The 54,579-nt window shown below is 42.2% G+C and carries 74 protein-coding genes and 1 tRNA gene; 20 read left to right on the top strand and 55 right to left on the bottom strand.

What is annotated here, in order from left to right:
* Positions 1–338: 338 nt before the first annotated feature.
* Positions 339–1,484: a hypothetical protein gene (locus tag CDG79_RS12995; RefSeq protein ID WP_094342492.1), complete on the bottom strand. Its 1,146-nt coding sequence runs from the start codon at positions 1,482–1,484 to the stop codon at positions 339–341.
* The gene (locus CDG79_RS40990) at positions 1,447–1,641 is read right to left on the bottom strand and encodes a hypothetical protein (RefSeq protein WP_143855476.1); all 195 of its coding nucleotides are present in this window, start codon (positions 1,639–1,641) and stop codon (positions 1,447–1,449) included. Before CDG79_RS40990 ends, CDG79_RS12995 begins: the two co-directional genes overlap by 38 nt.
* A 69-nt stretch (positions 1,642–1,710) precedes the next feature.
* Here CDG79_RS40990 and CDG79_RS12990 point away from each other — a divergent pair, with 69 nt between their 5' ends.
* Entirely contained in the window at positions 1,711–1,962 is a 252-nt protein-coding gene (locus CDG79_RS12990) for a hypothetical protein (protein WP_094342491.1), read from the top strand.
* 19 nt (positions 1,963–1,981) lie between these two features.
* On the opposite strand, the gene CDG79_RS12980 is transcribed toward CDG79_RS12990, so the two are convergent.
* Positions 1,982–2,296, bottom strand: a complete 315-nt coding sequence (locus CDG79_RS12980) for an element excision factor XisH family protein (RefSeq protein WP_094342490.1) — start codon at positions 2,294–2,296, stop codon at positions 1,982–1,984.
* Positions 2,297–2,579: 283 nt separating this feature from the next.
* On the opposite strand from CDG79_RS12980, the gene CDG79_RS12975 reads away from it, so the two are divergent.
* Positions 2,580–3,137, top strand: a complete 558-nt coding sequence (locus CDG79_RS12975; protein ID WP_094342489.1) for a hypothetical protein — start codon at positions 2,580–2,582, stop codon at positions 3,135–3,137.
* Between the two features lie 77 nt (positions 3,138–3,214).
* A complete protein-coding gene (locus CDG79_RS12970) occupies positions 3,215–3,859 on the top strand; it encodes a DUF3318 domain-containing protein (protein ID WP_094342488.1) in 645 nt (214 codons plus the stop codon).
* Between the two features lie 209 nt (positions 3,860–4,068).
* On the opposite strand, the gene CDG79_RS12965 is transcribed toward CDG79_RS12970, so the two are convergent.
* Positions 4,069–4,866, bottom strand: coding sequence for a 7-carboxy-7-deazaguanine synthase QueE (locus CDG79_RS12965; RefSeq protein ID WP_094342487.1), 798 nt, complete (start codon positions 4,864–4,866; stop codon positions 4,069–4,071).
* Positions 4,867–5,064: 198 nt separating this feature from the next.
* Between CDG79_RS12965 and CDG79_RS12960 the strand changes: the two genes are divergently transcribed.
* A complete protein-coding gene (locus tag CDG79_RS12960; RefSeq protein ID WP_094342486.1) occupies positions 5,065–6,114 on the top strand; it encodes an anti-sigma factor antagonist in 1,050 nt (349 codons plus the stop codon).
* Positions 6,115–6,235: 121 nt separating this feature from the next.
* Here the strand turns inward: CDG79_RS12960 and CDG79_RS12955 are convergent, their stop codons facing one another.
* Entirely contained in the window at positions 6,236–7,693 is a 1,458-nt protein-coding gene (locus tag CDG79_RS12955; protein ID WP_094342485.1) for a YcjF family protein, read from the bottom strand.
* Between the two features lie 244 nt (positions 7,694–7,937).
* On the opposite strand from CDG79_RS12955, the gene CDG79_RS12950 reads away from it, so the two are divergent.
* Positions 7,938–8,249, top strand: a complete 312-nt coding sequence (locus CDG79_RS12950; RefSeq protein WP_094342484.1) for a hypothetical protein — start codon at positions 7,938–7,940, stop codon at positions 8,247–8,249.
* Positions 8,250–8,256: 7 nt separating this feature from the next.
* The gene (locus CDG79_RS12945; protein ID WP_094342483.1) at positions 8,257–8,649 is read left to right on the top strand and encodes a toxin-antitoxin system TumE family protein; all 393 of its coding nucleotides are present in this window, start codon (positions 8,257–8,259) and stop codon (positions 8,647–8,649) included.
* A 73-nt stretch (positions 8,650–8,722) separates the two neighbouring features.
* Here the strand turns inward: CDG79_RS12945 and CDG79_RS12940 are convergent, their stop codons facing one another.
* The 6 genes from CDG79_RS12940 to CDG79_RS12915 all read right to left on the bottom strand — a co-directional run bounded on the left by CDG79_RS12940 (position 8,723) and on the right by CDG79_RS12915 (position 13,317).
* Positions 8,723–9,199 (bottom strand): hypothetical protein, encoded by a 477-nt coding sequence (locus CDG79_RS12940; RefSeq protein WP_094342482.1) that lies wholly within the window; start codon positions 9,197–9,199, stop codon positions 8,723–8,725.
* A gap of 194 nt (positions 9,200–9,393) precedes the next feature.
* Positions 9,394–9,470 (bottom strand) — tRNA-Met (locus tag CDG79_RS12935).
* 46 nt (positions 9,471–9,516) lie between these two features.
* Entirely contained in the window at positions 9,517–10,470 is a 954-nt protein-coding gene (locus CDG79_RS12930) for an asparaginase (protein ID WP_094342512.1), read from the bottom strand.
* A 95-nt stretch (positions 10,471–10,565) separates the two neighbouring features.
* Positions 10,566–11,066, bottom strand: a complete 501-nt coding sequence (locus tag CDG79_RS12925; protein ID WP_094328427.1) for a CGLD27 family protein — start codon at positions 11,064–11,066, stop codon at positions 10,566–10,568.
* The gene (gene rsfS, locus CDG79_RS12920; protein ID WP_094328428.1) at positions 11,063–11,521 is read right to left on the bottom strand and encodes a ribosome silencing factor; all 459 of its coding nucleotides are present in this window, start codon (positions 11,519–11,521) and stop codon (positions 11,063–11,065) included. The genes CDG79_RS12925 and rsfS overlap by 4 nt, the downstream gene beginning before the upstream one ends.
* Before the next feature lie 515 nt (positions 11,522–12,036).
* Positions 12,037–13,317 carry a glycosyltransferase family 4 protein gene (locus CDG79_RS12915; RefSeq protein WP_094342481.1) on the bottom strand — a complete coding sequence of 427 codons (1,281 nt, stop codon included), beginning with the start codon at positions 13,315–13,317 and terminating at the stop codon, positions 12,037–12,039.
* 287 nt (positions 13,318–13,604) lie between these two features.
* Here CDG79_RS12915 and CDG79_RS12910 point away from each other — a divergent pair, with 287 nt between their 5' ends.
* The 7 genes from CDG79_RS12910 (at position 13,605) to CDG79_RS12880 (ending at position 20,977) form a co-directional block, all read left to right on the top strand.
* On the top strand, positions 13,605–14,846 hold the full coding sequence (locus CDG79_RS12910; protein WP_094342480.1) for a DNA cytosine methyltransferase: 1,242 nt from the start codon (positions 13,605–13,607) through the stop codon (positions 14,844–14,846).
* 104 nt (positions 14,847–14,950) lie between these two features.
* Positions 14,951–15,631 (top strand): deoxyribose-phosphate aldolase, encoded by a 681-nt coding sequence (gene deoC, locus CDG79_RS12905; RefSeq protein ID WP_094342479.1) that lies wholly within the window; start codon positions 14,951–14,953, stop codon positions 15,629–15,631.
* A gap of 205 nt (positions 15,632–15,836) precedes the next feature.
* The gene (gene recO / locus CDG79_RS12900; protein ID WP_094342478.1) at positions 15,837–16,721 is read left to right on the top strand and encodes a DNA repair protein RecO; all 885 of its coding nucleotides are present in this window, start codon (positions 15,837–15,839) and stop codon (positions 16,719–16,721) included.
* Positions 16,708–18,348, top strand: coding sequence for an MFS transporter (locus CDG79_RS12895; protein ID WP_094342477.1), 1,641 nt, complete (start codon positions 16,708–16,710; stop codon positions 18,346–18,348). The genes recO and CDG79_RS12895 overlap by 14 nt, the downstream gene beginning before the upstream one ends.
* A gap of 352 nt (positions 18,349–18,700) precedes the next feature.
* Positions 18,701–19,849 carry a glycosyltransferase family 4 protein gene (locus CDG79_RS12890; RefSeq protein ID WP_094342476.1) on the top strand — a complete coding sequence of 383 codons (1,149 nt, stop codon included), beginning with the start codon at positions 18,701–18,703 and terminating at the stop codon, positions 19,847–19,849.
* 123 nt (positions 19,850–19,972) lie between these two features.
* The gene (locus CDG79_RS12885) at positions 19,973–20,359 is read left to right on the top strand and encodes a hypothetical protein (RefSeq protein ID WP_094342475.1); all 387 of its coding nucleotides are present in this window, start codon (positions 19,973–19,975) and stop codon (positions 20,357–20,359) included.
* A gap of 174 nt (positions 20,360–20,533) precedes the next feature.
* Positions 20,534–20,977 carry a DUF29 domain-containing protein gene (locus CDG79_RS12880; RefSeq protein ID WP_094342474.1) on the top strand — a complete coding sequence of 148 codons (444 nt, stop codon included), beginning with the start codon at positions 20,534–20,536 and terminating at the stop codon, positions 20,975–20,977.
* Positions 20,978–21,046: 69 nt separating this feature from the next.
* Here the strand turns inward: CDG79_RS12880 and CDG79_RS12875 are convergent, their stop codons facing one another.
* From CDG79_RS12875 to CDG79_RS12835, 9 genes are all read right to left on the bottom strand, one after another.
* Positions 21,047–21,283, bottom strand: a complete 237-nt coding sequence (locus tag CDG79_RS12875; protein WP_094342473.1) for a hypothetical protein — start codon at positions 21,281–21,283, stop codon at positions 21,047–21,049.
* The gene (locus tag CDG79_RS12870; protein ID WP_094342472.1) at positions 21,280–21,711 is read right to left on the bottom strand and encodes a putative toxin-antitoxin system toxin component, PIN family; all 432 of its coding nucleotides are present in this window, start codon (positions 21,709–21,711) and stop codon (positions 21,280–21,282) included. The genes CDG79_RS12875 and CDG79_RS12870 overlap by 4 nt, the downstream gene beginning before the upstream one ends.
* Positions 21,712–21,768: 57 nt before the next feature.
* Positions 21,769–22,581 (bottom strand): peptidase, encoded by an 813-nt coding sequence (locus tag CDG79_RS12865; RefSeq protein ID WP_094342471.1) that lies wholly within the window; start codon positions 22,579–22,581, stop codon positions 21,769–21,771.
* Between the two features lie 10 nt (positions 22,582–22,591).
* Entirely contained in the window at positions 22,592–22,825 is a 234-nt protein-coding gene (secG, locus tag CDG79_RS12860; protein ID WP_012410686.1) for a preprotein translocase subunit SecG, read from the bottom strand.
* A 109-nt stretch (positions 22,826–22,934) separates the two neighbouring features.
* Positions 22,935–24,533, bottom strand: a complete 1,599-nt coding sequence (gene gpmI, locus CDG79_RS12855; RefSeq protein WP_094342470.1) for a 2,3-bisphosphoglycerate-independent phosphoglycerate mutase — start codon at positions 24,531–24,533, stop codon at positions 22,935–22,937.
* A 222-nt stretch (positions 24,534–24,755) separates the two neighbouring features.
* Positions 24,756–26,441, bottom strand: coding sequence for an ABC-F family ATP-binding cassette domain-containing protein (locus CDG79_RS12850; RefSeq protein ID WP_094342469.1), 1,686 nt, complete (start codon positions 26,439–26,441; stop codon positions 24,756–24,758).
* A 155-nt stretch (positions 26,442–26,596) separates the two neighbouring features.
* Complete coding sequence (locus CDG79_RS12845) at positions 26,597–26,908, bottom strand: hypothetical protein (RefSeq protein ID WP_094342468.1); 312 nt, start codon at positions 26,906–26,908, stop codon at positions 26,597–26,599.
* Positions 26,909–26,959: 51 nt separating this feature from the next.
* The gene (locus tag CDG79_RS12840; protein ID WP_094342467.1) at positions 26,960–27,781 is read right to left on the bottom strand and encodes an Rpn family recombination-promoting nuclease/putative transposase; all 822 of its coding nucleotides are present in this window, start codon (positions 27,779–27,781) and stop codon (positions 26,960–26,962) included.
* Between the two features lie 34 nt (positions 27,782–27,815).
* Positions 27,816–28,313 carry a hypothetical protein gene (locus tag CDG79_RS12835; protein WP_094342511.1) on the bottom strand — a complete coding sequence of 166 codons (498 nt, stop codon included), beginning with the start codon at positions 28,311–28,313 and terminating at the stop codon, positions 27,816–27,818.
* 1,046 nt (positions 28,314–29,359) lie between these two features.
* Between CDG79_RS12835 and CDG79_RS12830 the strand changes: the two genes are divergently transcribed.
* Together CDG79_RS12830 and CDG79_RS12825 are read left to right on the top strand one after the other, a co-directional pair.
* Positions 29,360–29,614 carry a hypothetical protein gene (locus CDG79_RS12830; RefSeq protein WP_094342466.1) on the top strand — a complete coding sequence of 85 codons (255 nt, stop codon included), beginning with the start codon at positions 29,360–29,362 and terminating at the stop codon, positions 29,612–29,614.
* A complete protein-coding gene (locus CDG79_RS12825) occupies positions 29,611–30,285 on the top strand; it encodes a hypothetical protein (RefSeq protein ID WP_094342465.1) in 675 nt (224 codons plus the stop codon). The genes CDG79_RS12830 and CDG79_RS12825 overlap by 4 nt, the downstream gene beginning before the upstream one ends.
* Positions 30,286–30,403: 118 nt before the next feature.
* Here CDG79_RS12825 and CDG79_RS12820 read toward each other — a convergent pair whose 3' ends face one another.
* Both CDG79_RS12820 and CDG79_RS12815 read right to left on the bottom strand, forming a co-directional pair.
* Positions 30,404–30,883: a DUF29 domain-containing protein gene (locus CDG79_RS12820; RefSeq protein WP_094342464.1), complete on the bottom strand. Its 480-nt coding sequence runs from the start codon at positions 30,881–30,883 to the stop codon at positions 30,404–30,406.
* Positions 30,884–31,115: 232 nt separating this feature from the next.
* Positions 31,116–31,478, bottom strand: a complete 363-nt coding sequence (locus CDG79_RS12815; protein WP_094342463.1) for a helix-turn-helix domain-containing protein — start codon at positions 31,476–31,478, stop codon at positions 31,116–31,118.
* Between the two features lie 240 nt (positions 31,479–31,718).
* Here CDG79_RS12815 and CDG79_RS12810 point away from each other — a divergent pair, with 240 nt between their 5' ends.
* Entirely contained in the window at positions 31,719–32,159 is a 441-nt protein-coding gene (locus tag CDG79_RS12810) for a hypothetical protein (protein WP_094342462.1), read from the top strand.
* Between the two features lie 15 nt (positions 32,160–32,174).
* Here CDG79_RS12810 and prfA read toward each other — a convergent pair whose 3' ends face one another.
* The 32 genes from prfA to rplC all read right to left on the bottom strand — a co-directional run bounded on the left by prfA (position 32,175) and on the right by rplC (position 50,621).
* The gene (prfA, locus tag CDG79_RS12805; protein ID WP_094342461.1) at positions 32,175–33,272 is read right to left on the bottom strand and encodes a peptide chain release factor 1; all 1,098 of its coding nucleotides are present in this window, start codon (positions 33,270–33,272) and stop codon (positions 32,175–32,177) included.
* A gap of 103 nt (positions 33,273–33,375) precedes the next feature.
* Positions 33,376–33,618 (bottom strand): 50S ribosomal protein L31, encoded by a 243-nt coding sequence (gene rpmE, locus CDG79_RS12800; RefSeq protein WP_012410697.1) that lies wholly within the window; start codon positions 33,616–33,618, stop codon positions 33,376–33,378.
* Positions 33,619–33,804: 186 nt separating this feature from the next.
* Entirely contained in the window at positions 33,805–34,221 is a 417-nt protein-coding gene (rpsI, locus tag CDG79_RS12795) for a 30S ribosomal protein S9 (RefSeq protein ID WP_012410698.1), read from the bottom strand.
* Positions 34,221–34,682, bottom strand: a complete 462-nt coding sequence (rplM, locus tag CDG79_RS12790) for a 50S ribosomal protein L13 (protein ID WP_094342460.1) — start codon at positions 34,680–34,682, stop codon at positions 34,221–34,223. Before rplM ends, rpsI begins: the two co-directional genes overlap by 1 nt.
* A gap of 65 nt (positions 34,683–34,747) precedes the next feature.
* Positions 34,748–35,596, bottom strand: coding sequence for a tRNA pseudouridine(38-40) synthase TruA (gene truA / locus CDG79_RS12785; protein WP_094342459.1), 849 nt, complete (start codon positions 35,594–35,596; stop codon positions 34,748–34,750).
* Between the two features lie 82 nt (positions 35,597–35,678).
* Positions 35,679–36,029: a 50S ribosomal protein L17 gene (gene rplQ / locus CDG79_RS12780; RefSeq protein WP_094342458.1), complete on the bottom strand. Its 351-nt coding sequence runs from the start codon at positions 36,027–36,029 to the stop codon at positions 35,679–35,681.
* Positions 36,030–36,060: 31 nt separating this feature from the next.
* Positions 36,061–37,008 carry a DNA-directed RNA polymerase subunit alpha gene (locus CDG79_RS12775; RefSeq protein ID WP_094328448.1) on the bottom strand — a complete coding sequence of 316 codons (948 nt, stop codon included), beginning with the start codon at positions 37,006–37,008 and terminating at the stop codon, positions 36,061–36,063.
* Between the two features lie 327 nt (positions 37,009–37,335).
* Positions 37,336–37,731: a 30S ribosomal protein S11 gene (rpsK, locus tag CDG79_RS12770; protein ID WP_012410703.1), complete on the bottom strand. Its 396-nt coding sequence runs from the start codon at positions 37,729–37,731 to the stop codon at positions 37,336–37,338.
* Between the two features lie 54 nt (positions 37,732–37,785).
* The gene (gene rpsM / locus CDG79_RS12765) at positions 37,786–38,166 is read right to left on the bottom strand and encodes a 30S ribosomal protein S13 (RefSeq protein WP_094328449.1); all 381 of its coding nucleotides are present in this window, start codon (positions 38,164–38,166) and stop codon (positions 37,786–37,788) included.
* Positions 38,167–38,281: 115 nt separating this feature from the next.
* A complete protein-coding gene (rpmJ, locus tag CDG79_RS12760; protein WP_012410705.1) occupies positions 38,282–38,395 on the bottom strand; it encodes a 50S ribosomal protein L36 in 114 nt (37 codons plus the stop codon).
* Between the two features lie 123 nt (positions 38,396–38,518).
* Positions 38,519–38,818: a translation initiation factor IF-1 gene (gene infA / locus CDG79_RS12755; RefSeq protein WP_442946196.1), complete on the bottom strand. Its 300-nt coding sequence runs from the start codon at positions 38,816–38,818 to the stop codon at positions 38,519–38,521.
* Positions 38,819–39,043: a translation initiation factor IF-1 gene (gene infA, locus CDG79_RS12750; protein ID WP_006276978.1), complete on the bottom strand. Its 225-nt coding sequence runs from the start codon at positions 39,041–39,043 to the stop codon at positions 38,819–38,821.
* Between the two features lie 204 nt (positions 39,044–39,247).
* Complete coding sequence (locus tag CDG79_RS12745; RefSeq protein WP_094342457.1) at positions 39,248–39,799, bottom strand: adenylate kinase; 552 nt, start codon at positions 39,797–39,799, stop codon at positions 39,248–39,250.
* Positions 39,799–41,112 (bottom strand): preprotein translocase subunit SecY, encoded by a 1,314-nt coding sequence (gene secY / locus CDG79_RS12740; RefSeq protein ID WP_094328451.1) that lies wholly within the window; start codon positions 41,110–41,112, stop codon positions 39,799–39,801. The genes CDG79_RS12745 and secY overlap by 1 nt, the downstream gene beginning before the upstream one ends.
* A gap of 74 nt (positions 41,113–41,186) precedes the next feature.
* A complete protein-coding gene (rplO, locus tag CDG79_RS12735) occupies positions 41,187–41,630 on the bottom strand; it encodes a 50S ribosomal protein L15 (protein WP_094328452.1) in 444 nt (147 codons plus the stop codon).
* 130 nt (positions 41,631–41,760) lie between these two features.
* A complete protein-coding gene (gene rpsE, locus CDG79_RS12730; protein WP_094328453.1) occupies positions 41,761–42,288 on the bottom strand; it encodes a 30S ribosomal protein S5 in 528 nt (175 codons plus the stop codon).
* Between the two features lie 93 nt (positions 42,289–42,381).
* Complete coding sequence (gene rplR / locus CDG79_RS12725; protein WP_094328454.1) at positions 42,382–42,744, bottom strand: 50S ribosomal protein L18; 363 nt, start codon at positions 42,742–42,744, stop codon at positions 42,382–42,384.
* A gap of 2 nt (positions 42,745–42,746) precedes the next feature.
* Positions 42,747–43,295 carry a 50S ribosomal protein L6 gene (rplF, locus tag CDG79_RS12720; RefSeq protein ID WP_094328455.1) on the bottom strand — a complete coding sequence of 183 codons (549 nt, stop codon included), beginning with the start codon at positions 43,293–43,295 and terminating at the stop codon, positions 42,747–42,749.
* A gap of 128 nt (positions 43,296–43,423) precedes the next feature.
* On the bottom strand, positions 43,424–43,825 hold the full coding sequence (gene rpsH, locus CDG79_RS12715; protein ID WP_012410712.1) for a 30S ribosomal protein S8: 402 nt from the start codon (positions 43,823–43,825) through the stop codon (positions 43,424–43,426).
* Between the two features lie 20 nt (positions 43,826–43,845).
* A complete protein-coding gene (gene rplE, locus CDG79_RS12710) occupies positions 43,846–44,394 on the bottom strand; it encodes a 50S ribosomal protein L5 (RefSeq protein WP_094342456.1) in 549 nt (182 codons plus the stop codon).
* A 105-nt stretch (positions 44,395–44,499) separates the two neighbouring features.
* Positions 44,500–44,853, bottom strand: coding sequence for a 50S ribosomal protein L24 (rplX, locus tag CDG79_RS12705; protein WP_094342455.1), 354 nt, complete (start codon positions 44,851–44,853; stop codon positions 44,500–44,502).
* Positions 44,853–45,221, bottom strand: a complete 369-nt coding sequence (gene rplN / locus CDG79_RS12700; protein WP_012410715.1) for a 50S ribosomal protein L14 — start codon at positions 45,219–45,221, stop codon at positions 44,853–44,855. The genes rplX and rplN overlap by 1 nt, the downstream gene beginning before the upstream one ends.
* Before the next feature lie 46 nt (positions 45,222–45,267).
* The gene (gene rpsQ, locus CDG79_RS12695; RefSeq protein WP_094328457.1) at positions 45,268–45,516 is read right to left on the bottom strand and encodes a 30S ribosomal protein S17; all 249 of its coding nucleotides are present in this window, start codon (positions 45,514–45,516) and stop codon (positions 45,268–45,270) included.
* Between the two features lie 6 nt (positions 45,517–45,522).
* Entirely contained in the window at positions 45,523–45,750 is a 228-nt protein-coding gene (rpmC, locus tag CDG79_RS12690) for a 50S ribosomal protein L29 (RefSeq protein WP_094342454.1), read from the bottom strand.
* Between the two features lie 3 nt (positions 45,751–45,753).
* On the bottom strand, positions 45,754–46,179 hold the full coding sequence (gene rplP / locus CDG79_RS12685; RefSeq protein ID WP_094328458.1) for a 50S ribosomal protein L16: 426 nt from the start codon (positions 46,177–46,179) through the stop codon (positions 45,754–45,756).
* A gap of 104 nt (positions 46,180–46,283) precedes the next feature.
* On the bottom strand, positions 46,284–47,066 hold the full coding sequence (gene rpsC / locus CDG79_RS12680) for a 30S ribosomal protein S3 (RefSeq protein WP_094342453.1): 783 nt from the start codon (positions 47,064–47,066) through the stop codon (positions 46,284–46,286).
* 53 nt (positions 47,067–47,119) lie between these two features.
* Positions 47,120–47,476: a 50S ribosomal protein L22 gene (gene rplV, locus CDG79_RS12675; RefSeq protein ID WP_094328495.1), complete on the bottom strand. Its 357-nt coding sequence runs from the start codon at positions 47,474–47,476 to the stop codon at positions 47,120–47,122.
* Positions 47,477–47,557: 81 nt separating this feature from the next.
* On the bottom strand, positions 47,558–47,836 hold the full coding sequence (gene rpsS, locus CDG79_RS12670) for a 30S ribosomal protein S19 (RefSeq protein WP_012410721.1): 279 nt from the start codon (positions 47,834–47,836) through the stop codon (positions 47,558–47,560).
* A gap of 99 nt (positions 47,837–47,935) precedes the next feature.
* Positions 47,936–48,799: a 50S ribosomal protein L2 gene (rplB, locus tag CDG79_RS12665; RefSeq protein WP_094342452.1), complete on the bottom strand. Its 864-nt coding sequence runs from the start codon at positions 48,797–48,799 to the stop codon at positions 47,936–47,938.
* A 140-nt stretch (positions 48,800–48,939) separates the two neighbouring features.
* Positions 48,940–49,254: a 50S ribosomal protein L23 gene (locus CDG79_RS12660; protein WP_069070779.1), complete on the bottom strand. Its 315-nt coding sequence runs from the start codon at positions 49,252–49,254 to the stop codon at positions 48,940–48,942.
* Positions 49,247–49,885 carry a 50S ribosomal protein L4 gene (gene rplD / locus CDG79_RS12655; RefSeq protein ID WP_094342451.1) on the bottom strand — a complete coding sequence of 213 codons (639 nt, stop codon included), beginning with the start codon at positions 49,883–49,885 and terminating at the stop codon, positions 49,247–49,249. Before rplD ends, CDG79_RS12660 begins: the two co-directional genes overlap by 8 nt.
* Positions 49,886–49,988: 103 nt before the next feature.
* Complete coding sequence (gene rplC / locus CDG79_RS12650; RefSeq protein WP_094342450.1) at positions 49,989–50,621, bottom strand: 50S ribosomal protein L3; 633 nt, start codon at positions 50,619–50,621, stop codon at positions 49,989–49,991.
* Positions 50,622–50,867: 246 nt separating this feature from the next.
* On the opposite strand from rplC, the gene CDG79_RS43650 reads away from it, so the two are divergent.
* The 3 genes from CDG79_RS43650 (at position 50,868) to CDG79_RS12640 (ending at position 52,627) form a co-directional block, all read left to right on the top strand.
* Positions 50,868–51,059: a hypothetical protein gene (locus tag CDG79_RS43650; protein WP_223278116.1), complete on the top strand. Its 192-nt coding sequence runs from the start codon at positions 50,868–50,870 to the stop codon at positions 51,057–51,059.
* 491 nt (positions 51,060–51,550) lie between these two features.
* Positions 51,551–52,027 (top strand): NAD(P)H-quinone oxidoreductase subunit N, encoded by a 477-nt coding sequence (locus CDG79_RS12645; protein WP_094328464.1) that lies wholly within the window; start codon positions 51,551–51,553, stop codon positions 52,025–52,027.
* A 201-nt stretch (positions 52,028–52,228) separates the two neighbouring features.
* Positions 52,229–52,627, top strand: coding sequence for a hypothetical protein (locus CDG79_RS12640; RefSeq protein WP_143855473.1), 399 nt, complete (start codon positions 52,229–52,231; stop codon positions 52,625–52,627).
* 8 nt (positions 52,628–52,635) lie between these two features.
* On the opposite strand, the gene CDG79_RS12635 is transcribed toward CDG79_RS12640, so the two are convergent.
* On the bottom strand, positions 52,636–53,463 hold the full coding sequence (locus CDG79_RS12635; RefSeq protein ID WP_094342448.1) for an ABC transporter permease: 828 nt from the start codon (positions 53,461–53,463) through the stop codon (positions 52,636–52,638).
* A 596-nt stretch (positions 53,464–54,059) separates the two neighbouring features.
* On the opposite strand from CDG79_RS12635, the gene CDG79_RS12630 reads away from it, so the two are divergent.
* A partial coding sequence (locus CDG79_RS12630; RefSeq protein WP_143855472.1) for a DUF3172 domain-containing protein occupies positions 54,060–54,579 on the top strand: 520 nt, incomplete at its 3' end.

Genomic DNA, 54,579 nt, shown 5'->3' with positions numbered 1-54,579 from the left:
GTTCCCGTAGGGTAGCCCTCTCTACGAGACGCTATGCGAACACTACGAACTCATCTCAAGATTTTTTACATTACTTAATCTACTTTGATTTATTCTCACCTACTTACTTAGTTAAAAAATACAGTCAATTTATAGAAATAAAATCTCAAATAAACACCTGTAGAGATCCAGATGACAACAAATTTTTATAACTTGCTAAAGATGCCAATGCAGAATTTTTAATCACAGGAGAGCAAGACCTTTTATCACTCAAGACCCTAGCCGAATATCAAAATCAGATTATTACTCCCAGAGACTTTCTTGACCTTGATTAATTCATCTTTAATCCTGTAATTAGTTCAGATGGAAGGTTGTAACTCTAAAGGTTTGGATGGAATGATGTACATTAATTTTGCACCGTCTAGTTTAATTTCTGTAGACGGAGTTAATTTAAGCCAGTCATGAAAGCTGATTCCTAATTGGGAAATTGCTTGTACTTCTGTTTGGTAAGATTCAAAGCGGCGATTGGTTTCAATCATAGATTCCATTAGCTCCAAAGTTTTAGGAAGACGTGCATAAATTTGCGGTTTAGGATCATCCCAAATTGCTTTTCCTACCCAATCTATCTTGGAATCCCAAATTGCTGCCGGTATCGATTCTACCCACTTCCAGTTATTCGGGTCTTGAGCCAATATAAATAGATTCATCCGTTGCATATCAAAGACTGCATTTTCATCCAAAGTTGGGTCGAGCCATTGGTAAATTCGGGTTAGCCTCCGCAAATCAATCTGACCCCTGAACTGAGGCTGTAAGTATACTGCTGGGTTAAAAGTAAGCAGAAGCTTAACATATTTATGAATATGAGAACGAATAACTATTGACCCTTCTTGGAAGCGGCGAAGTGCGGTTTCGTGTTCTTCTAATTCAAGATAACAACGTGCTTCAGCTAGGTAGGCTAAAGATAAAGTCAGCAGATATTCATCAGCAATTTGGCTTTTTTGCTCAATTTCGATATCAGTATATTCAGTGTAGATATGCTGTGCTTCTAAAAATCGGTTAATAGCTTGTAGTGCGCTGCTTCTACGATTTTCAATTTTGGTCATTGTAAAAGCATTATTTGCTAATTCAATTGCAGCACGAAAATTTGCATAGAAACTAAGGTCGATTTTATGATTAATGTTATTTAACAGTTTTTGCGCTTGTTGTAAGCGTTGTTCTAATTCTTTTAAGCGTTGTGCTATCACAGCAAAGCCTATAACTGAGACACCAAGGTTAAGTATACTGACTGCACTAGTTACCTGCAAAATTCCTTGAGTTAATAGCATACTTCGCCCAAGTTCCCCTAACTGATTTCCAGTAGGAGATCCCTGCTCCCGTAACCACGTAACGATATGTTTGCTTCCTACTTCTCGGATTACACCTCCAACCCTTTCCAATGTTCCATCTGCAATTCCTTTAATGATCCAATCAGCAAGCATAAAGGTTACTGTCACTGGTAAAGTCATAATCTTCTCCAAGTTGATAAATACTCAGTAGGGCTATATCTGGCAAAAAATCGCTTGGATTCTCCGCAGCAAATAACCACGCTTGACTCAGTATTCCCAATTTGAGTTCTATTTTCTCTAATAGCGATCGCTCTTTTGAATGAACCGCCCACGCCAACAAAGAAAAGCGATCGCCTAAATCTCATCTAAGTCCGATAGGGTGTAAAGATGGGAGTAAATATGAATTATGCTTAGTGGAATTAAACAAAAGGCTATTGTCGGAAAAAATGGCAAGATTGAACTGTCTGCAACAGAATTGCCAGAAGGAACTGTTGTAGAAGTCATCGTGTTAGTTGAAACACCAACTGAAGAAGATGAAACTACCTATCTTCTGAAATCAGAAACTAATAAAAAACATCTGCTCAAAGCTTTAGAAAATGTAGAAAAAGGGAATCTAATTTATGTAGATTTAGATGAATATGAAAAAAATTACCTTTGAACCAGAAGCTTTTGAACAATTAGGTCAGTGGGCAACAGAAGACAAAAAAAATGTCTAGCTTTGCCATTGGGCGTTCACGAAGTGTGCCGTAGGCATTCGCCTCCTGTTCAATATTATAAATTAGTAAACAGAGTTGATTAGTTTGAATGACAGATTGAATAAATGGAAGTATAAAAAACTCATTGTAAACAGTACTAGGAACTGCTAAATATAAAGTGCGATTAGCTTCTTGTTTTTGTAAAGCAATTCGGTAAATGATAAATTGTCCTAATGCAGCGTAAAATTCTGTTATTTTTGACGGACTCAAAAAAATTTTAATTTCAACAGCTATCAAAAAATATCATTAATAACGCCCAACGATCATCTGTTTTTCCTAAGCTGATGTGCAGCTAAATTGTATAACACAAAAACGTAAAATTATTGTAGTGAGGGCATCTTGCCCGCATCGCATATACAAATTAAATACGCAACATATCTTCAATGCCCCATGCCCAATTCCCCATGTCCTAATTGCATACTTCTATGTAATCAGAAGTATCTACACCAACCTAAACAACTCCCCTGACAGGTTAAACTAGGTCTGGTAACAGCTGCTCCACGTTCCTTATGAGGCTTTTATGGGAGCTAACCTCAAACAGATTGCCAACTATTTAGATAACCTTGGTTGGGACTACCGTTTTGATGATGAAGAAGACAGAATTATAACAGGTGTGGAGGCTGATAACTTAGAAGATTTTCTAATAGTTGTTCAGTTGGATGAGGAGGGAAAATTTTTCCGGGTATTTGCCCCTCAAGTTCTGGCAGGAATTCAAGATCATCCTCACAAGGGAGTTATCCTACAAACGATGCTTGCCATTTCCTGGGAAACCAAAATGTTGCAATGGGAGTATGACCCATCTGATGGTGAAATTCGTGCCATTATTGAGTTTCCTTTAGAAGACTCGATTCTCACAGAAAAGCAATTTCACCGTTGTCTGAGTGGTTTAATTCAGATTGTGGATGGGATAGCAATACCTCGCCTGAAAGAAGTGATGGCAACAGGTCTCGATCCGGGGAATATAGAACTTGGTGAAAGACTGTTACTCAGTATCCAGGAAGAAGCCCCAGGATTACTAGATTTGCTAGAAAAGGCAATGGAGGCGCGGAAAAAAAGAGGAAGTTTTCCCAACGACTGAGACGGATCATCACTTAAATAGCTATACTCCAAAGTGATACCCTCACTATATACTGAAATTTTCTGGGGCTGGATATTATGACATCCTATGCAACCTCCTCTGCCAAAGCGGAAATGAGTGAACTACGGCGGTTGAAAGGCTTACTACCGCCAGAATTACAGAGCTGGGTCACGGTTGAAGGCACAACTGAGGTCAATCCACCCCTGGTTCGCTGCGAAGAAATTGGTAAAGACCAGGTAGAAATTCAAATTGACTTGGTGAAATGGGATGCCCTCGCAATGGATCAGCGTAATCTGCTGTTCTGGCATGAAGTTGCTCGCGTTCAAAATGACACAATTCCTAAAGATGGTTGGGAAATGGCAGCACTAGCCATCGGTTTAGGTGGTGCTGTAGGCGAATTGTGGGTACAAGATGGATTGCTGCTGGTGTTAGCTTTGTCGCTGTGTGGTGTGTCAGGCTGGCGACTGTACCAAAAGAATAGTGGGGAAAAGCAACTGAGAGAATTGCTCAATGCTGATGAGAAAGCGATCGCTTTAGCAACTCGTTTTGGTTATAGCCTCCCCAATGCCTACAAGAGTCTCGGTAGCGCCTTGAAAACCCTGATTGACAATACTCCTAGTAAGCGCCAACGATCGAAATACGAAGCAAGACTCTCTGCCCTGAAGCGCAGTGCCAATAAAGCAAAAGCTAAATCCAAAACTCCAGATGAAGGCGGGTTGTAATTAGTTAGTCATTTGTCATTTGTCATTAGGAGTTAAGAGGTAGGAGTTTGGAGTTTAGTGTGAAATCTAAACTTCAAACTCTGCCTTTGGCTGGGAATGCCTGCTGAGGCGGCGGCTGCTTTGCTGATTCGCGGCAGCAATGACTATTTCATGGAATCTTACTTTTTTCTTGACTACATCTTTATCAAACTCAAATTTTACAGAAGCTTTTACAGTTGGTTAAGCATCTTATGCGTCTGAGGGATCACACGCACGTGCTTTACAAACCCCTTCATCAAAGCTTGCCAGGTCAAAACTTGATCGGCTGTAGGTGCAAGCATCGGTATTGGGGAGAATTGTTCAGATACTGCCAAAGGCGTAACAGGTTGTAAAAATACTGAGATATCTGGACTAACCTCTGCCACCAACGAAGCTGAACGTTCCAACTCGGCTGGATCTGTGTTTTGAGACACAATTATCTTGACAAAAACATTTAAATATGAATCATGACATAATTGGAGAAATTTAGCATGTTCTTGCCAATGGCTTTCACCGCTAACACTGGGCAATTTGAAATCCATACCCACAGAGTCTAAATAGGGAAGAATGATCGCTAGTTGTTCTGGGCGATGTCCGCCAGTTTCTAAGTATATGGGTAAACCAGTTATGTCTCGTACTTGGGGTAGAAACTGCGTTAAAAATGGGGCATGAAGAAGTGGTTCGCCTCCAGTTAAGCTAATGCTATCGTGTAGAGAAGGTAGATTTTGCTGTTTTACCCATTCGATTAATATGGGTAAAGAGACAGGGTTAGAGTGGATTTCAAAGTCGCGCAATCCAGGCGATCGCTCTATCCGACAAGTAGCAGGTGCATTCCAAGTTTGGGCACTATCACAAAAGTGACAGCGCAAATCACACAAGGCAAAACGAATAAATATCTGACGCGTCCCTACATTCAGTCCTTCCCCTTGAATGGCAGAAAAGACCTCAACTAGGCGTGCGGTAGGTGTAACCGTAGTTTTAGCAATCATAAGATGAGAGCAACGCGATCGCGCTGCGTCGGCACAACAGCAAGGATGTTTTTTGGCTTCTTGTTCTATTGTGAATCGTCGCTAGCGATCTCCAATCTCAGCCCCGGTAAATAAAAATTAGTCCTTATTAATACTGATTCCAATATTAGGTTAGGTAATTTTGGAGGACAAAATAATGTTTGGCAGATTACATTATACATGGCAACGAAAGTGCAGAGCTTCATGACTAGCCAACCGACAGAGGTCGATTTTCCAGTTAATTCCCTAAACGACACGACTATAATGCAGGTGCCCGCGCGGTTGAGCGTGCTGGAGGCTTTAGGCTTTAAGCAAAGCTGCCAAAGCTTAATCCAGCACAATTTACATCCTAAACAAATCATCATCGACTTTCACCAAACTACTTTTATGGATAGTAGTGGTTTAGGTGCCCTGGTCAGTAATTTTAAATATGCCCAGACTAAAGGAATTACATTAACACTGCGGAATGTAACGCCTCAAGTCATGGCAGTCTTAAAACTTACGGGATTGGATCAGGTTTTTCCCTTAGAGTCGGTTGATGATGGGTTGTTAATAGAACCAGAAGACTTAGTAGATAATCGGAAGACTACTTCCCGCAAAGTAGAGCAGTTACCCACTACTCACCCTTCTGTGGCATCTTGGATGAAACGGTTCTTAGACATTGTGGGGTCTATGGTCGGTTTATTAATTACAGGAGTTTTATTTATTCCGATTGCGATCGCTATTCAAATTAACGATCCCGGCCCGATTTTATTTTGTCAAACCCGTTGTGGTTGGATGGGGAAACGGTTTGAGATTTGGAAATTCCGCTCTATGTGTGTGGATGCAGAAGCGAAAAAATCTCAAGTTAAAAACCAAGTGCAAGGTGCATTTTTCAAGAATGAGAATGACCCCAGAATTACCAAGGTAGGACGTTTTTTACGGCGCTCTAGTTTTGATGAATTACCCCAATTTTGGAACGTACTCAAAGGAGAAATGAGTTTAGTAGGCACTAGACCACCTACACCTGATGAAGTGGAACGCTATGAAGTACCAGAGTGGCAACGTTTAGATGTTAAACCCGGTATGACTGGCGAATGGCAAGTCAATGGACGTTCTACAGTCCGCAGTTTTGAAGATGTCATTCGCCTAGATTTGCAGTATCAAAAAAATTGGAGTTTGGTGTATGATTTAAAGCTAATTTTCAAAACTATAGCTATTCTATTTAATAGAAACAGTGGTGCTGTTTAGCTAACTACCCTTATTCACAATTTTTTTGTAACTCCCAACTCTCACAATAATTGTTAGATATACCCAAGCCCATAATCGGCTTGGGTATATTTTAGATTTCTACAGCACCAAGTAAGTGCAATTATCCTACAGCTTTCTGAATACCTACTACTTCACCCTGCTGCACTTCTGGCAACAAACGCTTCACGCCTTGCTTAACAAATGCTTGCAAAAAACCAATCTGCTGATTTTGCTGAAATACTTTTTGCAATGTTTGCCGCAAATTCTCCAAATTCAAACCAGTTCCAGAATCTATTGCTATTTCCTGCTGTTGGAAATATTCAATTAGACTTAACCCTGCGACTCTAGTCAGATAAGCTGCACTTACTCCTTGCACTACGCCACCAGCAACAAAGGTAACGGCATTACTTTTGAGAACAGTACTAATAGCCTTTGTAGAAAGCTCAACTAAACCCAGTTTCAACATCAAACTTCCCATTGTTCCAGCTATAGTTTGTGCCTGTTCCAAGGAAAATTTCTGCTGATAGATATTACCCAAATCCATTACCATCTGAGCATTTATTGCCGCAGTCGCCAGAATATCAAGGGCTGGGACTGGATTAGCAAAGGCAGCAGCCGCAGCTATCCATTGATATTGTTCAATAATTGGGGTGGCGCGATCGCGTCTGGTTCCATTTAGCCAGTTTTTCGCTTCAGCTTTCAACAATCCGGCTTTCCTCATGGTTGTTACCCAAACTAGCCGTTGTCCCTGCTGTGCCAAAACTTCACCCAACTGCTGCGTCAACTGCTGGATATCTGCTGCTGGTTGTTCCATCCACTCTTGTACAACACCATCAGCTTCATGCTTTCGGACTTTGATAGCAATGGGAGAGGCGGCTGTTGCAACTACATTTCCCTGCATTCGCTGTTTCAATGACAGCAAGATACTGGCGCTTTCATCGGCTAAATACTGGTCTTGTTTGTTGAAAACCAGGATTGTGGGCTGATTTGCTGCTTTTAGCTGCTGTAAGGTTTGAAATTCTGAGTCTGTCAAATCACCGTTTGTCAGAAACAGAACAAAATCAGATTTTGCCATTTCTGCTAGAACAGCTGCATCTGAATTATCCCCAGTTTCTCTAAACAAAGGTGCTGTCTCTTCTAAAGACACCAAATTTTGTGTCTCTAGATTTTGCTTTAGCACTTCAATTAAGGTGCTTTTACCTACGGATTTCCCGCCAGTCACAGCCACTTTAATTTTTTGTCTATCTAATTCCAGCAACAATTGGGCAACTTGTTCTCGTAGTGTCGCTAATGCTGGATGGTTTTCTGATTCTTGTGCCAATTGGTTAATTACAGTTTCAGTTTTAGCGATCGCACTTTCCACAGTCGGCCGATCTACAAGCATACTATTTAGCTGCTCTAAACTGTCCTTCGAGCGATTTTGCTGGAATAACCACAAACCACCGCCTACAGCTAAGGCACTCAACAAACCAAACTCACCCACCTGCACTATGGATTCGTGCCAACTGTCCAACATCCACAGAGAAAAGGACAGTCCCAATCCTCCCACTAAAATTGGTCGCTGCAACTTCACAACCATGATTCTCCGCGCCTTTTAGATGGCTATTTCTTCCAGAATAGATTAAAAACCTGCTTCTGGGAATTGAACAGGCGATCGAACACAACTTTCTTTACCTAGAGATGCCTGTAAAATTAACTCCCAACCAATCACCACGATCAGTAAATCAACTTAATTAAACATCAAATACTACAATTCTACGCAAATCTTTACTAAGCTAACATTAAGTTATCCCAAGAGTCTAAGATTTATAGGAGAAATAAATATGAATACAAAACTGGTTGAATGTATAGCCCAGATTATTTTATCCTTATCTGAAGAAGAACGCCAACTTTTAGAAACAAAAATTACTGCCGCAGCGCCATCTTTGAAAGTTCCGCAGTCAATTCAGCAAGATATATTAGACTTAGAGAATCGCTTAAAAACATTTGAAGCAAAATATCAGATGTCATCAAGCAGTTTTTACCAGCAATTTAAAGCTGGTCAATTAGGAGATGCAATAGACTTTTTTGAGTGGAGTGTATTTTATGAAATGTGGAATAATACACAAAAACAATTAGCACCAACTCAGAGTTAATTTCCTGATGGAACTCCAGGATTATATTACCAGTGTCAAAACAAAACTGAATACAAGTTCAGTCGTCTATGCAGTTATAATTGTTGATGAAAGAACTCTACTGAATCGGGGTTACTTTCGCGCCAGATTAACTTTAAAAAACGGTGATTTTCTGGAAATTGCTGAGTCTTTTACTATCATAGAAGGACATTTTTTTACCCTTGGTTATCGTTATCAATGGATGGATGAAACCAAGAAAAAATTGAGAAAGCGTTGGGATAGCGTAGAACATTTTCCCAACTTACCTAACTTCCCACACCATGTCCACATTACCGAAGAATCCAACGTAGAACCGAGTCAATGTCTAAATATTCTAGAATTAATTGACTTGATTGAAAATCTCTTGATTGGGAAGCTATAAACCAATAAACCTAATTAATTCGTCAATTTAACAACCTCACTAAGCAAGATCATAGCGTAATGAAAAAATATAATTAAAGCTTGTCTTTAATCTCTTTCCAAACATGGATAACACCTTCAATCCAGCCTTGGGTATAAATTTCAGATTCAAAGTAGTCCTCTTCTAGTTCATATCTTTCCCACCTAAAATGATCGATCCACATCTTTACAGTTGGTTCGTTTTTAATTCCGGGAATTGACTCCTCTATATCCCCCCCCTCACCAATATACTTAAGTGTTAGATAATCTAGTTCCTCCGTTGCGTCTATTAATCCATCCTTGAAACCAGCTTGCTTCCACTTAGCACTAGCTTCCTGCTTTTGTTTTCGCAACCGTGCGATCGCTTTTTCCATTGCTGGAATATCTGTCCTTACCTTAATTTCCTCAATCTGAACTGCTAAATCAATTGCTTGTTGACATACACCAGAAATGTTAAGGCTCTCCTTAAACATCTGCAAACGCTCGTGGAGATTATCGGGAAGTGTAATTGTGATTCGTTGAGCCATATTCATACATACCGCCTTAATTAGTACATACTTATAGTTGTAGTATGTACTGCAAAAGTTTGTCAACACTAATCCAGTATTTGTTAGATAGTAAATACTAATTTTGCAAGTATTTACTAATCTTCTTGAGAATCGTTAAACGCTACTTAAAACAAAACCCTGTAATCTGAAAAGATTACAGGGTTTTATTATCATTCATTTGGTGGCGGGAAGTGGATTTGAACCACTGACCTTCGGGTTATGAGCCCGACGAGCTACCAGGCTGCTCTATCCCGCGTTGCTCTCGACTTATTTATAGTAACCTATAGTCAAGAGTTTGGCAACTACAAAAACGATAATTCTCCAATTACTTCTAAACGCGTGTATTTTCCCAAGGTGGCAAACTTTTCTGAAAGGCTTTCGGCGGCGCTAGGACTAATCCAACCCATTTGCTTGAGTAAGTGAATAGCAACGGCATGTTTGGCTCGTTTTGCCCCATCCATGACTTTGATTGCTAATCCTAAGCCTTCACCGAGTCTACCAATGCACTGCACTCCTTCAGCACCACTTTTACTGACTAGTTCCCCTGGAGTTAAACGCATCAGTTCCGTATCAAATTCTCCATCTCCTGCTACCATTGCGGGGTGATGAGTCATAGCCCGGACGATGCGCTCCATATCCAGATTGGTACTAGAGGCTAGCAGCGCATATAAAGATGCCATGTGACCAAGTTGCATCACATAAGTGGGTGCGCCACAGTCATCATGAGCATTGATAAATTCTGCGGCTGGCATTCGCAGTAACTCTGCTACTTTGCCCAAAATCAATTGCTGTATTGGGTGCTTGCGATCCAAGTAGTTATTTAGGGGCCAACGGCGTTGCTGACAAACAGCTAACATTCCCGCATGTTTTCCAGAGCAATTGTATTCCAAAGGACTGTGTTTACCTTCAGGAATTGGACACTGGAGGATAGTGGGGTCAAGATCGGCACGCCACAGGATATTAAATACCTGTCGGACTTGATCTATGCTTCCTTTATGGGAACTTGTGATAATTGCTAAGTCGCGATCGCTAAGGTCATAGCGTTCCAGTGTTCCTGTTGTAGTGACAGCGAGTGCCTGAAATGGTTTGAGCGCTGAACGGATAAATGCAGCAGTTTCAGAATTTCCGGCAACGGTTAAAACCCGTCCTCGTTCATCGCATACAACGGCTTGGACTATATGCCTGGATTCAGTAATACCTTCCCGCAGCAACCGGACTTCCAGTGCTGTGGCTTGAGTTCGTTTTCCCATTGTCATGGGTTTATATTTATTACCTTTTTTAATTAATTTAGTCATTGGTCATTAGTCATTAGTCCTTAGCTAATGACTAATGACCAATGATTAATGACTCTTTAAAACAAATGCCAAACTATCGTACCAGTAACGTACATTCCCGCCAAGCCAGCAAAGGTAAATTGTAACCGCCGCAGAATAGGTTTGATTTCGTATGCAACAATTAAGCGATCGCGGTTAAGGATTTCCTGTGGTTTCGTCCAAGTTTGGCCGTCGTACCAGCCGGACTCTTCATAAAATACTGTGGGACTGCAAAGGCGATCGCACACGTAGAACCAGCCTAAGTACAACCTTACTAGTGCCAGTACCACCCCGACACTGGCGGCGGCGGCACCACAAAGGATAAAATGTGCAATATATTTGTGGGGAGGAAAACTTGCTGCGGCCACAGGGGCTGCGATCAGCCAAGATAAACCCCAAATCCAAGCTATTTTCGTGATATAATCGCGCAAATCTAAAGTGCTATCACGAAATAGCCAGGAAGTTTTTAACTCTTCGTACTCATTGAGTGGTTGTTGGTCTATGGGAACTGGGCAATTTGAAACCGAAGACCTAATCATGTTTGCTTACCTTCACCCTCATCAGATTCTGGAAGGGAAATACGTTCTGCATGAATCCAAAACGCTTCTAAATTATAAAACTCCCGTTCTTTGGGCATCATGATGTGAACGATCACATCACCGTAGTCTTGTAATACCCAACTCCCCTCGATTTTTCCTTCTGTCCTTATGGGACGACGTTGTAACTCAGTTTCAACTTTTCCTTCAATTGCTTGAGCGATCGCTCTGACTTGTACCCTAGAATAGCCAGTCATCATCACAAAATAATCGGCTAAGTAAGATACCTCTGCTACTTTGAGCAATAAAATCTCACCTGCCTTGCGGTCTGATGCAGCTTCTGCGATTGTCGCAGCTAATTTTCCGCTCTCCTCTTCGGTATGGGCATGGCTCTCTACCACACTCTTCGTCAGTGGGACAGATTGTAATGGGAAATTTCCTTGGAAATAATCAGTCATTAAACCTCAGGTGCTTTTTTCCTTTTGAAACAATTGTTTACATTTACTTACAAATCACAAACAATTGATCTGACAAATGTGTCAATAGGTTTTTTTGAATACTAACAAAAAAACAGGTGTTTATGGGGACTAGTTTAATAATTGCTATCTACTAAAAACTACAATACAACACAGCAGATTTATGCCTGGTCGACCAAAAGTATGACTGGTATAAATGATTTATTAGTACCACTGGATACCAACTAATTCCTGTTGTCTAGTTAAAAAACTGATGTTCTCACAGATTGAATGAAGTGAAGCTGTGGAATTTTGGGTTCAAAACGCACCTAAAAACTAGCTTGTCTATTGCTCAATATCTTTGGGTTAAGCCTTTTTTCCTTCCCTCTGCTTCAACAGATACATTTCCTTAACCCAAGCGTATTGGTCTATTGCTGTATATAAGTTAACCACCCTCAAAATCTGCTGCTATTTAGAGAGTGAGGGTATAATTGTGACTTTACGGAGTCGATGCACCCTCATGGGCTTTCTGCTCTAGATACTGTAACTCTTGTAGACTGAATTGCTCCATGCTCTGCTGTCAATGAGTAAAACAACGACTCATACTGATTTAAAGCTTGCTCAAAAGCATAGTTTTCAACGGCATATTGGCGACTTTTATAACCCAGAGTTTTGACTTTTTCGGGGTTTTGGTACAAATCTAAAATTGCCATTGCTAAAGCTTGGGGATCTTCTGGAGGAACGATCGCTCCGCCGCCACTTTGCTTGATTGCTCTTGCTGCTGTACCATTATCAGGCACAGAAGCAACTAATGCCGCTCCACTAGCAAGTAGTACTTGAATTTTTGAAGGCATATTGAAAGATACAACATTTTTCTTTTGCACTACCAAGCCAACATCGGCAGCTGCCAACATTTGTGGCAAAGATTTGCGGGGTTGAAATGGCAGTAACAAAACATTATCTGCGCCACAGTCTAGACATTCTTGTTGCAATCGCTGTAAACCTTTTGCCTCTCCAACGATGACAAAAACAATATCTGGGATATGGCGCAACACAGAAGCAGCTTTGATAACGCTTTCTAAGCCTTGGGTTAGGGCAATGTTACCAGAATAAAGAACTACAAATTTGCCATTTAGATTATGTGCTTCGCGGAAAGGGTTATTTTCTTTAGGCAAAGGGCGGATAAAATTTATATCAACCCAGTTGGGAATTTGCACAATTTTGTTAGCTTCTACGCCTTTAGATCGCAAATTCTCCACAAACCCATCGGCGATGACACTAATTTTACTGGCAGTGTGGTAAGCAAATTTTTCCAACACTGTAAATAACTTTATAAGCAATTTATTTTTCAGTAGACCGACATGGATGGCTGCTTCTGGTAATATATCTTGTAGATTTAAGATTACAGGACAAGCACGTAACCATCCTAAAAGAGCAACTGGTACACAGCTTGGCAAAGATGGCGATGTTGAGAGAATCACATCTGGATGCCAACCTAAGAGTGCAGGCACAAAACTAGTAACAACAAAACTAGCGTCTAGTAACACCCGATCTAATAGGTTGGGTTGGGGGCGAATCCAAACGTAACTGCGTTGGATTTGAACGCCATTTTTATTTTCGTTGACATACCACTTGCCCCGATATTCTTGGTAAATTTGACGCTCAGGATAGTTCGGCATAGCGGTGACTACGCGTACTTCATGCCCACGCTTCACTAGTCCCTCTGCTAATTCAGTCATCAGTGGGGCAATACCAATTGGCTCTGGATGGTAGTTGTAGGAGTAAATTAAAATCCGCATAAAAGTTAGTCTGAAGTACCCCGGTTTTTTGTTGAATGACAAATATTTGTCTTCAACATTGTTTTAGAGTTTAGAAACTCCTATATTTAATTGTGACTTCAGACTTTGTGTCTGTCAGGGATTTTCCTTAAAGATTGAGTAAACTTTCACGTTAAGTACTTAGAGAAAATGTGAATTTTCTTGACTATTTAAGCAGTCCTAAAATTGTTCTTTTTTAATTGGTACGTAAGTAAAAACCCTAAATTTTCCGATATTAATTAAGACTGTTTCATAATATTAGTTATTGAATGAGCGATCGCCCTTGTATTTTCTCTTTTTTTGCTGGTTCAGGATTTCTAGATTTAGGTTTTGAAACTAGCGGTTTTAATATTGTCTACGTCAATGAAATTTTTTCACCATTTATGGCAGCATACCGTTATTCACGGCAGATTCTCAATCTGCCGTTGCCAGAATATGGGTATTATGACGGAGAAGGAGGAGATGTAACCCAACTTCTCGAAGGTTTACAAATACAACATCTCCGCGAGTTAGTACAAGACTGCCGTAAATCTAATAATATTGTGGGTTTCATTGGCGGGCCTCCCTGTCCTGATTTTTCGATTGGCGGTAAAAATAGAGGACGTTTAGGAGATAATGGCAAGCTTTCCGCTTCTTATGTTGAATTAATTTGCCGAAATCTCCCAGATTTCTTTTTATTTGAGAACGTTAAGGGGTTGTGGAGAACGACTAAACACCGTTTATTTTTTGAATCACTCAAGAAACAATTACTAGAAGCAGGCTATATATTAACAGAACAGTTAATTAATGCTATCGAATATGGTGTACCCCAGGATAGAGAAAGAATTATTCTCATTGGTTTCAGAAATAACTTTATCAAGGATATAGGAATAGAAATCGTTAGTAAGAGTTTACTCACTGAAGGAACTTTTCCTTGGGGAAATCACATTTTATATCCTCAAGAAAATGTTTTTTCTTACCCTTGGCGTAAGTGCGATCCATTCCAAGAAAATTCTATAATACCTTGTCCTGAAGACATCCCTCAAGAATTAACAGTTGAATACTGGTTTATAAAAAATAATGTGCTGAAGCATCCTAATGCTGAAAACTGTTTTCAACCAAGGGCAGGTATTACAAAATTTGCTGCTATTGATGAAGGAGATGATTCTAAAAAGTCTTTCAAGCGTCTTCACCGATGGCGTTACTCTCCGACAGCTTGCTATGGAAATAATGAAGTACATTTGCATCCCTATAAAATCCGGCGGATTTCTGTGGCGGAAGCTTTAGCTATTCAATCTTTGCCGGAAAATTTTGTTCTTCCAGAGAATATGTCACTTACAAATATGTTTAAAACTATTGGTAATGGCGTACCATATTTGGCATCCAAGGCATTAGCTAAAACTATTGCTAACTTCTTAGGAATTGGTGTAAAAAATGCTGTTAATATTTATAACCTTACTAACCCTAATGTCAACTTAAACACTTATACTAATTCCGCAAAATCTACAAAACCAACATCCAAAATAAGTTAGCAGCTTGTTTTCAGGATAAACTCGTAATAAATATGGTTTAATATATATAAGAAATGTTTTAATTTTTTATAACGTTTAATAATCAATTACTGGCAGAAGACACGATGGCAGCAGACTATCCAGACATTGATATCGCGCCATTTATCGATCACTCCCTGTTAACGCCAACAGCTACTCCAGAGCAGGTTGAGCAATGGTGTGAAGAAGCATATAGATTTAACTTTGCGGCGGTTTGTCTGTTCCCCGCTAATGTCAAACAAGCTGTCGAACTCCTCCACGGTAAGAATCCGAAAGTGTGTACGGTGATTGGCTTCCCTTCTGGCGCGACAACTTCAGCAGTGAAGTTGTATGAGGCTCAAGAAGCGGCGGATAATGGGGCCACTGAGTTGGATGTGGTAATGAATTTGGGCTGGTTGAAAGCTGGTAAAACCGAAGAAGTCCACCGGGAAATCGCCGAAATTTGTGAAGAGACTGGGCAAACTGTCAAGGTAATTTTGGAAACCAACCTGTTGACAGATGCAGAAAAAAAAATAGCTGCTGAAATAGCTATGGAGGCGGGAGCAGCATTCTTAAAAACTAGTACAGGCTGGAATGGTGGCGCAACAGTGGCAGATGTGCGATTTTTGCAAGAATTGGCAAAAGAAAGAGTAGGAATTAAAGCCTCAGGTGGTATCCACACTATCAATCAAGCCCTAGACTTAATCGTAGCGGGTGCTACTAGATTAGGTACATCTCGCGGTATGGATTTGATCCGCCAGCGCGATAACCTGGGAAAGGGTGAATAGTCATTTGTTTCTCGTCCTGCCTTGCGGGAAACTGGTGGCACGTCTATGTCATTTGTCTTTTGTTCTAACCTAATGACTAATGACTAATGACCAATGACCAATGACCAATGACCAATGACCAATGACCAATGACCAATGACTAATGACTAATGACTAATGACTAATGACTAATGACTAATGACTAATGACTAATGACTAATGACTAATGAGTAGAACCTACAAAGCAACGGGAATTAATCTTAAAACTCAGGTGCTGGGAGAATCGGATAAAATAGTGACGATTTTGACACCAGAATTTGGTCTGATTCGAGCAGTCGCTCCAGGGGCACGCAAGCACAACTCCAGCCTGGGCGGTAGGAGTGGTATGTTCGTTGTGAATGAACTATTGATTGCGAAAGGGCGATCGCTTGATAAAATTACTCAAGCACAGACGTTAAAAACTTATCCTGGTTTAGCTAAAGATTTGGGAAAATTGGCTGCTAGCCAATATTTAGCAGAAATAGTCCTCTCTCAAGCTTTGAGCGAACAACCCCAAGAAGAACTTTATGAGTTGTTCAATGAACATCTCCATCGCTTAGAAGCCTTGTCTAGTGCAAATGCATCTGGTGTTTTAGCTCATCTGGCTCATGGGGTGTTTCACCTTTTAGCCTTAGCAGGAGTAACGCCGCAAGTGCAAGTATGCTGCTTATCTGGGCGCTCCCTCAAGCCAGACTTTGCAGACCCCAATTGGCAGGTAGGATTTAGCATACCTGCGGGAGGAACGATTTGCTTAGAAACTAGGGAACGTTTACGAAAAGAGGGAGAGAGAGGTATAGGGGGCCCCGAGTTCCCCATGCCCCATGCCCAAACAGTTGTTGTACATCGGCAAGAAATGCCTGTGATTTCTTGCCGTCTAGGTTCTATGGAACTGGCTTTGCTTCAACATCTGTCACAACCAGAGATAATGCAAATTGATGGTGCTAGAGACCATAACTGGTTATCTGTTGAGCAGATTTTGCGCCAGTATGCTCAATATCAATTAGGTCGCCCTATTCGCTCTGCTACCTTGATCGACTCTTATTTTGCTGCCAACCATGATGCAACCATCTGATTTGGATAAAAAAATCCTGCCTTTGTCACCAAGCCTCGTTAAAAAAGAGAATAGGGTATCAGATCCTACAATCAAGAATCACTTGAGTGCCATTTCAAAGTGTACACCTAGTCAAATCAATAGCCAAGAAATATCCCCAAAAGACGTTTCTAAAAACGATCAAAGTTGGACAGCCCAGATCCCAAAAACTAATGTTCCAAGTCCATCAGAAACACAATCTGAGGAAAAATTAACTAGTCCTGAGTTAGATAGCAACGGGCAGAGTTTGCCAGTAGCCACTATTCCAGAAAAAGAATCACCCAAATTAGATGGATCTGGTTCAGGTAGGGAAACTGTTTCGGGGAATATAGCACAGCAAGGGTTTTTACCTGTATTAAAAAACCCTAATTTCCTGGCTCTTTGGGGCGGTCAAGTTTTCTCCCAACTAGCTGATAAAGTGTATTTGGTACTGATGATTGCTTTGATTAATACTCAGTTTCAGGGTAGTAATCAGAGTATTAGTGGTTGGGTATCAGTTTTGATGATGGCTTTTACGATTCCAGCAGTATTGTTTGGTTCCGTTGCTGGCGTGTTTGTCGATCGCTGGTCAAAAAAGGCTGTGCTAGTAGCAACGAATATTTGGCGCGGTATCCTGGTTTTGTCAATTCCCTTTCTGTTGTGGTTGACTCATGACTGGAAACCCATAGGAATGTTGCCAGTAGGTTTTTTGATCATTTTAGGTGTGACTTTTTTAGTTTCCACACTGACGCAGTTTTTTGCACCAGCAGAACAAGCAGCAATTCCCTTAATCGTAGAAGAACAGGATTTACTCTCGGCAAATTCCCTTTATACGACAACGATGATGGCATCGGTGATTGTTGGGTTTGCTGTTGGGGAACCGTTGTTAGCGATCGCAGATGGACTTTGGTCGCAAATTGGTGGTAGTGGTAGTTTGGGCAAAGAACTTTTAGTAGGTGGTAGTTATGCGATCGCTGGACTAATTTTATTTCTCCTGGCAACTAAGGAAAAACACCACCACCCCGATACAGAATTCCCTCACGTATTCTCCGATCTGCGAGATGGTTTTGCCTACCTCAAAGCAAATCATCGCGTCCGTAATGCTTTGCTTCAGCTGATTATCTTGTTTTCTGTCTTTGCAGCATTAACTGTTCTAGCTGTTCGGATGGCAGAAATAATTCCCAACATGAAAGCCTCTCAGTTCGGCTTTTTACTAGCAGCCGGTGGTGTTGGCATTGCTGCTGGGGCAACAATTCTCGGTCAATTTGGTCAACGTTTTTCTTATACCCAGCTAAGTCTGTGCGGTTGTATGGGTATGACAGCATCCCTGATTGGTCTATCAATATTTACAACCCAACTGTGGTTAGTCCTTTTACTGGTAGCACTATTAGGTATCTTTGGGGCACTAGTGGGAATTCCTATGCAAACTGCAATTCAAACAGAAACACCTCCAGAAATGCGGGGTAAAGTTTTTGGCTTACAAAACAATGTAATTAATATTGCCCTCTCCTTACCTTTGGCATTAGCAGGGGTAGCAGAAACCTTTGTAGGATTACAGGTAGTTTTTTTGGGGTTAGCTGCGATCGTCTTTTCAGGAGGTATCTTAACCTGGTATAACTCACATAAATAGTTATCAGCTAAGAGGAGTTATTATTCATTAACTTGAAGTAATTACTAATTTCCTTAAAGCTTTTCTGTTCATGGTAAACTGTGGTCAGTGAAAATTTATCATATACTTGTGGGATATGAATCTGACATTAGTCAGAATAAGTTGTTTAAGTATCATAAATTAACAACTTATAAGTAAAATAAATAAAGCCATCAATCTTCTGGTTTAATAAGCTTAATAAGGCTTTTTAAACTAAAATATGGTGGAAATTTTTAATAAATAAAAAACCAGCAAGTATAGCTAGATAAAAGAAAAATCACAAAGGGCACACAAGTAATAGATTAAACCCGCTTTTCTTACAGCTAAATAAAGAATGCGTATAGCCTGGATTGGAAAAAAATCACCCTTTTGCGGCAATGTCACCTACAGTCGAGAAATTACCAATGCTTTGCTAGATAGGGGACATCAAGTTAGCTTTCTTCACTTCGCCCAGGAAGAGTCTGAACCTGACAATTGGCCGAATCTTCGAGAGGTTTCCCTCCCTTTCATTTACAAATCTCAGGTTTACACAATTCCCACTTTTAAAGCGACCAAAGTTTTAACAGATTCGCTGCGGGAAATTAAGCCAGATGTAGTACACGCTTCCTTGACGTTATCTCCTCTAGACTTTTTTCTACCGGAAATCTGTGAGGAACTGAGATTGCCTCTAATTGCCACTTTTCATACACCGTTTGCTGGCAAGGGGGCAAAGCTGGTATCGGGAACACAACTTTTGGCTTATCAGCTTTACGCACCTTTTTTAGTTAACTACGATCGCGTGATTGTATTTTCCCAAATTCAGCGAGAATTATTGGCAGGGATGGGCGTAAGGGAAGAAAATATTGCCGTAATTCCCAATGGTGTTGATACCGTTAAGTATTCTCCAGGATTTTCTCAAATCAAAGCAGAATTTAAAGCCGAACGCTTGTTTGTCTATCAGGGTCGCATAGCACCTGAGAAAAATGTTGAAGCCCTTCTCCGGGCTTGGAAGCAGTCTGCGATGGGGCCTGGTACTAAGTTGCTAATTGTTGGCGACGGCCCTTTAAAGTCTTCTTTAGAGCCGTTTTATGGTTCAGAATACGGCATTATCTGGTTGGGATTTGTTGCTGATGAAGACCGACGCATTGAGATTTTGCGGGGCGCAGATGTATTTGTTTTGCCTTCGTTGGTAGAGGGTTTGTCTCTATCTCTTTTAGAAGGAATGTCATGTGGGTTGGCTTGTTTAGCAACAGACGTGGGTGCAGATGGAGAAGTATTGGAAAAGGGCGCAGGTGTAGTTATTAGTACTAAAACAGCGCGATCGCAGTTAAAAACCCTTTTGCCTGTGTTGCAAGATCATCCAGAGTTAACAACTTTACTGGGGCAAAAAGCCAGACAGCGTGTATTAGACCGCTATACCCTCAGTAAAAATATTACTCTGCTGGAAGAACTTTATAAAGAAGTTTTAGCACAGCGACCTCTACCGCTAAGTCGGAGAGCGTAGGGAAGGGAAAAAGTGCGATCGCACTGTAAATCTTAAGATGGCAATGAGTGCGATCGGGTAAAATACAAATACCTAACTAACAATTCTCTTACCAGTTTTACAAGGCTATCTAGAGTTAACGAAATGAAGTATCATGCAAGTCAGATAAAGGTGAGAAATATCCCTGACTTAGAGCAGCTAGAAGATGGAAAGTGCTGCCGAACATACGTTTATTGCTTCACAAATCCGTTGCCTGAACAAAACGTTATTGACCAAATTGCAAATAGTTTGGAGAAGAGATTTACCTTTTCCAAGGAAGTATATGAGATTCCTGAAGATGTTGAAATTTGTGCATCTATTTTCATAGAGCGTTTACAAGATAACGAAGCCAGAGTTCGTGTTTTGACAAATCAACCAGAAGAAGTTTGCGTTTACATCTTTGGGACACATAATCTGCCACGCAAAATTGAGGAAAGGTTTGGAATTGTACAGTCGATTCAGGGGGAACAGCGAGAGACTTGGATTGACTGACTGACGGTAGGGTAGAACTTTTGGTTGGTTACTCTTCTAGGAGTCGCTGGATATCTTCTGACTTAACTTATGGGTGCTATGTATGTTTTTTTCTGGGCAATTATCGGCAAAAATTAATAAATTAGTTAGAATGAAATAATAAATAAAATTAAATTAAAGCTACAAAATCAACAAATGACTGCAATCATCGACATAAAAACATTATATGAATCCAATTACCTGCAATGGTTAGAGGAGACTATTAAATGTCTCAAAAATCGACAATTAGCAGACATTGACTATGAAAACTTAATAGAAGAATTGGAAGATTTGGCTAAAAATGAAAAAAGGCGAGTAAAAAGTTTATTAGAACAGATTATTAGACATTTATTACTTTATCAATATTGGGATTTAGAAAAGCCAAGAAATGCTAATCATTGGGCTGCGGAAATTATTAGTTTTCGGAACCAACTAAATGAAGATTTAAGTGCCAATTTACGCAATCATTTAGAGGAGAATTTCAGCATAATTTATAGCAATGCCTTAGATTATGTTAAAGCTAAAACGAATTTAACCAATTTACCTGAATTATCTGCTTATACCTTAGAGCAAATTTTGGATAAAAATTGGTTGCCTTAATCTTAAATTTTGATTCTTTGCGCGAGACATATTCATATTTTAACTCAGTAATACCATAAAATTAAGTCACTACAATTTATCAAATTCTTCTGGTTCTACGTTAGGCACTTTATTTAAAACTTGCTGAAATTTTTCCCAACTACCGCTTTTGGCTTTTTCTCCCAAATAGTCTTTGGTCATCCATGCGGAAACTTGTGCAGATAAAGCAATAGTTGCAAGTTGTTCAATAGAAATATTTTCTCTTGCTGCTAAAGCTTCAATTTGTTTATATAAAGATTCAGGTAGCTGTACATTTAAGTTAGTCATGGGATTTCTCCTACTATTTGTAAGAATTCTTTGGGTGAAACTACCCTCAGTCCAAATTTTTCTGCTGCTTGTAAATCTTTTTGATTGTAAGTGATAATAAACTCGGCTTGGCATTCAACAGCTAAATCGATGAGAAAATCATCATCAGGATCGCGTGCTACTGGCCGCCATAAATAGAAAATGCTACATCTATTAGCGATTCTACAAATAGCTTCAATAACGTTGTCAATATCTTCATCGCTCAATCCAAGCTGCTCTTTTTGTTGTTTCAGAATTTCTTCATACTCGAAGACTAAGGTGGTAGAGACATTGAACTGCCAACGCCTATCATTAAGAATTGTTAATAGTTTGTAAGATGCACCACGGTTAGATCGTAAACCAGAAACCAATACATTAGTATCAAGTACGAGTTGGTACGGATTTGTCATTATTTCGCTGTTAGTAGCATTTTTACCGTAGTGACCAGCTTGTAGTTTACCTATCGATCAATTCATCTTTGAATTATCCACTAAAGACCATCCTAAACTGGTTGGCTGTTCATAAACCCGTTTTAGAGTATTTACATCTCTGGGAGAAATAGGCGACGGGTTACGAACTTGGGAAAAGTATAAAGCATCAGTTTGTAGCGGACTATGACCCCAAATTCCTAGCGCATGACCAAATTCATGGCGGGTAGCTGCAATGAGATAATCACCTGTTTGACTGGGACTTAGCAAGATAGTGAAGCGGTGGGATAAAACATTGTTGCTGGTGTATAACTCGTAAGTAGTTTGTGCCGATCGCGCACGAGGTATATTGCTACCAGGGGAAATTTGTAGAGGTGGTGCTTTTCGTGCGATCGTAATATCAGCAATTTCTGGCTGTTCGACTATTGTTAAAGGTAAATAATTACTCCACTCGTGTACACCCTGCAAGACACCGTTAATCCATACTTGAGCTTGTTTTTCGTTAACGGTTTTTGGTGATTCTACATAAACTCGAATAGGAAATTGTGACCAAATTAAATAACCAACTTGGGTTGTTGTGACTTGGGAAAAGTAGTCACCACTGTTAGTACTATCTTGCCACTGTGCAAGTGTAGGCGGTAAGGGATGGGATTTTGGTGGAGATGAGAGGAGAGAAATTATTAAGTCTGAATATACAGATGTTGATATTTTTGTCAATCCGCTACTCGACTGGAGATTAGTAAAAATGATTAACAACCCTGTGCCAAGAAAAAAGGCAAGGGCTGTAATTAACCGTCGTGAAATTAAATTTATTAGGGTGTTAAGTATTGGGTGTTGGGTTATTTTCCCCATTGACCTATCCTTATTTAGGCAGCCAACCGGCACTTAAAACCACTGTTAAACCGAGAAAAATTACTGTCAATGCCCAAGTAATTCGGTTTAAGGTGTTTTCTGCACTTTTGGTACTGCTAAATAACTGGGCTTGTCCACCAATAGCCCCGATACCATCACCTTTGGGGCTATGCAGTAAAACTAAGATAATCAGACCGGTGGCGGAAAACGCCCAAATGCCTTGCACGATATTAGTAGCTGTCATGGTAGGAATCTCATTTATAACAATTTTTCAAAAACAGGAGTTAGGAGTTAGGAGTTAGGAAAGTTTTAATTCATCACTCTTCACTATTAACTCTTAACTCCTAACTCTTTTACAGTCCTACTTGCACGGGGGTGCGAGTGCGTTGCAGATCGTAATCTGCTGTTTTTAGCAGCGATCGCCCGGTCATTTCTGATGGTTGAGGCAGCTGTAAAATCTCTAGAATTGTGGGGGCGATGTCGGATAGCTTACCATCGCTTCGCAATTCGACATTTGTGCCATATCCAGGGATTTTGACTTTCTCGCCTTCTACCAAGATAAAGGGAACTGGGTTAGTAGTGTGGGCTGTCCAGGGATTACCCCCTTCATCTAGCATATACTCAGCGTTACCATGATCGGCAGTAATAATTGTTGTACCACCGGCTTTGATCGCGCTCTCTAATAAACGTCCCAAACAGCGATCGACTGTTTCAATTGCTGTAATGGTAGCGTCGATTTGACCAGTATGCCCTACCATGTCTGGGTTAGCATAGTTAATCACGACTAGAGAATATGTACCCTTTTGAATCGCAGCGATCGCCACATCTGTAACTGCTACTGCTGACATGGCTGGAGCATGATCGTAAGTTGCTACCATCGGGCTGCTTACCAGTTCACGATCTTCTCCAGCAAAAGGTTCCTCTAGACCCCCATTAAAGAAATAGGTGACGTGGGCGTATTTTTCGGTTTCGGCGGTGCGGAACTGATTCAGACTGTTATTGGCTATGACTTCTCCCAGAATGTTACTGAGATTCTGAGGCTCAAAGGCTACAGCCACGGGTAGGTCTGAATCATACTGCGTAAAGGTGACAAAGGACAGAGGTGTGATTTGCTGTCTTTCAAAACCATTAAACGTGGGACTAACTAAAGCTTGAGTCAGTTGTCTGGAGCGATCGGGGCGGAAGTTGAAAAATATCACCCCATCCCCTGGTTCTATTGCGCCCGGTGCAATTCGGATTGGGTTGACAAATTCATCTTTTACCCCTTCGGCATAAGATGCTTGCAAGATTTCTACAGCCGTGCGATTATCACCCGTACCATCTTGAGTCATCACGTCGTAGGCGCGTTTGACCCGATCCCAACGGCGATCGCGATCCATCGCGTAGTAGCGACCGCTAAGGGTGACTATACGCCCAATTCCGGCGCGGTCTATATAATCTTGCAGCAGTGCGATCGCTTTTACACCGTCAGTTGGGGCGGTGTCACGGCCATCTGCGATCGCGTGAATACAAACTTCTGGAATTCGCTGGTCTTTGGCTAAGTCAAGTAGTCCGAATAGATGGGTGATATGCGAATGCACCCCTCCCTCAGAACAAAGCCCGACTAGATGCAGCTTGCTATTCCGAGAACGAACTTCCTGGCAAATTTTGACAAGTGCTGGGTTAGAGGCAATAGAACCGTCTTCAACCGCATCGGAGATGCGTACTAGTTCTTGCGGTACAACTCGCCCAGCACCAATGTTCAAATGACCAACTTCAGAGTTGCCCATTTGACCCTCTGGCAACCCTACGGCTTTTCCTGATGTGCGGATGAGTGTATGCGGGTAAGCTGCCCATAAACTGTCCATAATGGGAGTTTTAGAAGCAACAATAGCGTTTCCTCGCTTTTCCTCGCAGTAGCCCCATCCGTCTAAAATGACTAGCACCACAGGAGCAACAGGTGCTTTGGTCATAGTAAAATTGCCCTTTACTTTTTGTAATACCCGAATGATACCATTGCTAATCCACGCCGCAAGTGAATTTTTGCTTATTAACTTCTTTTATGAAGGACTTGCGGTTTTTTGAAATATTTTCTAAATTTTAGTAGTTTTTCTATGATGTTTTAGGACGCTAATAAAGGAGTGATTACTTAGTAGTAGCGTTTTAGCACTACTACTAAGGTAGTATCTAATCCTTTATTTCCTTTTGGTGGAAGCTTTTGCAGCTTTTTTAGCAGCTTTTTCGGCTTCGATCGCAGCTAACTTTGCTTGTTCTTTTTCTTCGGCAATTTTCTGGAGATAGTAATGATAGTCTCCTAAGTAAACGCGGAATTCACCATCACGAATTTCGACGATTTTATTTGCTACTTGAGAAATAAAATAGCGATCGTGGGAAACTACAATTGCCGTACCATCATAATTTTTCAGCGCTTCTTCCAGCATTTCTTTAGCTGGAATATCTAGGTGGTTTGTCGGCTCGTCTAAAATTAGTAAGTTGGCGGGACGTAAGAGCATTTTTGCCAACGCCAAACGAGCTTTTTCTCCTCCACTTAATGCCCCAACTGCCTTAAATACAGTATCACCAGTGAATAAGAAGCGTCCCAAAAGCGTGCGGACTTCTTGATTATCCCAGTCTGGAACTTCATCGTGAATAGTTTCCATGACAGTTTTCTTCAAATCTAAGGCTTCAGCTTGATTTTGCTCAAAGTAACCAGGAATAACATTATGATCGCCTAATTGAACACTACCTTCTGTGGGTGGTTCCATACCCATAATTACGCGCAAAAGGGTAGATTTCCCAGCACCATTGGGGCCAAGAAAAGCAATGCGATCGCCTCTTTCAATTAGGAGATTTGCCGATAAAAACAGGATTTTCTCACCATAAAGATGAGTTAAATCTTTAATTTCCACTACTTCGCGTCCACTGCGGGGTGCAGGGGGAAAACGGAAGTGTAGAGTTCTCATACCACCAACGGGTGCTTCAATGCGCTCGATTTTGTCGAGTTGCTTTTCCCGGCTTTTTGCCTGGGTACTGCGGGTAGCACTGGCGCGAAATCTATCAACAAACGTTTGCTGTTTCTCTAATTCTTTCTGTTGACGTTCGTAAGCACTCAGTTGTGCTGATTGACTTTCGGCTTTTTGTTCCAAATATGCCGAGTAATTACCAAGGTAGCTAGCGGAAACGCCGCGTTCCGTTTCCACAATTTGGTTGCAGAGGCGGTCAAGGAATTCCCGGTCATGGGAAACTATTACCATCGGCGTAATCAGCCCTCTGAGGTAATTTTCCAACCACTCAATGGTTTCTAAATCTAGGTGGTTAGTCGGTTCATCCAGCAGCAACAAGTCGGGTTTTTGCAGCAGGATTTTACCCAAACTCATCCGCATTTGCCAACCACCACTGAAGGCACTGACGAGGCGATCGCCATCTTCTAGCCCAAACCCCATTTCTGGTAAGATTTTCCCGATGCGTGCATCTAAGTTGTAGCCATCCAAGGCTTCAAATTTGCGCTGCAAGCGATCCAATTTGTCGATCAGTCGATCCAGTTCCTCTGGGTTAGCCGTTTCCATCTCTTGTGGTATGTGCGCCAGAGATAACTGTACTTCGTTGGCTTCTTTAAAGACAGTCCAAAATTCTTCTCTAACGGTGCGGGTGGGGTCTACTTCAAACTCTTGGTTAAGGTAGGCTATATGTAAGCTATTAGGACGAATGATTTCGCCGGCGGTGGGTTCAATTTCCCCAGAAATGATCTTTAACTGGGTGGATTTTCCAGCACCATTGACACCGACTAAGCCAATGCGATCGCCTGGTTTAACTTCCCAGTTGATATCTTTGAGAACTTCGCCTGTGGGATAAATTTTACTTATATGTTCTAATCGCAGCATTAAGTTTCTCTCAGGTAGGGAGTGGGTGGTTGAGGACGAAGTACTAACACCGCCTCTAATATTAACAAAAATTAACTATAAATTCGTCGCGATCGAGTTTGGAAGCCGCAAACCAAATTTGGCTTGAGCCACGGATAAAATTTACCACATCTATATTAAGGCTGACTTTGTGCTACTTGTCTAACTTCTTCGACACTGAAATCAAATGCCTCAGCAACTTGTTCCACTGTCACCCCAAATTTCAACAAGGTGGGTATTAATTTTAATTTGGCTATACGCTCCCCTATTTGGATGCCATCATGATAGAGTTTCGCGTTTTGAACTTGGTTTATAGTTAAACCTAATCCCTCCGCAACTTGCTCAATAGTTAACGCTAAATCTAATAGACGAGGTACTGATTGCCGTAAACCTTCCAAACGCCCTTCTTCAAATGCTTCTTGATAAATTTTTGTATCTTTGAAACTCATAGTTCCTATGTTGTAGTCCACCAATTCCTCTACTCCTTGATCAGAAGAATCCTACTGCGCGGCTTGTCTGACTTCTTCGACACTCAAATCTAGCGCCTGTGCTACTTGTTCTACAGTCAACCCGGCTGCTAACATTGCTGGTACTGCTTTGAGTTTACCTTGTTCAATGCCTTGAACCCTACCTTGTTCAATGCCTTGAACCTTACCTTGTTCAATACCTTCCTGAAAGGCTTCCTGATAAAATCTGGTTTGCTTTAACTCGCTTAAGCCAAACATTTGCTCCATCTCCTCCCTAGTCATTGTGGGAAACTTGTAAGCCAAAATAGTCTCTATAAATTGTAATAATTGCTGCTGTTTTGGTGGTGAGCTTATCTCTGACTTGGTTCTGTCTATCAACTCCCTTGCTTGTGCGATCGCTATATCATCGGTTGCAATTACTAATTTAGCAGTTGCAATACCAACTGGAAGCGATGCAGCCTCACCTAATTCATCCAAATAAATTCGCCTGACGCGCCCACTTGTGAAAAATTCACGGTAATGTTTGATATTGCCTGTATCTACATTCCTGTTTGGGTATAAAACCACAGCACCCCAGTCATTTAATGGTTGATTCTGACAGAGGTATAAACATATTTCTGCAATTAGCCGTGAATAAATTTCCCCATCAGCTTGAAATTGCACTTCAACAAAGTAAATTGGGTTCTCACTTCCTTGTGTAGGTAGAAACACACCATCGATTCTGAAGGCTGTTTGTTTGATTTCAACTGATGAAAATTGATAAAGGCTAGCTACTTCTGGAGGATTACCAATAATTTCAAAAAAGATATCAGGAAATTCTTGAAACAGCCGATAAAAGATGATGTCTGTTTTCACAATTTTATATCATTTGAAGATTTTGATTTGTTGTTCATGTGTTACTTGATTCTTCAGAACCATCTCGCACTTTCAGCAATTGCTCTTTTGCCATCCCTAATATACGTGAAAGGGGGGCTAACAAACTATCATCAAATGTTTCTCCACCATAAATATTATTCAGTTCAGTAGGAGATAATTTAAAGGTGTCGCAGAATTTAGCAAACTCCTGGTTACTCAAATCAAGCTCTTTTTGCCTATCTTGAAGTAAAACTGCGATCGCTCTAGTTCCATGCTTTGGACGTTCGCTATTTTTTACATATTTTTCCATTACATAATAGACTTTCCTGGTATCACCGCCCAGTTTTTTAATTAAATCAGTACAAGCCATTTTTAGTGCTTTTTTTAAAACTTCTTCCTCGTTTAGAAACTTAATAATTTCGCTAGCATATTCTGGTTTAAAAAATCCCACCAAATCACCTTTATGGTAAACTGGGATATAAGGCTCATTTGATTCAAAGTGCCAATCTAACGGTTCGTTGCGTAGAGACATAGCTGCACCCCTCAATATTTTCAGATTGCACCATTTTAAAACCATTTACTCATTACCCGCCAGTGGTTATACCCGATCTGCTGCTTAATAGTGTCTATGCGAGGAGTTTATAATCACCAGCGGGTTCTTAGGCTACTTTATATTTCAGATTGGTTATCAAGTCCCAATTAAGATATTCTTGCTGTTTTTCTTTCTCAGCTAACCCTAAATTCAATTCAAAAATTCTCTCTAAAATATCATCACTATAATTAAAATAATAGGTTTACATCACTAATTTATCTAGCAGTTAGTGCAGTTTAAAAAGCTGGCTGCTTGGCTCATAAAACAAAATATATAGGCTGAATTCACCTTCAAGTATTAAAAAATATAGATAGTGCTATTTTGATCCATTATTAGTTCTCTTCTTTTTGATTAGCATCAAAAAAAATATCAAGATAGTGTAAAGATTAATTTGTATAATATGTAAGTAATCTTACTCTTTATAGAAAAATAAAAAATAAATAATCGGTTCTTTATTGATTAAATAATTTATGCAATCTCACTGATGGCGAAGAAACAAATTATTAAGTATCAATGTTTATTGAGTAGTGAATCTAGTTTTTACAAATAGCTCTATTTACTACTCTTGTAAGCAAGAAAATTGTAGTTTTTTAACAATCAATCATGAATAAAAGCCAATATTTCTTTACTCTTGGTAAAGCTTGCTATAGGTTATTGTGGTTCAGTCTTAAACAAAAAGTTTTGCAAAAGGCTGAAACGACCTATTTACGTTAGTTCACAAGATGATTCGTTTGTACAGTGCGTAAGTCCTAACCACTTCTATCACAATTACAGGAACAATTACAGACGGATACGGACCTCCTCAATTATTTCCATATCCCAACAGTACTTTCTGGGATGCTAAAGCTGTACGTGAAGGTAAGAAAATCGAACTCAAGACTGGTGAGTACCAAACCCAAGGCTACCTCGACTACCTGTCGCACTACTCGACAGCAGCTCTAGCACCCGTACCCAAAAATGAACATCCTGTGGGTAATCTCGTCTACATGACCACATCAAATGTCGGTATCACCAAAGGTGTACTAGAGTATGCAGGAGAAACTCCTGGTATTCCCTTTACTCCAGTTGCTGTATACCAAATGGTAGCTTGTCTACGAAATACCAATGGAGTTGTAACAAAGAACAATTTACAGATGGGGCGTGGTATCCTTCTAAATAAGAACAGATTTACTGGTTATCCTCCAGAGTTTTTTGATCCTCTTCCAGCAGGTCGTCCTTCTTCTCTAAAATTCGGACTATGATTTCAGAAAACCCTCCCATTGAAGAACGCTATGGATTGGAGGACATAGATACAATTGCTGAAGGATTGCTGGTAGATGCCCCTTTTGACCAAGTATGTGAAATTTTGGCGCCGTTGGGGGTGCGATGGGAACGTAACGTTGATGACCAAAATATTCAAAATCCTGGACTACTGGTGTTCCAATTTCGAGGACACTTATGGACTGGAATTTTAGATGCATCTATGACCGATAAGTATACCCCTGTTCCCACTAACACATTTGATAATGATTTTGAGCGCTTTGTACCTAGTTCGTGGAATTGGGAGTCGCAGGCTCAGTCTCTTTCTCAACGGCTACACACCCGAGCAATTTACTACTGGGTTGATGATTCTGGTTTTACCATTGGCTACGCTTATTGGGAGAACGGCGATCTGATGGAGCGTTTGGAGTTTGATGAGGAGATATGGCAAGATACTCATGATGAAGCTTTGCTGGACGCGCCAGAACGGACAGTTGAGCCACACCTGTTTGAGTCAAAGTTGCGGCAACTGACAGCAGCAGAAATAGAGAATGCATATAGCTTTGTAGAAGACTTCCTATATGAACAGCAGGCTTATGCAGCTACCAAATTGAGTCGCTTCAATTGCCAACGTGATGATTTTGTGCGGCTTGACTATATTGCTTTCGTTTGACCAGAGTATCGCCTAAATTTCCTAGTCATCATTACTAACTATCGATTTCGATTGCTGATTGCCCTAAGTACTTTTGGCAATTCCCATGTTATGAATTAATCAAGAAAAATGGTAGGAATTATCCTTCCCAGTCTTGACGAGTATCGCGCAGAAAATTGTCTGCGTAGGCGTAGCCCGTCGTAGACATCGCATCATCAAATAAATAGGGGCAATGCTCTGGAAAAGTTCGTAATGGTAAGTTAGTTTCTCGTAGCGCCAAATCGACTCCCGCTTCAAAGCCATCTAACAAACCTTCTTCGATTCGAGACTTTAAGCTAGGGTTCTGTCGCAGATGCCTATGGATTGCGCGACGCTGTTCTCGAATTGTTAAAAACCAACTGCGAGAGCGTTGTTCGGGTTGAAACTCCCACTTCAAGAGATGACCGAGTAATACACTCAGATGACTCACGAGTTCCCGATACTCCTGTCTCCCCAAAGCTTGAATTTCCTCTTGCAGGTGTTGCCAGTCTAGTTCCATAACTAGCCTCTGCTCTAATGCTTTAGCCTGCTGCTGTGTCCAGCCATAGAAGTCTTGGTCATACAAAAAAGGTTTGTCCATAGAGTTGAATCTTGACAGCAAGAAACCACGAGCTAGTTTGAGCCAATTTTATGCTAGGGACTTCCAAGAAATAAATTATCCAAATAAACGAACCACAGAGACACAGAGAACACAGAGGGAGAAGATAGAGAGAGAATTTTTGCGTTAGTTTTGGGATATTGTTTTATTTGGAAGTCCCTTAAATCGCCCTTAAAAAACTTAACGAATTACGAATTACGAATTATTTTAATATTCAACTTGCTTTTGCCTCATCCCCAGAAGCTTCAGCCACAGCCGCCAATCTATCTGCCGCAGCTTGCACAATTTGAGCCACTTGTGCCAAAGGCATGTGTTGGATTTGTCTCAGAATCAGACTCAAATCTGAGGTTTCTGAAATTGGCTTACCATCAATGCAGCTGATTAACTCTTCCATTGTGTAGCCTGCTTTCGATGCGATTTGAGCCAAATTTTCTGTATCTGGAACCTTCACACCTTTTTCCCACATCTGAACAGCAGTAGCAGATACTCCCAAAAGCTTACCAAAGGCTCGCTGACTCATTGAACCGCGAGCTAGTTTAATGATTTCAATCAGTTTTTGTTTGCTTTCGATCTTCACTGCTTATATAGCTAGCCAACTTTATTTACAAGTTTACTTTCAATATTACAAGTTTACTTTTATATTGACAGCCTTGTGTTTTAGTACTAAACTATATCTCTGGTTGTAAATCGGCAACTACAGGCTTCAAGCTAGTAGACTAACCCATCAATCTTTAATCAACCCAAAAAACTTAGTTTACTACGGCAGTTCAGCTAGTAGCTCAACTTTGCTGCGAAGAAATAATATCGAAGGTGCATCATGTTTCGCAAGCCACGCAAAATTAATCAATATCGCCGCAAAGGTAAAAACCTTATAGCCACTAATAAAATTAAACCAGAAAAGTGGAACATTTCTGAAGCAGAAACCAAAGACGCTTTAAAAGTTAAAGGCTACGATGTTAAGCAAATCAAAAAAATCCACCTTTTAAAGCATCAAGTGTGTATTTCCTACTGGGATGCAAAAGGCAATATGTGCAGCAGCTTTTTTAGCTACCGGATTTTTGCGCGTTGGCAAGAAGAAGCCCAAAAGCTAATTTATACCTGTCAAACCCTGAAGGAATGGGCAAAGCTAAATTACGTAATGAAGTACGAATTTGCCTATTACCATTATCCCAGTGAAATAGAAGATACACTCCACGCGATATTAGAAAACCACTTGTCTGTGTTAAAAGCAACAGTACAACAAGTGGTTTTACAGTAATATTAACAGCAAAAATTAGTTAGCGGCAGAAGTCGCTAACTCCGCGAGACGTTCCTGTTGGTCTAGAGATATACAAGATTGGATCAGCGTCTCTAAATCACCATCCAAAACAGGGTTAAGAGAATAATTCTGACCTAACCGATGATCGGTAGCGCGGTTATCTTTATAATTATAGGTGCGAATTTTTTCCGATCGCGATCCTGTACCAACTTGCGATCGCCGCATAGAAGTTACAGCTTCCTGTTGTTCGCGTAACTTCATCTCATACAACTTCGCCCGCAGAATTTGCATCGCCCGTTCTTTGTTTTGCAACTGGCTGCGTTCTTCTGTACAGAAAATGCGTATCCCCGTCGGTTTGTGCATCAAGTCGGCGGCTGTTTCCACCTTGTTGACGTTTTGTCCACCAGCACCGCCAGAACGGGCTGTAGTCATTTCAATATCTTTCGGGTCAATGTGAATTTCCACATCATCCACCTCTGGCATAATCGCCACGGTAGCTGTAGAAGTATGAACCCGTCCCCCAGATTCAGTTGCCGGCACGCGCTGCACGCGATGCACTCCAGCTTCAAACTTTAACTGGCTGTAAACGTCATTACCTTTAATTTCTAAAATGACCTCTTTCCAGCCACCCATTTCTCCACGAGATTCGCTCACTAGAGAAACTTTCCAACCTTGAGTTTGGGCATAGCGGGTGTACATCTGCATCAAATCGCCAGCCCAGATACTTGCTTCATCGCCACCAGTACCAGCGCGAATTTCCAACATGATATTCTTTTCATCATTGGGGTCGCGTGGTAGCAGCAAGACTTTCAAGCGAGACTCTAAATATTCTATTTTTTCTTCAAGTTCCTTTACTTCCAGTGATGCCATTTCTTGCAACTCTGGGTCACTTGCAGATTCTTTGTAAACTTGACGCGCCCCTATCAAGTCTTCTTGGGCTGTTTTCCAAATTTCATAAGTATTAACCACCTCTTCCAAAGAAGAACGAGACTTAGCAATTTCTTGATATTCATCAGGATTGCTAGCGGTATCGGGGTCGCCAAGACGACGTGTTAACTCATTAAAGGTTTGTTCAACGGATTTTAGTTTGTCCAGTAAGTATGATTCAGCCATGACGAGTGCGATCGCTCCTTAAAAAATAACAGATTGGCTCGAGCATATAAATGACAATCGACCCAGCTGATGCAGGGCCGTCGTTAACAGCAGAGCCAACCCGCTACTTTTTGGTTTGTTCGTCGCCAGATGTTTGAGTGCTGCTCATGCCGTACTTGCGGAGGAAACGCTCAACTCGACCCTCAGTGTCAATAATCTTCTGAGTGCCGGTGTAAAAGGGGTGGTTTCCAGACCAAACATCTACGTGCAATTCTGGCTTAGTAGAGCCAATGGTCATAACAACTTGACCGTTGCAGTAAACTTTAGCATCTGGATACCATTTAGGATGAATATCAGCTTTAGCCATTGTCTTTTGTGGGATGAATCTATATAAATTATAACTTTCAGCGTTCAATTGGCGCTAGGGATTAGGGACTGGGGACTAGGGATTGGGGACTGGGAAAGATGTAAATAAACAACGGACTTTCCCCAATTCTCAATACCTAATCTCCAATATCCAGTACCCAGTACCCAATACCCAGTCCCCAATCGCTTAACGCTTAGAGTACTGAGGCGCTTTCCGGGCTTTATGTAAACCATATTTCTTCCGCTCTTTTGCTCTGGGATCGCGAGTCAAATAACCTTCGGTTTTCAAAGGTGGGCGGTTGTCTGGGTCTAGTTGGCACAAAGCACGAGCAACACCCAAACGAACAGAATCAGCCTGTCCGGTCAAGCCACCGCCTTCTGCTTTCACCAAAATGTCATATTCATTTTCTAATCCCAGAGTTTCCAGAGGAGCTTTAATGACTCCCAGGTAGTTGGGGTTAAATTGGAAATACAAGTTTCCATCTTTACCGTTGACAGTCAGTTGACCGGTGCCTGGAACCAAGCGTACCCGTGCTACTGCGTTCTTCCGGCGGCCAGTACCCCAGTATACGGCGCGACCGCTATTGGCATCTGCTACTACCATTAATTTTCTTCTCCAGGAATTGTACTAACTTTTAGTTCTTTAGGTTGTTGAGCATCGTGGGGATGGGTAGGCCCAGCGTAGACTTTCAGCTTGGTGAACAACTGCTTACCCAGGCTATTCTTAGGTAGCATACCTTTAACAGCCTGTTCTAAAATTCGCTCTGGTACGCGCTGTTGCAGTTTAGCGAAAGTTTCCGTTTTCATCCCACCGGGACGACCAGAATGGCGACGGTAAAGCTTTTGAGTGCGCTTTTTGCCTGTGACTGCGACTTTCTCAGCATTGATGACGATTACGAAGTCACCTGTATCCAAGTGGGGTGTATATTGGGGTTTCTTTTTGCCTCTTAAAACCTGGGCGATTTCACTAGCGAGGCGACCGAGGCGTTTATCGGTGGCATCTACTATGTACCACTCACGCTCAATCGACGCTTGAGAAGGAAGGTATGTTTTAACTGTTGTCATTTGTTATTTGTCCTTTGTCATTTTTAATTTGTCATTAGTCATTTGTCTTTTGTCATTTATCATTACTAAGAACCAATGACTAATGACTCTTGACTAGTGACGAACTTTGGTAAGGTGTCGTACCAAATCTCTTTTGAAAAGGGAAAATCTGGATAGCCGACTCGCAACAAGCACAAGCCTTGAGGCGGGGCGGCGTGTTTCACTTCTTCCCGGCGTTGTTCTTTCCAGAGTTCGGTGAAGCTAGAAAGTGTCCGTTGTCCAGAACCCACCTGTACCAACATCCCTACCAACAGCCGTACCATGCCATACAAAAATCCATCTGCCTGTATTTCAATATGGATAAATGGCCCACTGCGACGACACTCTGCTGCTTGCACCTCTACCCAGGAATGCGATCGCTTTGAGCCTGCACGATGAAAAGCAGCTAAGTGATGCTTTCCTAAGAGAGGTTTCAAGGCAGCTTGGATTAAAGATTCATCCAGGGGTGCATAATAATAATGCCAACTGAAGGGTCTTACAAACAAGTTAAGCCGATCTTCAGTGTATATTGTGTAGCGATATCGTCGATAGGCTGCACTAAAACGAGCGTGCCAACGATTATCTACACTAGCTGAAGCCCTGATTAATATATCTGGCGGCAGATAGCTGTTGAGGATTGTTGCCCACTTGTGAGGCGGAATTAAACCTGTAGCTTCAAAATGGGCTACTTGAGCAGCAGCATGAACTCCAGAATCGGTTCGTCCAGCACCATGTAGTGTTACATGATGCCCAAGAATAGTCGCGATCGCTCTTTCTATCTCTTCTTGGACTGTCCGTTGTTTTTTTTGCCGTTGCCAGCCATGAAAATGAGTGCCTAGGTATTGAATTACCAAGGCTACTCGATGAGTTTGTGTCGGCTGGGGGCTTTCTAACATACAGATTTTGTCCTTTGTCATTTGTCCTTCATCATTTGTCCTTTGTTATTCACTAATGACCAATGACTAATGACTAAATGACTTAAACCAATTCAATTATTGCCATTTTTGCATTATCGCCCCGACGCGGTACGGTATGCAGGATGCGGGTATAACCGCCCTGACGATTACCATATCGAGTTGGAACTTGCTCAAATAGAGCATGAACCAATTGTTTGTCGAAGATATAGCCAAGGGCTTCGCGGCGTGCTGCCAGGGAGCCATTTTTAGCTAGAGTGATCATTTTTTCCACTTCACTTCGCAGAACTTTCGCTCTAATTAAAGTGGTGGTGATCTTACCATGACGGATCAGCTCGGTGGTGAGCGATCGCAGTAAAGCACGGCGTTGATCGGCTGGTTTACTGAGTTTTTTGACGCGACAACGGTGACGCATAATTATGCACTATGAATTATGAAGGTTTTTCTTAAGGGTGTTTAGAGCCTCTTTCCATTGGCAGGGTGATGCCCAAGCGACGCTGCAAAGCTTCCACAACTTCTTCTGCTGACTTCTGCCCAAAGTTCTTAATTTCTAAGAGGTCTTCTTGGGTATAATCCAACAAATCTGCCACAGAGTTAACTTGTGCCCGTTTGAGACAGTTATATGCCCGCACAGAAAGTTGCAACTCTTCGATGGGTATCTGGGCAGTTGGATCGTCTGGAATATCGGAACCTGTGTCTGTTGGTTCCAGGGAGATGTCTTTCAACGGGTTGAATAAATCTACCAAGATCCCAGCAGCAGAAGATAGTGCTTCTTGAGGAGAAATACTGCCATTTGTCCAAACTTCCAACAGTAGTCGGTCTTTTGGAATCAAGCCTTCCCCACGAGATTCTTCAACACTATAGTTGACTTTTCGCACCGGCATAAATATCGAGTCGATTTGGAGAAAGTCTAACGATGTAGCTTCCTCACGTCCTCGCTCAACGGTGCGATAGCCTTTGCCTTTCTCGATCCGAAATTCCATTTCTAGCTTTCCACCCTCAGCGATGGTGGCTACATACTGAGTCGGATCGATAACTTCTACTTCACTGGGCAAATCAAAATGTGCCGCAGTAATTGTTGTTGGTCCGCTAACGAGTAATCTACCAATCTGAGGCTGCGAGGAATAATTTTTGAGGATAACTTCCTTCATTTTCATGAGGATTTCCAGTACATCTTCCCGCACGCCCGGAACTGTGGCAAACTCGTGTGAAACACCTGCAATCCGCACTGCTGTAACTGCTGTACCTTCTAGGTTAGACAGTAAAACCCGCCGCAGTGCGTTGCCAACTGTTGTTCCTTGACCGCGTTCTAGAGGTTCCAGAACAAATTTACTGTAATGGTTCCGGCTTTCTTCAGTATTCGACTCTACACATTCAATCTGAAACTGCGCCACGGATGAGCCTCCCTTTTTCTAAGGTGCTGCTAGCAGACAAATCAATTGCCTCCCGAATTGAATTTATGTCCTGTAGGTTATAGGTCTATCAAACTATTAGTATGAGATTACGATATAGTTTGACGCTCCTATTGAGCTTTCAGGCGCTAATAATATTTTGGGTTCCCGAAGTTTAACAGCTTTCCTTACGGAAAAATCTGATTCGCTTTTGGTCGCCCAAGTTTTCACCCAATGACAGTGTGCACGTTATCCGCCCAATTGGTCATTGCAAGTAACTTTACTTTCTTTGGTTGTAGCTTATTGTCCTCAATGCCCAAGTCCTAGTATTTAAACTCGACGGCGCTTGGGTGGACGGCAACCATTGTGAGGAATGGGGGTAATATCCCGAATGAGTGTAATTTCCAGTCCTGCTCCTTGAAGTGCCCGGATAGCGGTTTCTCTACCTGCTCCTGGCCCACTGACCATTACCTCGATTTGGCGCATTCCTTGATCGATGGCTCTACGGGCTGCACTTTCAGCAGCTGTTTGCGCTGCAAAGGGAGTTCCCTTTTTTGCTCCCTTAAAACCGCTAGAACCAGCACTAGCCCAGGAGATGACATCTCCATTCTGATCGGTAATGGTGACAATGCTATTGTTGAAAGTAGACTGGATGTAGGCCATCCCACTGGGTACATTCCGTTTCTGCTTCTTGCTCCCGGATTTTTTAGTTGGTTGTCTCGCCATACTTGTTTTGTTGATTTAAGGTAAAACTTGCTCTGATTAGCAAGTGTTGCAAATTTATTTCCCTGGAGCCTTCTTCTTACCAGCCACTGTCTGCCTTCTACCTCGACGGGTTCTGGCATTGGTGCGAGTTCTTTGTCCTCTGACTGGTAAGCCCATACGATGACGACGACCTCTGTAAGTACCAATGTCAACTAAGCGCTTGATGTTCAAAGACTCCAAGCGCCGCAAGTCGCCTTCAACTTGATAGTTGGTTTCTATTTCGCCTCGCAGGGCTGTCACATCGGCATCACTTAAGTCCTTAACGCGGGTGTCTGGGTTCACACCAGTAGCCGCTATAATTTCTTGAGCGCGTGATAAACCAATTCCATAGATATAAGTCAGACCGATTTCAACGCGCTTATCGCGTGGAAGGTCTACTCCGGCAATACGTGCCACAATGAACTCTCCCTATTGTTTTCGCAATTACTGTTGGTTGGAAAAACGTGATTAATCGCGTCTTTTCGTTTTTAATGATGATATGCGTGTACAACTCACCCTGTTGATAAGAGCGTTATCCTTGACGTTGCTTGTGCTTGGGGTTCACGCAGATCACCATGACGCGACCACGACGTTTGATCACGCTACACTTTTCACAGATTTTCTTGACTGAGGCTCTAACTTTCATGCCTTTTATTTTTTGACTCCAAATATTAAATTATAGCATTTTGAGGGAAAACAATCCACTAAATTGACTAGCAAACAGTCAAAAAGATGGTTTTATGGTAAACTTCTCTACATCTACATATAGTTACTTCTTACGCAAGCGATAGGTAATTCTGCCTTTGGTCAAGTCATAAGGAGTTAACTTTACCTTGACGCGATCGCCAGGCACAATCTTGATATATTGACGGCTCACGGGAAGATATACCAAGACAGAATCGCCATTGTCTAATTGAACTCGGAACTTATGAGCATTTACGATTGAGCCATCATCCCTTTTAACTAGAAAGCTGTCACGAGGTAATAACTCTGTAACGCTGCCTTCCATTTGAATGGCTTCTGGCTTAGTCAATAATTTACTTACCTCCGATGAAGATTTTAGTTGCATTTACTTCTTACGCAAGCGGTAGGTGATTCGACCTTTGGTCAAGTCATAAGGAGTTAACTCTACCTTGACGCGATCGCCAGGCAAAATCTTGATATAATTGCGGCGAATCTTGCCGGAAATGTGAGCTAGCACGTTAAATCCATTGTCCAAGTCAACGCGAAACATCGCATTGGGCAAGGACTCTGTAACCGTGCCTTCCATTTCAATCAAATCTTGCTTAGACAATTTGTTTTTTCCTCAACTCAACAATTTCGTCTTCTCTTGCAGCACTTCATCTGCAAGAGAACACATTTTAAGAAATATATCAACAGTTTATTAATATATCTTAGCTAAAATTGATCTGTTTCTTGGGAGGGGGCATTGGGCATTGGGCATTGGTTATTTACCCCTGCTCCCTCATGTCCCTCATCCTCCTCATCCCCCTTATCCTCAAGCGATTACCTTTTGCAGTTCACTAGTGACTTCTTCTTGGGACTGATTGCCGTTTACTGTTAAGAGTTTTTGGCGATCGCGATAATAATCAATTAAAGGTGCAGTTTCATCGCGGTACACTTGTAACCGCCGACGAATTACCTCTTCGGTATCATCTTTTCGCCCTCTAGCTAGCAAACGCTCTACCACAACATCATCTGGTGCATCAAGATTGACTACTCTTTCACCACTCTGATGTATTGTTTCTAGCAATTCTTCTAGAAAAGCCGCTTGCGTCACTTTGCGGGGAAAACCATCAAGAATCCAACCATTTTCTGCATCTGGCTGGTTGAGGCGCTCCTGTACCAAGTCCTGCACTAGCTGGTCGGGGACTAACTCACCGCTATTTACATAGTTTTGAGCTTTGATTCCCAAAGGAGTTTGCTCTTTCATGGCTTGTCTTAAGATTTCCCCAGTAGAAATATGGGGAATATTCAAGTGTTCCGCCAATGCTTGAGCTTGTGTTCCTTTACCAGCCCCAGGTGGCCCCAAGAAGATTAGTCGCGTCACTATTGTTTCACCATTCCTTCATAACGCTGAGAGATCACGTAAGTTTGGATTTGCCTTGCCGTATCAATCGCCACACCCACTAAAATTAACAGAGAGGTAGCACCTAGTCCCTTAAATGTGGGTACTCCTAAAGCACTTTCTACACCTGTTGGGATAATCGCAACCAAGCCCAAAAAGATAGCGCCCAAAAAGGTGAGTCGGTTTGATACACGCTCGATATACTCACTAGTTGCTTTGCCGGGACGAATACCAGGAATACTAGAACCCATTTTCTTCAAATTCTGCGCCACATCTACTGGGTTGAGAATCAACGAAGAATAGAAGTAGCTGAAGAAAATGATGGAAATCATGTAAACCAAAGCATAGACCCAAGAGCCAGAACCGCTTGGACTCAAATAAGTGTTAATTATATTTGCCAATTCAGCATTCTTGGCAAAATTTGCAATCAGCAGTGGCAAACTGAGGATGGCTGCGGCAAAGATAATTGGCATTACGCCGCCTTGATTTAGCCGCAATGGTAAAAAGCTCCGTTGCTCTGCCAAAACTCGGCGACCTACTTGGCGACGAGCCGAAATAATCGGGATGCGGCGCATTCCTTCTTGGACAACCACAATACCAACAATGGTTGCCAGGAAAACTAAGATTAGGACTATGACGCGACCGACTGTTTCCCGACCGCCGACTTGTACCAAATCGATAGTATCGCCTAAAGCTTTTGGTAACGACGCGACAATGTTGACAAAAATCAACAATGATGCACCATTTCCAATCCCACGCTCTGTAATTAGTTCTGATGCCCACATGACGAACATGGAACCAGCTGTCAGAGCGATCGCGGTTTCAGCTACAAAGATTGGCCCTGGCTTTAAGGCAAATTGCTGGAGGAATAATGCCGAAAAAGCTGTACTTTGGATAATTGCCCAACATACAGTTACGTAGCGGGTAATTTGCGATATTTTCCGCCGACCCGCTTCGCCTTCATTTTTCTGTAAATTTTCTAAAGAAGGAATTGCCGCAGTGAGCAATTGGATGATAATGGACGCATTAATGAAAGGTAAAATCCCTAAAGCAAAGACTCCCAAAGTCGAAAGTCCGCGCCCAGAAAATATATCCAATAAACCGAAGATGGAATTGTTGCCCGATATGGCATCGTGAAACCGCCCTCTATCAATCCCTGGTACGGGCAGGAAAATTCCCAGGCGAACCAAAATTAAAACACCAACAGTGACAAGCAGCCTACCTCTAAGCCCGGCTGCTTGTGCCATCTGCATAAAAGTTTCTTGAGCCGTTGGGGCTTTGTCTCGACTGATCATAGAGTGCTACCTTTATAGTGAACCAGGCGCTGACAGCGAGTTGGTTTCCATTTAAGTGCGCTGTTCCGGCTCACTCATAAGACTTCACAACTACCACCAGCTGCCTCAATTTTGCTCCGAGCTGTACCTGTGAAAGCTGCCGCTTGTACCTTGAGCGGAATGCTCAATTCGCCGTTACCTAAAATTTTCAGTGGCCCTTTGACAGCAGTCAGGATACCTGCGGCTTTCAAGGAGGTCAAAGTGACTTCTGTATTAGCGGGAAGGGAGGCTAGCTTCTCTACATTAATCGTAGTGTAAATCTTCTGATTAACAATTGGAAAGCCTTTCAGCTTAGGTAAGCGGCGGTACAATGGCTGTTGACCACCTTCAAAACCGGGTCGAGTACCGCTACCAGAACGAGATTTTTGACCCCGCATACCTAGACCAGCACTAGCACCTTGACCGGCAGAAATACCTCTGCCTACACGCTTCTTGCGTTTCTTTGAGCCTTTTTGCGGCTTAACATCATGGAGTCTCATAAGTTATCAAGTTCTCATTTGTCGTTTGTCATTTGTCGTTAGTCATTTGTCATTCACTAATGAACGCCACTTCAACAGGGGGAACCCCCGCAACGCAGTGGCTCCTAATGACCAATGACTAATGACTAAATTAGATGTAGAGATTTTGAATAGGAATACCGCGATCTTCAGCGACTTCAGAAAGAGTCCGCAATGTAGATAAGGCATTGACTGCCGCTCTAGCATTGTTGAGCGGATTGTTGGAACCAAGTTGCTTGGCTAAAACGTTACGAACTCCTGCTAATTCCAACACAGTTCGCACAGCACCACCCGCAATTACCCCAGTACCAGGTGAAGCTGGACGCATAATCACTTTTGCACCGCCACCGACACCATCAATAGGATGGGGGATGGAGTTGGATTTGGTGATTGGGATATCAATGAGGTGTTTTTTGCCGTCAGCTACGCCTTTTTTGACAGCGCCAATTACATCTGAAGCTTTGCCTACTCCGACACCAACTTGACCGCGTTCGTTACCAACGACAACGATCGCTCGGAAGCTGAGTTTTTTACCACCTTTAACGACCTTACTCACCCGGCGGATTTGGATAACCCGCTCTTGCCAAGTAGTTTCTTCTTTTTTGGCACGCTTTGTTCTACTTTTACGCTCTGTTGCCATAATTTATGCTCTGGTGAACGTCATTTGTCTTTTGTCATTTGTCATTCGTCTTTTGTCATTTGTCCAATGACTAATGACTAATGACCAATGACTTTAGAAATCTAAACCAGCTTCGCGGGCTGCATCAGCTAGGGCTTTGACACGACCATGATATAAGTTACCACCGCGATCGAAGACTACTTTAGTGATGCCTTTTTCTAGCGATCGCACTGCGATCAATTTACCAACTTGCACCGATGCGTCGCGGTTTGCACCTGACGCTAAACTAGATTTCAAATCTGGTTCTAAAGTCGATGCTGCCACTATGGTTTGATGCTGACTATCATCAATTACCTGGGCATAAATATGCTCATTAGAACGGAATACTGCTAAACGCGGACGTTCTGGGGAGCCAACAACTTTGCCACGAACGCGGCGATGACGACGGTTTTTTGATTCTCTACGAGTAAGTTTCATTTCTACTTCTTACCACCCTTACCAGTCTTACCAGCCTTACGTCTTACCACTTCACCGGCATAGCGAATGCCTTTACCTTTGTAAGGTTCTGGTGGACGAACGGCGCGAATTTTTGCGGCTGTGTTACCTACAATTTCTTTGTCGTAGCCGCTAACAATTACGTTAGTGGTGCCTTCGACTGCAAACTGAATTCCTTCTGGTGGTTCAATTTGCACCTGATGGCTGTAACCCATGTTTAAAACTAGGTTACGCCCTTGAAGTTGTGCCCTGTAACCAACACCTTGGATTTCCAAACGGCGCTGAAAACCAAGGGATACTCCCTCGACCATGTTGGCAACTAAAGTGCGGCTCAAGCCGTGGAGTTGCTTCGATGTCCGAGTTTCATCCCGACGATTTACGTGTAATATTTCTCCCTCTTGAGAGAGTGAGACATTATCTCTGAGAGTGCGAGAAAGTTCTCCTTTGGGCCCTTTCACTACAATATTCGTACCATCGATCGCCACTTGAACTTTGGCGGGAATAGTAATTGGACGTTTACCAATACGAGACATTACTTTTTGTCCTTTGTTATTTGTCCTTTGCCTTTTGTTATTTATCCTTTGTCTTTTGTCCTTTGTCCTTTGCTTAAGACAAATGACCAATGACTAATGACTAATGACAAACGACTAATGACCAATGACTACCAAACGTAACAAAGCACTTCGCCACCCAAGTTTTGACGACGCGCTTCGCGGTCAGTCATAATCCCACTGGATGTAGAAATAATGGCAATGCCAATGCCGCCTAGTACTCTTGGTAATTCTTTTCTATTGGAATAAACACGCAAGCCTGGCTTACTCACTCGCTTTAAGGCGGTGATTAGAGGCTGACGATTCTTACCTTTATATTTCAGGGAAATCACTAGGTTGTGTTTTACCCCTTCTTCTGCTTCTTCGATTTCAGCAATAAAGCCTTCCTCCCGTAGCACTTTGGCAATGCTGCGGGTCATTTTTGTCGCTGGCACTTGTGTAGTTTGATGCCGCGCCAGGTTGGCATTGCGGATGCGCGTCAGCATATCTGCAATTGTGTCGTTAGCCGCCATCGTTCCCTCTATAGATGAACTTACTGATCGCGAAAGGGCATTCCTAATTCTTTAAGTAAGGCGCGACCCTCTTCGTCATTTTTTGCTGTGGTGATGATGGAAATATCCATCCCACGCACTTGATCAACGCTGTCGTATTCGACTTCTGGAAAAATTAGCTGTTCTCTTACACCCAGAGTATAGTTACCCCGTCCGTCAAAGCTTTTAGGGCTAACGCCGCGAAAATCTCGAATTCTGGGCAGTGATAGGCTAACCAGCCGGTCGAAAAAGGCATACATCCGCTCGGATCTCAGAGTAACCATGATCCCGACGGGCATCCCTTGACGAATCTTAAAGCCAGCGATCGCCTTTTTCGCCCGCGTTACCACTGGTTTTTGACCGGTGACAAGCGCAATTTCGTTGATGGATGCTTCCAGTGACTTGGCGTTTTGAGCAGCTTCACCCAAACCTCGGTTAATAGTAACCTTTACCAACTTCGGTACTTGATGAACGTTGGTATATTGAAACTGATTGATCAGTTTGGGGACGATTGTCTCTTGATATAAGCTTTTGAGTCTTGTTGCTGCCATAGTTTTTTGTCCTGATATCCCTGGGCTTGGTCAGGGAACTTTTATTGTCCTTTGTTATTTGTCCTTTGTCTTTATTACTAATGACTAATGACTAATGACCAATGACTATTTATCCAGAATTTCGCCAGTTTTTTTAAGTTTTCTGACTTTTTTCCCTTCTGAAGTAAAGGTATAACAAACACGACTGGCAACGTTTTGCTTAGTTGAATAAAGCATGACGTTGGAGCTATGAATTGGGAATTCTTGGGTGATAATTCGCCCTGATTCCCCTTCTTGCTGGGGTTTGACGTGCTTGGTCTTGATGTTGACACCTTTGACGATGACTTTACTCAGTTGGGGAAGTGCCTGGACAATTTCACCAATTTTTCCTTTGTCTTTACCAGCAATCACTTGTACGGTGTCGCCAGTTTTGACGTGCATTTTGTGGAATACTTTGGGCGTACCTTGTTTGGTTGCCATTAAAGCACCTCCGGAGCCAGAGAAACAATTTTGGTAAAGTTTTTATCGCGCAGTTCCCGGGCAACTGGGCCAAAAACCCGTGTGCCTCTGGGATTACCGTCTTTGTTGATAATCACAGCAGCATTATCATCAAAGCGAATACTCATGCCACTGTCACGAGATACGGCTTTCCGAGTGCGGACAATTACTGCTTCCACAACATCAGACTTTTTTACAGCCATGTTGGGTGTAGCATCTTTGACAACAGCGATAATTTTATCACCGATAAAACCATAACGGCGGTTGCCTCCACCTAAGACGCGGATGCACATTAGTTTACGAGCGCCGCTATTATCTGCGACATTTAAATAAGTCTGGGGTTGAATCACAATTATTCTCCCTTGTGGTGTTGTTAGTTTCTAACAACGATGAGGTTTAAGCGGGCTTGACGTTCAGGACTTCTGTGATTTTCCAGCGCTTGGTTTTGCTCAGGGGTCTAGTTTCCTGAATGCGAACGCGATCGCCTACTTTACACTTATTTTCTTCGTCGTGAACTTTATATCGTTGGGTGTTAACCACAATTTTGCCGTACTTGGGGTGAGGAGCGCGGTTTTCTATGGCAACTACCACAGTTTTTTGCATTTTATCGCTCACTACCAAGCCAACTCGTTCTTTAACTGCCATAATCTCCTACTTTTCTTCTTTAGCCGATTGACTTGCTGCCCGTTTGCGTTCTGTTTCTAATGTCAGCAATTGGGCTAGGCGATGTCGAGCCTGTCTGAACTGGTGGGGCTTTTCTAATTGTCTTGTCGCTTTTTGCAAGCGCAACTGAAATAGTTGTCTTTTGATGGCGACAATTTCATCAGAGAGCTTTTCGTCACTTAATTCTCTAGCTTCTGAAATATTGGGAAGAGGCATAAGCTACTCCTGCTCCTGTGGTTGAGGGCGCACAATAAACTTGGTTTTTATAGGCAGTTTAAATGAAGCTAAACGCATAGCTTCCCGGGCGATTTCTTCAGTCACTCCGCCGATTTCAAACAAAATCCGTCCTGGCTTGACTACCGCTACCCAAAACTCTGGATTACCTTTACCGGAACCCATCCGGGTTTCAGCAGGACGCATGGTTACAGGTTTATCAGGGAAAATCCGAATCCAGATTTGTCCACCCCGACGAATATAACGAGTCATTGCCCGACGAGAAGCCTCGATTTGCCGGGAGGTAATCCAAGCAGGTTCTTGTGCTTGGAGTGCAAAATCACCGAAGTTGAGGGTGCTACCACGGGTGGCTAGTCCCTCCATCCGTCCGCGCTGTTGTTTGCGGAATTTAGTTCTTCTAGGGCTTAACATGATTGGCTACTAGGTACTAGGTACTGGGGATTAGGGATTGGGAATTAGGGATTGGGGATTGAGAATTCTTACCCAGTCCCCAGTCCCCATTCCCCAGTCCCCGTTTACCCTTCATTTGAGCGGTCTTCAAATTGCTGGCGACGACGTTGTTGTTGACGGCGACGGGGTTCACGATCGCGATCGCGGGGATCTCGTTCGCGATCGCGGCTTGCTGGTGGTAGCGGATCTGGTTCCTGTCCAGGAATAATTTCTCCCTTAAAGACCCATACTTTGATGCCCAAAATGCCGTAAACAGTTTTTGCTGTGCAATAAGAGTAGTCAATGTCAGCCCGTAAGGTATGTAAAGGTACTCTACCTTCACGAGTCCACTCTGTCCGGGCAATTTCTGCTCCGTTGAGCCGGCCGCTAACTTGGATTTTAATCCCTTGGACACCAGCACGTTGGGCACGCTGAATTGATTGCCGCACTACCCGCCGAAAGGAAACCCGACGTTCCAATTGTTGAGCAATGTATTCGGCAATTAGATAGGCATCAGCATCAACTCGTTGAACTTCAACTACATTAATGCGAATTTGGCGATTACTACCCAACAGTCCTTGGAGTCCGGTACGCAAGGATTCGATGCCTTGTCCACCACGTCCTACTACTACACCGGGTCTAGCTGTGCGGACTTCTAAGTCGATTTGGTCGGCTTTGCGCTCAATCCGCACTTCGGAAATACCGGCGTTGTTTTGAGCCTGTCTACCCAGCTTTTGTTCTATGTATTGACGGAGTTTGTAGTCTTCTTGTAAAAGTTCTGGATAGCGGTCAGGAACAGCAAACCAACGGGATTGGTGTTCATGTGTAATACCCAGGCGAAAACCAACTGGATGAATCTTCTGTCCCACGAATGCTTCCTCTAAGATTTCTTACTTTACGTAATTTATTCGTGTAAGCGTGCTTATTTTTCTGGGGCGGCTCCAACAGCCACAGTAATATGACACGTCGGCTTGCGAATTTGGTAAGCTCGACCTTGCGCTCTTGGCTGGAACCGCTTCAACGGTGGCCCTTGATCGGCGTAAGCCTGAGTAATCACTAATTTAGTCCGGTCTAACCCAGCGTTGTGTTCAGCATTGGCGGCAGCGCTTCTGAGAACCTTCAATATGGGTTCAGTGGCGCGATAGGGCATGAATTCCAGGATGATTAACGCTTCTCGGTACGATCGCCCCCGGATTTGATCGAGTACCCGACGCACTTTGTAGGCCGAGATGCGGATAAAACGAGCGATCGCTTTTACTTCAGTAGTATTAGTAGCCATAATTTTCTCCAATTTTGTCATTTGTCATTTGTCACTTGTCACTTGTCTTTAGCTAATGACTAAATGACTAATAACTAATGACTACCTACCCGCTTTTTTGTCGCTTTTTCCATGACCCCTGTAGGTGCGTGTCGGGGCAAATTCACCCAACTTGTGTCCTACCATCTGTTCGTTTACAAAAACTGGAACGTGTTGTCGTCCGTTGTGAACAGCTATGGTATGACCTACCATTAGGGGCAAAATTGTCGAAGCTCTTGACCAAGTTTTAATAACTTCTTTTCTGTTATTGTCGTTGAGCTTTTCAATTTTTTTTAAGAGATGATCCGCAACGAAAGGACCTTTTTTTAGAGAACGACCCATAGTTCAATTTTGGATTTAGGATTTAGAAATTAGTAGTGAGGAGTGAGGAATTAGAAGTTAGATTTTACTCTCAACTCATAACTCTTAACTCCCAACTCTTTAAGACTCACGACCACCGCGACCGCGTTTAGAAGACTTCCGGCGACGACGCACAATGAATTTACTGCTAAGTTTCTTGCGATTGCGTGTCTTCGCGCCCAATGTGGGTTTACCCCAAGGTGTAACAGGCCCCGATCTCCCGATAGGCGCTCTACCTTCACCACCACCATGTGGGTGATCCACTGGGTTCATGACGCTACCCCTAACCTTCGGACGGCGACCTTTCCAGCGATTTCGTCCTGCTTTACCTGCGCTCAGGTTTCTCGCATCGGTGTTGCCTACTTGCCCAATAGTGGCGTAGCATTCGCGCCGAATTAAGCGGACTTCTCCTGAAGGCAACTTGAGAGTTACATAATCACCTTCTTTTGCCACAACTTGAGCGCTAGCACCAGCAGCCCGCACTATTTGGCCACCTTTACCAGGAGTCATTTCTACGTTGTGAACGCTAGTACCCAAGGGAATCCTTGATAGAGGTAAAGCATTACCATCTTCAAAAGGAGATTCAGGGCCAGAAATAATTATTGTTCCAACCTTCAATCCGTTGGGATGAAGAATGTACCGTTTTTCGCCATCTTGGTAATACAAAAGGGCAATTCGGGCATTGCGGTTTGGATCGTATTCAATTGCTGCGACTTTGGCAGGAATATTATGTTTATCCCTTTTAAAATCGATGATCCGGTAAAGTTGTTTGTGTCCGCCACCCCGGCGACGACTGGTAATCCGCCCGGTATTATTCCGACCTTTGGCGCGATGCTTTGAGGTAGTTAGGGATTTTTCTGGCTCGGTTTTTGTGATTTCCGCAAAGTCAGAAACTGTAACTTGGCGAGTGCTGGGGGTATAAGGGCGGTAAGAACGAGTACCCATAATCTATTTTGGATTTTGGATTTTTGATTTACTTAATTTCGGATTTTGAATTTTGGATTTAATGAGTGTTTAACTAATTGCGACCATCTTTGGTGTTTATTCAGTCAACTCCTCAATCTAAAATCTAAAATCTAAAATTCCTAGACTTCTGGGAATAGAACTTGTCTAATCTTGTCTTCATCCCCAGGTGCGACTGTAACAATAGCTCGCTTATATTGGGGCTTATAACCGATAAATTTACCAACGCGCCGCTTTTTACGTGGTGGTAAGGTGGTGTTGACTTTTACAACCTTGACCTGAAATAAGTCTTCGATCGCAGCCTTGATTTCTGGCTTAGATGCCTTTGGAATTACTTCAAAGGTGTACTTATTCTGCTCCATCAAGATGGTCGCTTTTTCGGTGACGATTGGGCGACGTACTAAGTCGGCAAGATCGCGGGGGTCAAAGCTAGGCACTGTAGACCTCCTGAATTTTTTCTAGGGCTGATGCCGTAACTACAATTTTGTCAGCGTGCAGTAAATCAAAAACATTTAACTGGTCGGCTGCAATTAGTTTTAAATTTTCAATGTTGCGGCCTGACAAATAAACGTTATCTGTATCCGCAATTTCAGACAAAATTAAGAGTGCCTTGCTCTCTGGCACTACTCCCCAACGGGAAAGTGCTGCTACTAAGTCTTTAGTCTTCGGGCGAGATAGCTCGGTGCTAAATTCTTCTACTACGATCAAGTCATCAATGCGACTGACAAATGCTGTCCGCAGCGCTAAACGTCGCTCTTTGCGGTTCAACTTAAGGTCGAAGTCTCTGGGCTTTGGCCCAAATATCACACCACCACCACGCCACAGTGGTGAACGAATAGACCCTGCACGAGCGCGACCAGTACCTTTTTGCCGCCAAGGTTTACGACCCCCGCCTCTAACTTCAGCACGAGTTTTTGTACTGGCATTTCCTTGACGAGCATTAGTCAATTGCCGTACCAAGGCGCGGTGTACAATGTGAGACGCTGTTTCTTCCTTGGCAACGCGCAATTCGAAGGTCGTCTCGCCGACCTGTTCTCCTTGCCAATTTTTAACTACGCTTTCAACCATCTTTCTTATTTGTCCTTTGTCCTTTGTCATCTGTCATTTGTCTTTTGCCATTTGTCCTTAGCCAATGACTACTGACTAATGACTTTTGACTAATGACTTTTGACTATCCCACTACTTTTGCAGGTACAACACTTACTAAAGCGCCTGGTTTACCAGGAATGGCTCCCTTAATTAGCAATAAATTGCGTTCTGCATCAACTCGCACTATGGTCAGCTTACGGATTGTGATGCGTTTCCCACCTAAACGTCCTGCCATCCGCTTACCTGGATAGACACGACCGGGTGTTGTACCAGCACCAATAGAACCTGGCGCTCTGTGGTTTTTGGAACCGTGTGACATAGGCCCACGACCAAAGTTATTGCGCTTCTGGTTCCCCGCAAAGCCGCGACCGATGCTTGTGCCGACTACATCGACAATTTGACCCGCACTAAAAATATCTGCTTTAATCTGTTGACCTAAAGCATAATCACTAGAACTATCAGTGTGATATTCATTTAGGTGACGCAATGCTGGGGCAGATGATTTAGCTAAATGACCCAATAGTGGTCTGTTCAGTGCCTTTGGTTTAACTTCGCCAAAACCAACTTGAATGGCAAAGTAACCGTCGGTTTGTTTCGTTTTAACTTGTGTTACGGTGCATGGCCCTGCTTGAATGACAGTCACAGGAATAGCTACTCCTGCTTCGTCAAATATTTGGGTCATGCCCAGCTTGGTGCCGAGAATACCTACAGACACAGTAACTGGTTCTCCTTTCTACTTGCTGACCTTGGAATTGGACTCTAGAGGACACGCTTTGTACGCATCAGTTTAGGCTGGGTTAGCCTGCGAAATTTGGAATGGCTTAAGTAAACCAATCCAAATGCTTTTGGGACACAACAAACCGTGTCCGTACTGCTTGGTGAATCTGTTTAGCTTCACTCAATAGATCACCAGAACAGCTACAATTCTCTTCTTTTTAGGAAGGAGTAACTTCTGGAATCAATGCAAGGCGCTACAGTTTTAAGCTGTGTGCAGCAATGCTTTCGTCCAAGCAATTGCTTTGGCACTTTCTGGAGGCAGCGCTGTCGGCGGGTTTTCCGATTGGTATACGCCCTTGTAGACGGTTTCCCGGAGGTTGGCTACTGCCGTGTTGCAGTTGGACTTAAGCGGTCTTTACCACCCAGTATCCGTTAACTGAGACTGACGTAATGCCATGAAACCAACATTGCTGCTCAGTTTTACTTCCTTAAATACCTTAAACTATTGTTTAAGATTTCGCCTGCCTTTTCAGGGGCACAGGAGTAAATTTACTCTGGAGCTTAGGATTAGCTTTGATTGTTCATCCATAAGTTCCAATGTTGACCTGAAAGCTTTCTTAGTTTACCAGTCTACGAGCAATCTGAGTTAGATTATCCAATTTGGATTAAATCATCAGCTTTTAATGCTAACACTACCTCAGAATGACAGTAAAATGTCCACCTAATTTGCGTGTTTGGTCACAATCTAATAATATAAATTATTTATTTATGTTTGTCCAGTAATTTATAGAGCTATTTTTAGGGAGTAGGGGAAGAAGCAGGGGAGCGGGGGGAATAGCTAATGCCTAATACCCAAACAAAATGATTTTAATCTATCGGTTCAGGGTAAATAATAGAGATATCTAAGTGGGATAACGACGAAAATCTATGGCACTAATTACCACTGGCAACGGTTTGATCCGCGATCTGGAAAAATTTGGCGCTCTTGGAGTGTATATACCTCTGGAAGGGGGTTATGAAGGTCGATATCAGCGCCGACTCCGCGCAGCTGGCTATACTACGCTCCACATTACTGCAAAGGGACTGGGCGATATAGCTGCGTATCTCACAAGAATTCATGGAGTCAGACCTCCTCATCTTGGTAAGAAAAGTACTGGTAGTGGTGCGGCAGTAGGTCAAGTGTACTATTTACCACCAATTCTCAGTTCTCATCTAGAACAACTACCACCAAAATCAAAAGGGCTGGTCTTGTGGATTATTGAAGGGCATATTCTTTCCAATGAGGAACTTGAGTATTTAACGAATTTGCCTCAGTTAGAACCACGAGTGAGAGTAGTAATTGAGATGGGTGGCGATCGCTCTTTCCGTTGGACTTCTTTAGAAAAAACTCTGTTAGCTAGTTAGTCCTTGGTCATTGGTCATTAGTCATTTGCTTAAAACTAATGACTAATGACTCAATTCAATCAGCATTTCAATAATCTGAGGGACTTCCAAAAAATAAAATATACAGTAGGGTGTGTTAGGCGAAAGCCGTAACGCACCGAGATATCTGGCGGTGCGTTACGCTGTCGCTAATGCACCCTACAAAATTGGATATTTTTTTAATTGGAAGTCCCTGAGTCGAAAACCAAAAGAATTACCTGTCAGCATTGTAGCTATACAAAACAACAGTCAAAGAATGGGAAGCGAAAAGCCACATTGCCGTTGTGGCAAAATAATTACAAGGCTAAAAGTAATTCTGACTATGAAATATTAGACCATTTTTTTGGCTTGCCCTTGTGGTTACAAACCTCTTGTTGCGGTAAAGTGCTTTGGGCGTATAATAAAGCACATTGGAACTTCTTGGAAAGCTATGTTCAATCAAGGTTGCGAGAACGTTTGCCAAATGACACATTAGGCTGGCATAATGGCAGTCTTGCTAGCCGCCTACCCCGATGGATTAAGCTGATGCAGCATCGGGAAAAAATTTTACAGAAAATTCAACAGTTAAAGCACAGTTTGTAATGAAAGTTTTAATCTTGTTGGTGAGCGAATTTATACCCACCCCACAGAGAAAGCGCGATCGCGATCGCTAGCAAAATCGGTATGGTATACCAAGGAAACTGGGATAAGGGTAAATGGGCTGCTGCACGCAGTCCGATGCTGGCGTAGGTTAACGGTAACAGGTAAACTACGATTTTTAGGGCAGCCGGTAATGTCCCAGGATCAAAGAAGGTTGCCCCCAAGAATGACATGGGGATAATTATAAAATTGTTGTAGAGTCCGACTGATTCGAGCGATCGCACACTCAACCCTACAATCACCCCTAATCCAGCAAATACCGAACAATTTAGCACTACCAACAGTAAAAATAGTGGGTTGAGAAAATTCCAGTTTCCAGTCAACAGTAGCGCTACCAAAATCACAGAACCAGATGTCATCAACCCCCGTACTACTCCTGCTAGCATTTTTCCGATATGCAACGCTAAGGGATGTATGGGAGTTAACAGCAATTCCTCGAAGGTTTTGCTAAATAGCCTGTCTCCACAAATCGAAAATGTCGTTCCACCAAAGCTAATTGTCATTGACGATAGCGCTACCATCCCCGGTAATATGAATTCCAAATAGTTATTATAGTTACCACTAATCCCTGAGCCTGGTTTGATGGAACTACCCAAACCTAAACCAAAAGCTAAAATATATATCAGTGGGGATATTAAGCCTGATGCAGCAACTTGTACGATTCTTACACGTAAATCTAACCAATCTCCCCAAAAAATAGTCAGACTATCAGCTAGGAAAATTTGGAGTTGCGAAGTTTTGAACCTCTTGGCCGAAAGTAGCGCTCTTTGAGATGTCACGTGCTTTCTATTACTTATCAAAATTTCATTAAGTATTAATTTACATTGTTTGACATATCAATTACTAGGGGGAACAAAAATATCTCATCCTAAAAATTTTAAATTAACAACAAAAGCCTGGGAATCAAAGCATTCTGACTGCATTAATTTTGAAAATTCAATTATTACTATCTGACAAAAATCAAAAATATGGTATAATGTAGTCGCAAAATATAAAGCCAATTAAGCAATTTAAACAGGATAAAGAGTCATAACTAATAACAATTCGTTAACCATCTAAATAAAGAAAATACTCACCAATTATTCAAGATATAAACAACAGACGATAAGGTTTAAATTTTGGTCAAACAAGAAGCAAATCAAGTATTTTAAGTAGTTTAAAACTAATATTGGTTCGGACTAAGGGCTAGAACCGCTTATTCACAACCTTTATTTACGTATACTAAGTTACCTAAACAAGTTATTATTTTTCTCATTTAACAAGAATATCTCACAGAAAATTGCAGGCAATTACAGTCAAGACTAGGCATACTGAAAATAGAGAGAAAACTTTAGACCACTCCCTCCAAAATCGACGTGAAGGTGATTAAGCAACAATGAAACGTAAACCCCCTGGTAGATCGGCTACTACTTCTAAACCCTCTATTTTCCAATCCCCTATGTTTAACCTCTTCACCATCGCAATTATGGGAGGGGTGTTAATTTTAGGAATTGGAATTGGCATTGCTTTTAGTTCTACAACTACGTTAGCCCCATCAAATGTGGCTTCCCGCGAATTCATTGACACCAAAGCACCAAACCCTGAAATTTGTGTGCAGTATGGAGCCAGCGCGATGGTGATGGACGCTAGACTCTTCGTTACTCTCAACCCTTTTAATGTTTATGTTGCCCAACCGAGTATGCGTCCTGGATGCGTGATCCGACAAAATAACTGGGCGCTTTTAGAGAACCGCAAGCTAGTGACATCCGATCAGGTAAATGAGTGCAAAAATCGCCTGAACACCTTTGGCTTTACTGGTAACTTAGACAGTGACAAACCTGATATTAGGTGTATATATCAGAATGAAGCTGCTCAAAACTTCTTTACGGCGCAACCAGGAGCAGTGGGAACGCCTC

Source organism: Nostoc sp. 'Peltigera membranacea cyanobiont' 232, assembly GCF_002245985.1.
GTDB lineage: Bacteria > Cyanobacteriota > Cyanobacteriia > Cyanobacteriales > Nostocaceae > Nostoc.
Note: the sequence above shows the minus strand (reverse complement) of the source record. Positions and strands in the feature narration are given on the sequence as shown.

Excerpts from the sequence above, each read along its gene's own strand:
- CDG79_RS43650 (WP_223278116.1), top strand. The coding sequence starts at position 50,868 with ATGCAAGGCGCTACAGTTTTAAGCTGTGTGCAGCAATGCTTTCGTCCA.
- CDG79_RS12960 (WP_094342486.1), top strand. The coding sequence starts at position 5,065 with ATGGCAACGAAAGTGCAGAGCTTCATGACTAGCCAACCGACAGAGGTC.
- rpsS (WP_012410721.1), bottom strand. The coding sequence starts at position 47,836 with ATGGGTCGTTCTCTAAAAAAAGGTCCTTTCGTTGCGGATCATCTCTTA.
- gpmI (WP_094342470.1), bottom strand. The coding sequence starts at position 24,533 with ATGACCAAAGCACCTGTTGCTCCTGTGGTGCTAGTCATTTTAGACGGA.
- CDG79_RS12895 (WP_094342477.1), top strand. The coding sequence starts at position 16,708 with ATGCAACCATCTGATTTGGATAAAAAAATCCTGCCTTTGTCACCAAGC.
- CDG79_RS12965 (WP_094342487.1), bottom strand. The coding sequence starts at position 4,866 with ATGATTGCTAAAACTACGGTTACACCTACCGCACGCCTAGTTGAGGTC.
- CDG79_RS12835 (WP_094342511.1), bottom strand. The coding sequence starts at position 28,313 with ATGTCTCTACGCAACGAACCGTTAGATTGGCACTTTGAATCAAATGAG.
- CDG79_RS12885 (WP_094342475.1), top strand. The coding sequence starts at position 19,973 with ATGAAGTATCATGCAAGTCAGATAAAGGTGAGAAATATCCCTGACTTA.
- CDG79_RS12825 (WP_094342465.1), top strand. The coding sequence starts at position 29,611 with ATGATTTCAGAAAACCCTCCCATTGAAGAACGCTATGGATTGGAGGAC.
- rplP (WP_094328458.1), bottom strand. The coding sequence starts at position 46,179 with ATGTTAAGCCCTAGAAGAACTAAATTCCGCAAACAACAGCGCGGACGG.
- rpsQ (WP_094328457.1), bottom strand. The coding sequence starts at position 45,516 with ATGGCAGTTAAAGAACGAGTTGGCTTGGTAGTGAGCGATAAAATGCAA.
- secY (WP_094328451.1), bottom strand. The coding sequence starts at position 41,112 with ATGATCAGTCGAGACAAAGCCCCAACGGCTCAAGAAACTTTTATGCAG.
- CDG79_RS12850 (WP_094342469.1), bottom strand. The coding sequence starts at position 26,441 with ATGCTGCGATTAGAACATATAAGTAAAATTTATCCCACAGGCGAAGTT.
- CDG79_RS12875 (WP_094342473.1), bottom strand. The coding sequence starts at position 21,283 with ATGACTAACTTAAATGTACAGCTACCTGAATCTTTATATAAACAAATT.
- CDG79_RS12925 (WP_094328427.1), bottom strand. The coding sequence starts at position 11,066 with ATGATTAGGTCTTCGGTTTCAAATTGCCCAGTTCCCATAGACCAACAA.
- prfA (WP_094342461.1), bottom strand. The coding sequence starts at position 33,272 with ATGGCTGAATCATACTTACTGGACAAACTAAAATCCGTTGAACAAACC.
- CDG79_RS12890 (WP_094342476.1), top strand. The coding sequence starts at position 18,701 with ATGCGTATAGCCTGGATTGGAAAAAAATCACCCTTTTGCGGCAATGTC.
- CDG79_RS12995 (WP_094342492.1), bottom strand. The coding sequence starts at position 1,484 with ATGACTTTACCAGTGACAGTAACCTTTATGCTTGCTGATTGGATCATT.
- rpmJ (WP_012410705.1), bottom strand. The coding sequence starts at position 38,395 with ATGAAAGTTAGAGCCTCAGTCAAGAAAATCTGTGAAAAGTGTAGCGTG.
- rplF (WP_094328455.1), bottom strand. The coding sequence starts at position 43,295 with ATGTCTCGTATTGGTAAACGTCCAATTACTATTCCCGCCAAAGTTCAA.
- CDG79_RS12945 (WP_094342483.1), top strand. The coding sequence starts at position 8,257 with ATGGAACTCCAGGATTATATTACCAGTGTCAAAACAAAACTGAATACA.
- rpsI (WP_012410698.1), bottom strand. The coding sequence starts at position 34,221 with ATGGTAGTAGCAGATGCCAATAGCGGTCGCGCCGTATACTGGGGTACT.
- rplE (WP_094342456.1), bottom strand. The coding sequence starts at position 44,394 with ATGGCAGCAACAAGACTCAAAAGCTTATATCAAGAGACAATCGTCCCC.
- CDG79_RS12645 (WP_094328464.1), top strand. The coding sequence starts at position 51,551 with ATGGCACTAATTACCACTGGCAACGGTTTGATCCGCGATCTGGAAAAA.
- CDG79_RS12845 (WP_094342468.1), bottom strand. The coding sequence starts at position 26,908 with ATGAGTTTCAAAGATACAAAAATTTATCAAGAAGCATTTGAAGAAGGG.
- rplQ (WP_094342458.1), bottom strand. The coding sequence starts at position 36,029 with ATGCGTCACCGTTGTCGCGTCAAAAAACTCAGTAAACCAGCCGATCAA.
- CDG79_RS12990 (WP_094342491.1), top strand. The coding sequence starts at position 1,711 with ATGCTTAGTGGAATTAAACAAAAGGCTATTGTCGGAAAAAATGGCAAG.
- secG (WP_012410686.1), bottom strand. The coding sequence starts at position 22,825 with ATGACAGCTACTAATATCGTGCAAGGCATTTGGGCGTTTTCCGCCACC.
- CDG79_RS12950 (WP_094342484.1), top strand. The coding sequence starts at position 7,938 with ATGAATACAAAACTGGTTGAATGTATAGCCCAGATTATTTTATCCTTA.
- CDG79_RS12955 (WP_094342485.1), bottom strand. The coding sequence starts at position 7,693 with ATGGTTGTGAAGTTGCAGCGACCAATTTTAGTGGGAGGATTGGGACTG.
- rpmC (WP_094342454.1), bottom strand. The coding sequence starts at position 45,750 with ATGCCTCTTCCCAATATTTCAGAAGCTAGAGAATTAAGTGACGAAAAG.
- CDG79_RS12810 (WP_094342462.1), top strand. The coding sequence starts at position 31,719 with ATGTTTCGCAAGCCACGCAAAATTAATCAATATCGCCGCAAAGGTAAA.
- CDG79_RS12880 (WP_094342474.1), top strand. The coding sequence starts at position 20,534 with ATGACTGCAATCATCGACATAAAAACATTATATGAATCCAATTACCTG.
- rsfS (WP_094328428.1), bottom strand. The coding sequence starts at position 11,521 with ATGACTGATTATTTCCAAGGAAATTTCCCATTACAATCTGTCCCACTG.
- CDG79_RS12975 (WP_094342489.1), top strand. The coding sequence starts at position 2,580 with ATGGGAGCTAACCTCAAACAGATTGCCAACTATTTAGATAACCTTGGT.
- rpmE (WP_012410697.1), bottom strand. The coding sequence starts at position 33,618 with ATGGCTAAAGCTGATATTCATCCTAAATGGTATCCAGATGCTAAAGTT.
- rplV (WP_094328495.1), bottom strand. The coding sequence starts at position 47,476 with ATGGCTACTAATACTACTGAAGTAAAAGCGATCGCTCGTTTTATCCGC.
- rplX (WP_094342455.1), bottom strand. The coding sequence starts at position 44,853 with ATGGCAACCAAACAAGGTACGCCCAAAGTATTCCACAAAATGCACGTC.
- recO (WP_094342478.1), top strand. The coding sequence starts at position 15,837 with ATGAGTAGAACCTACAAAGCAACGGGAATTAATCTTAAAACTCAGGTG.
- rpsE (WP_094328453.1), bottom strand. The coding sequence starts at position 42,288 with ATGGCAACAGAGCGTAAAAGTAGAACAAAGCGTGCCAAAAAAGAAGAA.
- CDG79_RS12970 (WP_094342488.1), top strand. The coding sequence starts at position 3,215 with ATGACATCCTATGCAACCTCCTCTGCCAAAGCGGAAATGAGTGAACTA.
- deoC (WP_094342479.1), top strand. The coding sequence starts at position 14,951 with ATGGCAGCAGACTATCCAGACATTGATATCGCGCCATTTATCGATCAC.
- CDG79_RS12940 (WP_094342482.1), bottom strand. The coding sequence starts at position 9,199 with ATGAATATGGCTCAACGAATCACAATTACACTTCCCGATAATCTCCAC.
- CDG79_RS12915 (WP_094342481.1), bottom strand. The coding sequence starts at position 13,317 with ATGCGGATTTTAATTTACTCCTACAACTACCATCCAGAGCCAATTGGT.
- rplD (WP_094342451.1), bottom strand. The coding sequence starts at position 49,885 with ATGGTTGAAAGCGTAGTTAAAAATTGGCAAGGAGAACAGGTCGGCGAG.
- rplR (WP_094328454.1), bottom strand. The coding sequence starts at position 42,744 with ATGAAACTTACTCGTAGAGAATCAAAAAACCGTCGTCATCGCCGCGTT.
- truA (WP_094342459.1), bottom strand. The coding sequence starts at position 35,596 with ATGTTAGAAAGCCCCCAGCCGACACAAACTCATCGAGTAGCCTTGGTA.
- CDG79_RS12820 (WP_094342464.1), bottom strand. The coding sequence starts at position 30,883 with ATGGACAAACCTTTTTTGTATGACCAAGACTTCTATGGCTGGACACAG.
- rplO (WP_094328452.1), bottom strand. The coding sequence starts at position 41,630 with ATGAGACTCCATGATGTTAAGCCGCAAAAAGGCTCAAAGAAACGCAAG.
- rpsH (WP_012410712.1), bottom strand. The coding sequence starts at position 43,825 with ATGGCGGCTAACGACACAATTGCAGATATGCTGACGCGCATCCGCAAT.
- CDG79_RS12865 (WP_094342471.1), bottom strand. The coding sequence starts at position 22,581 with ATGGGGAAAATAACCCAACACCCAATACTTAACACCCTAATAAATTTA.
- CDG79_RS12930 (WP_094342512.1), bottom strand. The coding sequence starts at position 10,470 with ATGACAATGGGAAAACGAACTCAAGCCACAGCACTGGAAGTCCGGTTG.
- CDG79_RS12910 (WP_094342480.1), top strand. The coding sequence starts at position 13,605 with ATGAGCGATCGCCCTTGTATTTTCTCTTTTTTTGCTGGTTCAGGATTT.
- CDG79_RS12830 (WP_094342466.1), top strand. The coding sequence starts at position 29,360 with ATGACCACATCAAATGTCGGTATCACCAAAGGTGTACTAGAGTATGCA.
- rplB (WP_094342452.1), bottom strand. The coding sequence starts at position 48,799 with ATGGGTACTCGTTCTTACCGCCCTTATACCCCCAGCACTCGCCAAGTT.
- rpsK (WP_012410703.1), bottom strand. The coding sequence starts at position 37,731 with ATGGCGAGACAACCAACTAAAAAATCCGGGAGCAAGAAGCAGAAACGG.
- CDG79_RS12870 (WP_094342472.1), bottom strand. The coding sequence starts at position 21,711 with ATGACAAATCCGTACCAACTCGTACTTGATACTAATGTATTGGTTTCT.
- infA (WP_442946196.1), bottom strand. The coding sequence starts at position 38,818 with ATGCAACTAAAATCTTCATCGGAGGTAAGTAAATTATTGACTAAGCCA.
- rplM (WP_094342460.1), bottom strand. The coding sequence starts at position 34,682 with ATGACAACAGTTAAAACATACCTTCCTTCTCAAGCGTCGATTGAGCGT.